Below are 57,671 nucleotides of genomic sequence, written 5' to 3'. Positions count from 1 at the left end.
CGCCGAACTCCACCCGGAACAACAGCCATCGCGCCAGCCACAGCACAAGCACCGGCGGCGCCACCTGATCATTGCCGAGGAAGATCGCGAGGAACCCGGCCTCCAGCAGCAGCGACTCCCATCCGAACGCATACCACGCCTGCCCCACATTGACGATCGACAGATACAGCACCCACAGCACCGCCCACAGCAGCATCGCCGCCCACAGCGGCACGAGATCCGGCGCACCGGCCACGATCGCGGCCGACAGCACGACGCCGGACCAGGCGACGACGGCGAAGAACCGATCCGAGTAGTAGAACTGAAAGATGCTGGGGGCCAGGCGAAACGAGATCCGCCGCACGAACCGCGGCACCGGCAGCATCCCCCGCTCACCGATCAACGCTCGGAATTGCCGCGCGGCCACTAGGAAGGCGATCAGATAGATGACGCCCAGGCCGTGCTGGAAGACCAGCCTGCCCAACCAGTACTCGGATTCGGTGAAGGACATCATTGCCCGCTCCCCCACACCACCCGCGGTGCCACCGAGATCGAATCCGGCAAACCCGACGCGGCGGCACCGCACCGTAGATCACCGACTGGCGTCATACCTGGGCGGTACCCGGGAACCGGGCGGGCAAACTCAGCGCAGGGCGAGACCCACGTCGTGGATCGGCGAGCTCATCGGTACTCGGTACTGCCCACCCGACACCGATCCAGAACAGCCTCGGGAAATAGGTCGATGAGGTTTCTCCCGCCCCTTCTCAAACGGTCGAGGAACAGCCCACCACCGGCGGATTCGACGCGTACCGCCGACACGAATCGGCCCCTTCGAAGGCAGCCCATTCCACGCATGCAAACCGGACAGCCACGCAGTGCTACTCGACATCAGCTGAACCAGCCTCCCCGGTCGACCCCTGCCCATCGCCGGCTGACCGTCCGGCAGGCGGCGCGAGCCCTGCGAAACGAACGTCAGCAGCCCCGCATCGGCCACCATCGGCAATCCTGTACCGTCTGTGGCGGCCAGAACCGGCCTCGCGAAGACAGTCGTGAACGTCATCGGCGTCAGCCCTTCCCATTGCCAGGTGCCCCCCTTCCGGTCTGCGACCGGAGTCCGACCACGTGGAACCATTGCTGCCGCAATTGCGTTCCCGCACAATACTTTCCATGAGTGGGAACAGTCGAGATCGAGGAGCTGGAAGGATCCAGCCGACTCGATTGGCTGTGCACAGGGAGGCGTCGGATTGGCTTCACGCTCGGCACGCAACAGGTCTCACCGAATCCGGGCTGCCCTGACGGCGCTCGCCCTCGGAGCGAGCATGTTCGGTTTCCCCGCGGTGGCATCGGCGGATGACGAAGCGGACCCCTACCTCGATCGTCTCGCCGAAGCAGCGGCCACTCCGACATTGTCATGGTCGGACTGCCAGGACGGATTCCAGTGCGCCTCCGCACAGGTTCCACTGGACTACAACCTGCCGAACGGCGAACAGATCGAGCTGGCGACGATCAAATTGCCCGCCGCTGATCCGAGCCGACGGATCGGAACCCTGTTCGTCAACTTCGGCGGACCGGGCCCGTCCGGCGTCGACCGGCTGCGGGAGCGGGCGCGGTGGCCATGGCTGTTCTCCGATGAGCTGCGGGCTCGGTTCGACATCGTCTCCTGGGACTCGCGATCGGTGGCGCGCAGCGCGGCCGCGAGATGCTTTCGCGATGTCGACGAACAACAGGCGTTCCTCGGGTCCCTTCCGGACATGCCCACCGATGCGAGCGGCGAGGCAGCGTTTTTCGCCAGTTCCACCGAGCTCGCCGATCGCTGCAAGCAGCTGGCAGGCCCGATTCTCGATCACGCCTCGACCGCCAACACCGCACGCGATCTGGACCTGCTGCGCCGCGCGGTCGGCGATCCACAACTGACCTATCACGGCATTTCCTACGGCACCCAGCTCGGCGCGATCTACTCGAACATGTTCCCGAGCCGAGTGCGGGCGTTGGTGCTGGACGGATCGATGGACTTCGAGGGAAACACCAACGGCCATGGCGGCGAGGGCCCGACGGTTCCGCTCGATACCAGGCAGGATGTCGCGGGCGGCATTGCCGCGACCTTCGACGCATTCCTGCGAGATTGTTCGGCCGCCGGGCCGCGCTGTGCCTTCTCCTCCGGCGACCCGAAGCTCAAGTGGGCCGTGCTCGCGGAGCGAGCGCGGCTGGCCCCTATCAAGGTCGACGGTCAGACATGGAACTACGCGGCGGTCATCAACGCCGCCGCCGAGCTATCCAAGCCGTCGGACTACCCCGACCTCGCCGTACTGCTGCAGAAGTTGTTCGATACGGGCACCGCTATCCCGGGCCTGCGGCCGGTTGCACAACAAGCCACCTACCTGGGCAATCGCACCGAAGCCTTCTACACGATCCAGTGCAGCGACTCCGTCGTCCCGACCGATCCCGCCGTCTACAGTCGCGCCGCGGTCTCGGAGGACCAGCGAGTGAAATACTTCGGGCGCATCGGTGTCTTCGACGCGCTCCCCTGCGCGTTCTGGCAGGGCCACGACGCCGACCGGTACACCGGCCCGTGGAACCGCCGCACCGCCGCACCAATTCTCGTGCTCAACAGCAGATCGGACCCCGCGACACCGTTGCGCGGCGCCTACGCGGGCGCCGCGGAACTGGCCACGGCACAGGTGGTTGTGATCGAGGGCGCGGGCCATAGCAGCATGTACGTGCAGAGCACCTGCGCCGAACAGGTCAAACGCGACTACCTGTTCTCGGGCCTGCTGCCGCCGGAGCGCACCGGTTGCGCCATCGATAAGTCCCCGTTCGACTGACGCCGGTCAGCCGCAGATCACCTCGACCGCCCCGACTAGCAGCGCCAATCCGCGTTCGAGTTCGTCGTCGGTGATGGTCAACGGCGGCAGGAGTTTCACAACCTCGTCGGCCGAGCCGGAGGTTTCGACAAGCAGGCCGCGCTCGAAAGCCAGTTGGCATACCTTGCCCGCCTGCGACGCATCTTCGAACACCACGCCGTGCACCAGGCCGCGGCCGCGGGTCGAGAGGCCAGGCAAGGGAGCGACGAGCGCGGCCAGCGCCTGAGCTGTTCGCTCCCCTTTGGCCAGCACAGCTTTCTGCAGAGCACCGTCGGACCAGTAGTGCTCCAGTGCCACCCTGGCCGTGACGAAGGCCGGGTTGTTGCCGCGGAAGGTGCCGTTGTGCTCGCCGGGCGCCCATTGATCGAGTTCCGGTTTGAACAGCACCAGCGCCATCGGCAAACCGTAGCCACCGATCGATTTCGAGAGGGTGACGATGTCGGGGGTAATGCCCGCGACCTCGAAGGAGAAGAACGGGCCGGTGCGGCCGCAGCCCATCTGTACGTCGTCGACGATCAACATGACGCCGCGCGCCACACACAGTTCGGCGAGCTGCCGAAGCCATTCCGCGCGTGCCACATTGACCCCGCCCTCGCCCTGCACCGTCTCCACGATCACCGCGGCGGGTTTGTCCACGCCCGAGGAAGGATCATCGAGGGCGCGGCGCATCCAGCCCAGTTCGTCGGCCGCATCGAGGTAGCCGTCGTAGGGCATCGGTGTCACGTGCACCAACGGCACCCCTGCGCCCGCACGTTTGGCGGCATTGCCGGTGACCGACAACGCGCCGAGCGACATTCCGTGAAAAGCATTGGTGAAGTTGAGAATCGTTTGCCGACCGGTGACCTTGCGGGCCAGCTTCAGTGCCGCCTCCACCGCGTTGGCACCGGTGGGTCCGGGGAACTGCACCTTGTAGTCGAGGCCACGCGGGGCGAAGACGGTGTCGCGCAGGGTTTCCAGCAGACGGCGCTTGGCGACCGTAGACATGTCCAGCCCGTGGGTTATCCCGTCGCCCGCCAGGTAATCGATCAAGGCACGCTTGAGGACCGGATTATTGTGGCCGTAGTTCAGTGCGCCCGCACCCGCGAAGAAGTCCAGGTAGTCCTTGCCGTTCTCGTCGCGCAGCCAGGCCCCGCTCGCGGTGTCGAACACCGTGGGCCAGGACCGGCAGTACCCGCGGACATTCGACTCGAGTTCCTCGAAAACGGTCATCTCGGTGTTGTTTCGATCAACCGGCAAGCAGTCGCCGGCCGTACCGTTCGGACCGACCTGCGCAGCGGTGACAGTCATCGACGATCCTTCCTGTCGTGCACGAGCAGCTGGCGTCGGGTGGCGGCGACGGCAGATCTGAAGTGACTGTGTTTCTAACACTGGCGCACCGAGTTCGCAGCACTTTTCCAAAAATCGCGCGGAGACCTTCCGCGCGTCCGCTCGCCCCCTCTAGAGTTGACTGTTTGTGCACGCCAGAGCGGAGGGGGAGGGTTGGCTCGCCGTAGCAGTGCACCTTCGGCGGGCGATTATGGTGTATGTACGCCTCGCTAGAGCAGGTTTCCGGCGGCAGTCACAGTACAAACTCGCGATGTTCGCCGGGCTCTTCACGAACTGCGTGTTCGGATTCGTCAGGGCCGCGGTGATGATGGCCGCGGTCCGCGCCTCGGACGGCTTCGGGGGTTACGACGAGGGCACGATCGGCGCCTATGTCTGGCTGTCCCAGGGGCTGCTGGGCGCAACCCAATTCATGGGTCCGCCATTGGAACTCGTCGACCGGGTCAAGAATGGCGATATTGCGATCGACTTCTTGCGACCGGTCGATGTCCAATTCAGTTATCTGGCTGCCGATCTCGGCCGGGCGGCGGCCACCATCCTGCCGCGCGGCGTGCCCAGCGTGCTCGTCGGCGTGCTCACCTTCGGACTGACCATGCCGAACACGCCCGCTCCCTACCTGCTCGGGTTGCTCAGCGTGCTGCTTGCCGTGGCGTTGTCTTTCCTGTGCCTGTTCGCCGTCGGGCTGATCGGATTCTGGGTAGTGGAAACACGCGGCCTGCGAGTGCTGTACCAGATTTGCGGCACGTTTCTGGCCGGGTTGTTCGTGCCGGTGCACATGTTCCCGGGCTGGCTGCGCACGATGGCGCAGGCCACCCCGTTTCCGTCGATCCTGCAGTCCCCGATCGACATCCTGTCGGGCCGGGTCACCGGCATCGAGGCGGTGACGGTCGTTGCCACACAGGTGTTCTGGGTGCTCCTGATCGGCGCGATGGGCCGGGTATTGCTCGCGGCAGGGCGCCGCAGGCTGGAGGTGCAAGGTGGCTGAGCCGCCGTTCGTGCCCGCACCCGCCGGCACCTGGTGCACACCGTATGCGGCCGTGCTCGCGTCCCGGATCCGCGCTCAGCAAACATACCGATTGTCCTTTGCCAGTGAGGTATTCAGCGCCTTCCTGATCGGGCTGGTGGAGTTTGCCGAGGTGTGGGTCATCTTCCACAATGTCCGGGTACTCGGCGGCCTCGACCTGGACGGCGCGCTGCTCTTGTTCGGGCTGAGCAATACGAGTTTCGCGCTGGCTCAGGTCTTGTTCGGCCACCTGGATTCGCTTCCGGTCCTCATCCGGATGGGCACGATCGACGCCTACTACCTACGTCCGCAACCGTTGCTGCTGCAGCTCATCACCAGTGATATCTCGCTGCGCCGCCTCGCCCGCGCCTCGGTCGCGATCGTCGTGCTCGGCCTCGGCCTGATTCGTAACGATATCTGCTGGGGCCCCGACACATTGGCGCTCCTGGCGACTACGCTGACCAGTGGTATCGCCGTATTCGGCGGCCTGTTCGTATGCGCCGCTGGCGCGCAGTTCTTCCTGATCGACGGATCCGAACTGACGAACAGTTTCACCTATGGCGGGTCGTTCGCCGCCATGCAACCCGCGTCGGTGTTTCCGACCCCGCTGAAACTGTTGTTCGGATTCGCCATCCCGGTTTCGTTCACGGCTTATCTACCCACCATCGCACTGCTCGACCTGCCTGGACCGCCGCTGCTGCCGGCCTGGCTGGCTTGGCTGTCCCCTCTAGCGGCGATATGGGTATGGCTGCTCGCGCTCGGCTTGTGGCGAATCGGTACTCGGCACTATCAGGGAGGCGGCGGATAAGCATGGCGGACAGTGAATTACCGGAAGCAATCATCGATATCAGGGGCCTGACACGCGAATTCATCCTGTATCGCAAAAGTGGGCACCGCTGGCGAAGACGCCGCGAAATACTCACTGCCGTCGACAGGATGACCTTCCGTATCGACCGCGGCGCCGCGGTCGGCTATATCGGGGCGAACGGGGCGGGCAAATCGACCACCATCAAGATGCTGACCGGCATCCTGGTCCCCACCGCGGGCACCGTACGCACCTGCGGCCTGGAACCCGTCCGGCAGCGGCGCGATCTGGCCGCCCGTATCGGGGTGGTGTTCGGGCAGCGTTCGCAGCTCTGGTGGGATCTGCCACTGCGCGAATCGTTTTCGATCCTGGCCGCCATTCACCGGCTGGAACCCGACGTCGCGCACAAACGCACGCACGAACTGGTCGAACAGCTCGAGATGGCCGAAACGCTCGACACTCCGGTGCGGCAGCTATCGCTCGGGCAGCGGATGCGGGCCGAGATCGCCGCGGCGCTGCTGCACTCACCCGAGCTGGTGATTCTCGACGAGCCGACCATCGGACTCGATGTGCTCTCCAAGCAACGGCTACGTGAGTTCCTCCGCGCCGAGCGGGCCGACCGCGGCACTACGCTGCTGCTCACCACCCACGACATGGGCGATATCGAGCGACTATGCGATCGGGTTCTCGTCGTCGATCGCGGCAGCCTGGTCTACGACGGATCGGTGAACGGACTCGCGGTCCGAGTCGGCGCCCGACGCGTGCTCGCCGTCGACCTGGCCGAGCCGACCGGTGATCTCGACAATCTGCCCGGCGCCGAGCTCCTGACCAGCGAAGGCGACGGGATTCGCCAGCGGCTGGCCTTCGATGCCGAAAGAACCACGGCTGCACAACTTCTCGCGGAGGTGTCGGATCGTGCCGTGGTACGTGACCTCTCCATCGAAGAGCCGGACATCGAGGACGTGGTCCGGCGGATCTACGAATCCGCCACCTGGTAGTCGCTCGATGCCCGGCTCTATTGCCGTGCTGTTCAGTTGTTTTCGGGTTCCCGCGCACCTTGGTCGAGCCGGAAAGGCGGATATTCGTCACGTAGCAGCGAGGTGTACACCTGCACCCGCAGCACCCACCTGTTGACTCCCATCGCGAAATCGAACAGACCCTTCGGATAGACTGCGGTGAACAGCAGCGCCACCACCGCGATCAGCGTGATAATCGGCAGCAGGGGGACCCAGGAGACGCCGTAGTCGTCACCGAAGGCCAGGTATCCGCCACCGACGAATGCCGAAACCACCAGGAAGTGCGGAATGGCAAGCAACCACCATTTCACCAGAACGAGACCGCGATGCAGTCGCTCCGGATAATCCACCTCGATATCGGCCGCATAGTCCGCGCTCGGCTGGAGGCTGAACGGCGGATATTTGTCGGTGCCGAGCGGTGACCAAGCGTAGAACCCCACCCGCCAGCTCCAGCGGAGCACGCCGACACCGAAGTCGAACAGCCCACGGGGATACTTGCCGGTGAACAGGATCGCGAAGAAGGCGATCACGGTGACAACGGCCCATGCGATGTGCAGGAAAAACAGCACGATGTAATGCGGGATGGCCAGGATCCATTTGACCAACCACATCCAGCGCGACAGCGCTGGGTCGAGATCTCCTCTGATACGTACCGGTTCGACGGACTTACCCAGATCGACAGGATTTTCGGGTTCCATGATCGACGCTCCTTCGGGTGCTTCGACACACGCAACGGATCGGGTTGCGGAATGTCCTGATTGTCCCGTACCGGAAGGACTCCGAAGCTACGTTCGGATACCGACACGCCAACGAATCCCCGCCCGGGTGCACGCACCCCACAGTCCCCGCCCGTGGCAACGCCGTGTTGCACCATGACGCCACGGCGCGAAACACTGGGCGGCGTTTGTCCAATCGTATTACCACGGGGGTAATCCAATGCGTAAGTCTCGTCCTTTCGTGCTCGTAATCGGCGCGTTGCTCGTCGCCGTGCTGGTGTTGTCGATGAGCGGCTGTGGCAAGAGCAAGAAGCGCCGCAGCTCGACCTCGTCCCGACCGGCCGCGACGTCGACCGTCACCAGCACCCCACAGCGTCCGTTCAAGGACTGCACCGAAGCGTGGGCCATCGGGAAGCCACCGCTGCGGCGGACCGACAAGGGCTACTCGATCACGCTGGACAAGCTCGACGGCGCGGAGGACGGAATCGCCTGCGCGGTGCGCCCGACCCGCTGAGACCGACACATCAGCCCGTGACATCCGCGGCGCGGCTTGTACTATCGGGAAACGTGACGTTCAGCGCGGTGCGTTTCCCGGGGACCCGGGTGGTGATCGCTTTCGCGTTCACCCTCTGGGCGCTGACGCTGGCGCTGCCGGAATGTCACCTCTTCCCGCAGACGAGCACCGATCACGCGCATATCGAATCGGTCGATCCGTCGGTGGCCTCGCCTGCGCCGGTCCAGTTCCGGATCGATCGTCATCAGCACGCGGCCGCGCCGAACCAGCATCTGTCCAACGACGTCATAGCCGTCACGCTGCCCCGCGGCGCGGCGTCGATGCTCGGCCTGCTGATCCTCGCCGCCACACTGATATTCGCGCTGCCGTTGCCCGCCGCTCTCGGCGGCGGGCTCCGCGCACCGCCATCCCTGCTGCCTGCCTGTCGAGGCAGAGACATTCTCCTTCGAATCGGCATCGCCAGAATCTGATCGGCCAGCGTCAGGCTGGAGCTTGCCGGGGCCCGGCCGGTGTTCGTGCGTTTCCCGCACTCACACCCGCTCGCTGTCCACCAGCGACCGAACAGAATCGACGATTCCCATGCAGCACCTGGCTGTGCGCACGCACGACCTGCTAGAGCCCGCTCTCCCGACCGACCCGGCCGCGCTGCCGAGTCCGGCAAGCCTGTTGACGACGGCGAATCGCTGCCAACGCCCCGCCACGATGGTCGGGAATACCCCCGTCCTCTGGATCACTGAACCACTCTCTCCCGCAACGGATTCGGCACACGCACCGGACGGCCGCGGGTTCTGGGCCAAGTTGGAGGGCGCCAACCCCGGCGGTATGAAGGATCGCACCGCTCTACACATGGTGGCGCGCGCGACCGCCCGCGGCGAGCTGACGCCGGGCGCACCCATCATCGAATCCACCAGCGGCACACTCGGTTTGGGCTTGGCGCTGGCAGGCATGGAGTACCGGCATCCGGTCCGCCTCGTCACCGATCCCGGCCTCGAACCGCTGATGCGGCACATGCTGGCCGCCTACGGCGCCGAAGTGGAGATGGTCACCGAACCGCATCCGACCGGAGGCTGGCAACAGGCACGGCGTGACCGGGTGGCCGCACTGCTCGCCGAGGACCCGCGGGCCTGGAGTCCCGACCAGTACCGCAACCCCGACAACCGGGATGCCTACGCGCCACTTGCCATGGAATTGGTCGCACAGCTGGGCCGGGTCGATGCGCTGGTGTGCTCGGTGGGCACCGGCGGCCATTCCGCGGGCATCGCCCGGGTACTGCGCCGATACTTCCCGCACCTGCGGCTGATCGGCGTCGACACCGTTGCGTCCACCATATTCGGGCAGCCCGCGGGCCAGCGGCTGATGCGCGGGCTCGGCTCCAGTATTCATCCCGACAATGTCGACTATCCGGCGTTCGACGAAATCCATTGGGTCGCACCGGCCGAGGCCGTGTGGGCGTGCCGCACGCTGGCCGCGACGCATCACGCGAGCGGCGGCTGGAGCGTGGGCGCTGTCGCGCTCGTCGCAGGCTGGCTGGCCCGCACCAGCGACCGGGACGTGCGCATCGCCGCGGTCTTCCCGGATGGTCCGTTGCGCTACTTCGACACCGTGTACAACGACGAGTACTGCCGCGCGAACGGGCTGCTCGGCATCGCCGCGCCGAGCGAACCGGCGACCATCGCCCATCCGGCGGCAGCCGTTGTCGACTCGTGGACCCGGTGCACCACTGTCATCGATCCCCGCAATCGCGAAGAACGTGGCAATCCGACGGCACCCCAGCCGAGCAGGCGCGCCGATCCGGCCGCACGGTCGCACAGCGCAGCGGCAGCACCATCGCCGGTCGGCGAGGCAGCACCGGAGGTGACCCGGTGACCAACGTTTACGCCACCTACAGATCCTTCAACCGGCCGAGCCGGATGCTGATGATCAACCAGTTTGCCATCAACACTGGCTTCTACATGCTGATGCCATATCTCGCCGGATATATGGCCGGTCCGCTCGGCCTGGCCGCCTGGGCAATCGGACTGGTGCTCGGCATCAGGAACTTCTCCCAGCAGGGCATGTTCCTGGTGGGCGGCACCTTGGCCGACCGGCTCGGCTACAAGCCGCTCATCGTGGCCGGGTGTCTGCTGCGCACCGGTGGTTTCGCGGTGCTCGCCGTCGCCGATTCCCTGCCCGCGCTGCTGATCGCCTCGGCGGCAACCGGTTTCGCGGGCGCACTGTTCAACCCCGCAGTACGGGCCTACCTCGCGGTGGATTCGGCCGAGCGCAGGGTCGAGGCGTTCGCGGTATTCAACATTTTCTACCAGGCAGGCATTCTGTTCGGCCCGATCGTCGGCCTGGCGTTGATGGCCTTCGATTTCCGGGCGACCGCGACAGGCGCGGCCGTGGTTTTCGGGTTGCTCACCCTTGCCCAGCTGCGCGCGTTGCCGCAGCATCGGGCCGAACCCCAAACCGCGTCGGTGCTCGACGACTGGCGGGTGGTGCTGGCCAATCGTCCGTTCCTGCTCTTCGCGCTGGCGATGATCGGCTGCTATGTGCTGTCGTTCCAGGTCTATCTCGCGCTGCCGATGCAGGCCGCCCACATCGTCGGTGCGGATTCGGCGTCCATGGTGATGACGGCGGCGTTTGTGGTGTCCGGAGTGATCGCTATCGCCGGTCAGCTGCGTATTACCCGCTGGTTCACCCGGCGGTGGGGTCGTCCACACAGCCTGGTCTTCGGCATGGCGACGCTGGCGGCCGCGTTCGTCCCGCTGTTGCTGGTGCCGGGCGACGGACTCGGAACCTGGACTGCCGTCGGCGCGCTGCTGGTCACCGCTGCGGTGCTGGGTGTGGGTGCGGCAGCGGTGTTCCCGTTCGAGATGGACACGGTGGTCGCGCTGTGCGGTGATCGTCTGGTCGCCACCCACTACGGCGGCTACAACACCATCGTCGGTATCGGCATTCTGCTCGGCAATCTCGGCACCGGGACGATCCTGGACGCGGCGCGCGGCGCAGGCATGAGTTCGCTTGCGTGGGCCGGGCTGATCGCGATCGGCGCGGTCGCGGCGAGCGGGCTGTACGCGCTCGCCCAGTCCGGACGGCTGGACGCGCCACTACCCATCGGTCGAGCATCTATGTAGCAAACGAAATCCCGCCCCGGACACACAACATGCCCGGGGCGGGATGGCAACGTTCGCGGAAGACTTTATCCGCCGAAGGAACCCGTAAACAAAGTGTTGAAAATGCCCTCAAAAGCGGCACTACCCGTGTTGAACAGGCCGGACAGGGCGGCACTACCAGTGTCGATGATGACCGGAATCATGAAACAACCTCCTTGTTGGGTTCACATCGCCGGGCGCCCTTCTGGGGTTCCCGGCGACAGCACCGTGCCGAGCTGCTCTGATAGATCACTGATCATTTGCTGAGAGCGACCTTTGAAGGGAAGATGTTTCAGACATCCAGGTCGGCGCGGGTCAGCTCGGCGCTTGACCGGTTGCCGAATACAGGCTCACTTCACCGTCCTCGCTGAGGAAGGCGTTCACCAGCATGGTGCGGTTGGCCGCCATCTCGTCCGGTTCGGGAGCGCTGGTGGTGATCGAAATCTGTGGGATGACAGCCCAGTTCACGACATATCGTTCGGGCGGGCCGTCGTCGTCGGACAGTCGCGCGAGTCGAAACACCGACACAGTCTTGCGGACGATGAGGTTGCGCACGACCTCCGCAATTCGCTCGGGGTCTTCCAGGGCGAACATGAAGCCGAATGTCAACTCGGGCGAGGACACGTAGGCAGGCACGAACATCGAGGCTAGCCGATGGAAGGGCGCTGCGCAGCTCCCGCGCCGGAACAGGTTGCTGCCCATGCGCTCACGGATTTCGCCACGACATCGATGCCACCTTTATGTGACCGATCCGTAACGGACCATAACAATTTCCAGGCAGGTTCTCTCTTTTTACACCATACGGTTGCGCAGATCCGACTATCGAGCTTTCCTGAAAGAGTCCCGATTTCTCGGGCCGTCTTCCTCATCGCAACGTCGCGGATTTCCCGGTTTCTTTGCCGTGCTGGTGGACTGTGGGGGTGGCGCTCCGAGCGCGGGTCTGCGCCGGAGCCGAGGGGTGCCCCTCCCCGAAATCCCCCTCGGCCCTGGCGTATCCAGATATCGCAATCGTTACCGCAGGGGTATGCACATGCCTACCGAATACGTAGCAAGCCGTATCGGAACCGGAGAGCTGCCACCACCGTCAGCGCTGCTGCGCGCATTCCGCGAGCCCGACAACTCGAATCGCCGACAACACCGGGTCCTGGCTGCGGCGCGCGAACTGGTCGAATGCCATGAACGCAGGCATCGCGCCCAGCAGGCGGCACACGCCCCCGGTGCATCCAGCGGACGGGTCGCGGCGTGCACGCAGCTGGTCGAGGACATCGACGGGCACCGCGCGGAGCTGGTCGGCCGCATCGACCATTGGGTGGCCACCAATATCCAGCACCGCACCGGCGCTTCATTACACACCGAGACCCTCGGCGCTGTCATCGATCGAATGGCCGCGAAATGGATTGCGGCGCAACAGGCTTTAGGAATCACGGCACCCGTCGACCCACATCCACTGCAAGTGGACGGGGAAGCCCACCTGCAGTGGTGCCGGTTGGCCGAGCTTGCCGACGGCTACAAGGATCTGATCACCGAAGTAAACGAACACCGGCGCCGACTGCCGGTGTGGTGATCACCGGAGGTCTTCGGCCCCCGGCTCGACCACCTCGGCCTCGACGAACGCGGCGCCCGCGGAGGGCTCCACTTCCGCGTCGTAGGAAACGCCGGGGCCTTCATCGAGCAGATCTTCGGCGAACTCGTCCTTGTGCGGCGACTCGGCATCGCGCCGCGCCGCCGCCGCGGCTTCGTTCATCTCGATGGCATCGGTGATCCACTCACCGATCTCCCGAGTGACTTCCTGCACGGTGCCGGTGATGATCGACGCAATATTACCGACATGCCGTGCACCGGAAGTCGTTAATTCCTGGATCAAATCCTTGTTGCTTTCGAATTTCCCGATCATTCACACGCCCACTTCAGTTGGCTGCCGTTGACGCATCACAATAACACCGGGCGCGCTCTCCTTCCGGATCAAGAACGGCGGCAGTGCGAGCTTGAAAAGTTTTCCCCACACCGATCCGATCTGCTTGCTGAATGAGCCGGTGTTGTACGGAAGGCCGTACTTCTCACACAGCACCCGCACCTCTGGAGCCAGCGCCGGATACCGGTTCGCGGGCAGGTCCGGGAAGAGATGGTGTTCGATCTGATGCGACAGATTGCCGGACATGATGTGGAACAGCCGACCGCCGGTGATGTTGGCCGAGCCGAGCATCTGCCGGACGTACCACTCACCGCGCGTCTCGAACTCCGTCTCCTCCTCGGTGAACGTTTGTACGCCGGTCGGGAAGTGGCCACAGAAGATGATGGAAAAGGACCAGACGTTGCGAACCAGATTCGCGGTGACGTTCCCGGCGAGCGTGCTGAGGAACAGCGGACCCGACAGTGCCGGGAAGACCACGTAGTCCTTGAGCACCTGCCTGCTCGCTTTGCGCCACTGGCCGCTCAACAGCTTTTTGACATCGGCCCACTTCCGCTTGCCGCGCACGATGTTCTCGATCTCGAGGTCGTGGCCCATCACGCCCCACTCGAAAAGGACCATCAGGCCGAAGGCATACAGCGGATTGCCCAGTCGCAAGGGATTCCACTGCTGTCCCTCGTCCACGCGCAGGATGCCGTAGCCGATGTCGCGGTCCTTGTTGTGAATGTTGGTGTAGGTGTGGTGCATGTAGTTGTGCGAGTGCCGCCACTGATCGCCGGGGCAGACGTTGTCCCACTCGAACTCGCGGGAGTTCAGATCCGGCTCACGCATCCAGTCGTACTGGCCGTGCATGACGTTGTGGCCGATCTCCATATTGTCCAGGATCTTCGACACGCTCAGCGCGGCGACCGCGGCCAGCCAGAACGGCGGCAGGAAGCCGAGATACATCAGGCCACGGCCCGCGACCTCGAAACCACGCTGCGCCTTGATGATCGAGTAGATGTACTCGCGGTCGCGATCGCCGAGGTCGGCAACGACCTTGGCGCGCAGCTCGTCGAGCTGCCTGCCGAGCTCCTCGACCTGGTCCGGAGTCAGTACCAGCGGGCCGTCTTTCGTTTCGGTCAAAATAGTCATTGCTCAACTCCCCTTGTAGTGAAAATCAATTGCTCAGATGTCGATCTCGACGTCGCCGACGGGCGCGCTGATGCACAGCTGGATGGGCTGGTCGGGGTCGCTGTTGGTGTCGCCGGTGCGCATGTTGCGCGTGCACCCGGTGCGCCGAACCGCGGTGCAGGAGAAGCAGATACCCATCCGGCAGCCGTATTCCGGTGTCAGACCGGCCGCTTCGGCCTGCTCGAGTAGCACCGCGCCGTTGTTCTGCGCGCTGACCCCGCTCGCTGCGAAGCTCACCGTGCCGAAAGCCTCGCCCACCGCCACGGGGGCGGCCGACAGGGTGAACTCCTCGGCGTGCAGCCGGTCGGCCAGCTGCTCCGCCTCGAAGATCTTGTGCACCGCGTCCATCAGTCCGGGCGGGCCGCACACAAAGGTCTGCGCGTCGGCGAACCACGGCGCGACCCGCTCCAGCTCGTCGTAATCGAAGTAGCCCGAACCGTAACTGGTATAACGCGATTCGATGCGGAAGTTCTGGTGCGCCCGCTCGATCTCCGCCAGTTCCGGGCGATGCGGCTGTACCTCGGGCGATTTCGCGTAGTGCAGGAATGCCACCTCACCGGGATAACCCTCGTCGGCGAGGGTCCGCAGCATCGAGAGCACCGGTGTGATACCGCTGCCGCCGCTGATCAGCAATATCCGCTCCGGGCGTGGCTCGGGCAGCTGGAATACGCCCGCGGCGGGAGTCAGGTCGACCACCATTCCCGGCAGCGCCCGGTTGTAGAGGTACTGCGAAACCAGGCCGTCCGGGTGCGCCTTGACAGTGAGCTGGATGTGCCGGTCACGGCGCGAGGCCACATTCACCGGCGAGTAGCAGCGGGTGTGCCTGACGCCGTCGATCACCACGCCGATCTGCACGTACTGCCCGGGTGCGTGACCGGTCCACTGTCTGGTCGGGCGCAGGGTCAGCGTCACCGACCCCAGCACCGAGCGGCGCACGTGGATGATCTCGGCCCGCATCACCCGCGTTGTCAGCGTCGGGCGAATGAGTTCCAAGTACCGATCGAGGGGGTGCGGCGTGGTCAGGGTCTGCACCAGGTTGATGAGATCCACCATTCGGTTCTCCGTGCCTTGCTTGTCGGGAGCCAGGGCCCTGCTTGTCAGGGCTCGGGACGTGCGGCCAAATTTCAGTGCACGTCTGTACACTCAACTAGTGTGACTGATGACCGGGGTCCAATGTCAACCGGCAAAACGTGTGACCCGAACTACATCTCTCGATAGGGCGAATGGTGAACGGATGTATGCTCACCGTGATGAGCGAGCAGGCAGCAACCCGAGGCGAACGCAAGGAGCGAACGCGCCAGGCACTACTGGACGGCACTCTCGCCCTGGCCGCCGAACGCGGGTTCGCCGCGCTCAGCCTGCGTGAGATCGCCCGCTCGGCGGGGATCGTGCCGACCGCGTTCTACCGCCACTTCTCCGCACTGGAGGATCTCGGCGCCGCACTGGTCGACGAGGGCGTCAAAGCACTGCGCCTCGCACTGCGCGAGGTGCGGCGCACCCCCGACGCCAGCCTGTCGGACACGGTGCGGTTCGTCTTCGAACAGGTCGCGGCCAAACGCGAGATCTTCGGCTTCCTCACTCGTGAGCGCCACGGCGGCTCGGCGGCGCTGCGCCAGGCCATCGCCATGGAGCTGCAACTGATCGTCCGCGAACTGGTCGCCGACCTCTCCCGCATCCGCGCACTGGATTCCTGGCCGCCCGACGACCTCGAAATCGCCGCCGACCTCCTGGTCGCCACGGTCACCGACGGCATCGCCGCCTATGTCGCCGCGACCCCACGCGACCAGCGGTTCATCGTCGACCGCACCGTCCAGCAGGTCCGCCTCATCGCCCTCGGCATGGGCGCGTGGCGGCCGACGAGGGACTGAAGCCGATTGTGGCTGTGCCCGCCTGTTCGCCGAGACGCCGAGACGCCGAGACGCCGAGACGCCGAGACGCCGAGACGCAGCCATCCGGTCCGATCCCGGCTGGTCGAACGGCTAGCTCCTGGCGGCGAACTGAATGTTGAGAGACACACTCTAGGTGTTCGCTCGGGCCGGTCGCGGTCCCGGCACCATCAGCAGCGCGGCCAAGCCGACGGCGAGCACGACCAGCAGACCGGCGATGCCGGCGCGGTCGGCATCGAAGAGCCAGACGAAGAGGCCGAAAAGGCTTGGGGCGAGGAAGGAAACGGCGCGACCCGTAGTGGTGTAGAGGCCGAACATCTGGCCCTCGCGGCCGGGCGGGGCAAGCCGGGTCAGGAAGGAGCGGGCGGAAGCCTGTGCCGGGCCGACGAAGACGGTGAGCAGGAGGCCGAAGATCCAGAACATCAGTGGGCCGGAGACGAAGACCAGCGCCAGTCCGCACAGGAGCATCGCGCCGAGGGAGATGACGATGACGATCTTCGGGCCGACGCGGTCGTCGAATCGACCCGCGACGATGGCACCGAGGGCCGCGACGACATTCGCGGCGATGCCGAACAGGAGCACATCGGAGTCGGCGATGCCGTAGACGCGGACGGCGAGCACCGCGCCGAAGGTGAAGACACCGGCGAGGCCGTCCCGGAAAATCGCACTGGCCACCAGGAAGCCGACGGTGCCGCGGTCGACGGACCACAGCTCGCGCAGGTCACGCCACAGCACCCGGTAGGACCCGAAGAAGCCCGCCTTGGCCGCGCCGGGATCGGCGCCGGTGCGCGGTAGTTCCGGCACGGCGAAGAGCACCGGAAGGGAGAAGGCGGCGAACCACACCGCGGCCAGCATCGCGACCAGCCGGATGTTCAGTCCGTCATCGGTGGGCACGCCGAGCAAACCGCGGCTGTCGCCGTCACCGGAGATGAAACCGAAGTAGCAGATCAGCAGGAGCAGGATGCCGCCGAAATAGCCCATTGCCCAGCCGAATCCGGAGACCCTGCCGACGGTCGCCGGCGTGGACACCTGGCGCAGCATGGCGTTGTACGGAACATTCGCCAGCTCGAAGAAGGCCGAGCCGAACCCGAGCAGCACCAGTCCGATCCACAGATCGTGGTAGTCGTCGTGCACGAAGAACATCAACGCCATCGCCAGGATAGTCAGCGCCGTCAGAACCGCAAGGGAGCGTTTACGTTTCGCGGTCGCATCGAAGCGCTGCCCGCTGATCGGCGCGGTCACCGCCACGATCAGGCCCGCGATGCCCAGCGCCCAGCCCAACCACGCGCTCGCCGAAATCCCGCCGGGCAGATCGTCACCCACCTTGTCGGTGAGATACACCGAGAAGACGAAGGTGAGGATTACCGCGTTGAAGGCCGAAGACCCCCAGTCCCACAATCCCCACGCCACCACTTGCCCGCGCCCGGCCGCCTGCCCGACAGTCGCCCGCGCGTCCACCTCGGTCATGTCGCGCAGCCTAATGCGGATCCGCCGCCGCGTCGGGACAACACTCGAGACGACCGTCCCGGCTCGCGTTCACCCTTGCCGCCGCAGCCGCGCGGACGTGCCGACGACCGGTTGGGCGGGCATCGAGATCAGCACGCCCGATGCACACCCATTCCGCCCGCAGTGCACCGGCTGTTCACCATGGGTTGCCGCCGTAGGCGAGAACTGGTCGGCTATGACGTGCGAGTCACCGCATCTACGCTGACGAAACGCATGTCGGTCTCGTCGACTTTTCTGTGCGGCACCGTGAATATGGCGACTGCGCAGAGTATCGCGACGATGAAGCATGACAGTGTGTACCAGAGATTCCCGACCGGGTCTCCCTCGCTTGTCGAACCGTCGACGGCGTCGAAGAAGTCGGGCAACGCGGTCGCCCAGAGCAGCGCCATCACGCACAGATACACCAGGCTGTAGATCCGGACGAAGCTGTTGGTGTAGCACGAAGTATTGCCCTGGTCTCGCCGTAGCCGGAGCCACTGGCGGGCGAGAATCGGGACAGCGACAATGGTGACGATGACCAGTTCGGCCGCATAGAGGAATCCCCGCAGCGTGGTATTCCCCGTTCCGAAAACGGTTGCAGGGATGGGCAACACGGCTGTACCCAAAGATCCGAGTAGGCCGATGACAACGGTCCGCCAGACCAACTGCAGTCCAGAGAAAGTGCGGCCCTGGTCGACGTGACGACCGACGAACAACTGGACACAGAACGCAAGCGACATCGGCCACAAAGCCGCGAACACAACCACGCTCGGCAGCGGTACCGAATCGAACATCGGTTGATTGAGCGGGTTTTCGGTCGACCACTCCCACCACCGCAGTTGCGGTCCGAGGTGGTCGAAGATTTCATAGAAGGCGTGGTGGACGAAGCCCACACAGACGGCACCGACGAGTACACCGTACTGTCGGAAAACCCCCAGCATTCTGACTATTTCGAAGGCCAGTGTGGCCATCAGTGGGTAGATCGCGACGATATACAGCGGGAGTCGACCCCAGAGGAACTCCACGGTGAAGACGTTGTGCGCGAACATCGTGTCGACGTGTGCGTCGATGCCGAAGGCCGCGGGAAAGTACAGCGGCGGTTCGATAATGAACAGGTACGCGGTCGCACCGAACCAGACCACCAGGTTGGTCGGATCACCATGCCGACGCAAGCGCACGATCGCGTATATCAGCGCGAGCACCGCGCCGAGCACGATAGTGAACTCGAGGACCGGTAGGGTCCAGTTCTCCAACCCCACAGGGTTTCGCACCTCGACAAGTCCACCGGCCTCCGCACAGGTGAAGCCGAGCGCCTTCGCGAGCTGGTCGAAGGTGGGTGCGCAATGATCGGCCATCAGTCCGCCTGGCGCGATGCGACCGTACCCGCGGTGTACCAGTGCGAGACGTCGTATCCGGCGTCGTAGCGCTCGAACCACACATCGGCGAGTGCGGGTAGCTTCTCGTGGTCCGGGTTGTGCTTCGGTAACTGACTGCGAATGACGCCGACCAACGCGACGAGTTGCTCACCGAGTGGCAGCTCGTCGAAGGCGCGCAGCATCGGACCGTCGTCCTCCCCGGGCAGCCGGAGCCACTTGCGCAGCTTGTGCTTGTGCCGGTGCGTCGCGAACATCGACAGTGCGTCGATCTTCCGATCCTCCAGCGGGACATGCTTGTTGAAGCCGGCGCATGCCAACCTGATCACCTTCATCACGTGCCGGAATATCGACGGTGCCATACGCATCCGGTAGGTGTCGCTTCCGACAATGGACTCGAAAATGATGAGCGCGGAACTTCGATGTTCGACTTCCTCGACGAAGTGCCAGATGAACAGCGACGCGACCCGGTCGTCTCCGGGCTGGAAGAGGGACGAATCGTTGTCGAGCATGAGTTTGAACACCGGGGTGAACGTTGCCTCCAGGTCGGCGGTATAGGCAAGCCGGTACTCGAGGGAGGTGTTCACGGTGAGGCGGTCGAATTCCGCGATGACGTCGTTGAGCGTTTCCTGAAGACCCGGAAATCGCCTGATCAGTGCATTCGCATGCTGGCGATGGGCGGTCGAGTGCTGCCCCTCCTGACGCACGAACGCGTCGGCTTCCTCCGCAATCGCGCGATCGGTTATCCGCGGCATAGCCTCGCGAATCATGTTGACGATCATCTTCTCGAAGCCGATGGCCAGGAAGGACACCGCATTGGCCATGGACGAGAAGGCCGGATTCGCTTCGTTCCACACGAAGGGCACGTCGTAGTCCGCGAAGGCGAACCGCATCTTTCGGACTTGCAGATCGGTCACTTGGCTATACCTCGAATTTCGGAAGTGGTCTGACCTGATGGCCCGCTCGGATTCACCGAAGCCATGCCATGGTGAGGTGATCATACACATAATCGCTTCTGTGTATGATCACAATCAGCGGCGCAGGCTCGCGCTGGGAGAACGACGATGGGACGGCCCGTGGTACCGTCGAGCCCCCGATCGGGACCGTCGATGGGGTTCCCACGCGGTCGAATTCACACGCGACGGACACACAGTTCGAACCGAGGAAGCGAGCAGTGGCAGGAAGGCGCGGATGGGGCGGGAGTCCACCGGACAACGATGAAGACGCGTCTCGTCGAATTGTCGCCGCTGCCGTCGATCTGATCGGACGAACGGGTTCGGAGATCAGCATTGCCGACGTCGCGGAGTCACTCGGCGTCATCCGTCAGACGGTGTACCGATACTTCCCCAGTGCCGATGCCCTGATGAGGGCCGCGGCGATCGCGTCGGTCGACGGCTTTCTCGATCGGCTGGCGCAGCAGGTCAGCGGTATCGAAGACCCGGTCGCAGCAATGACCGAGGGTGTGGTTTACACACTGACCGAGGTGCACAGGACACCCCATCTCGGCATCCTGCTCTCGAGCACGTATTCGAATGTCCACCCCGAGAGCCTCACTTCCGAAGAGGCACAAACCTTCGGAATGCTCATGATCAGGCGTTTCGACGTCGATTGGGAACGCTACGGGTACGACGACACGGCGCTACACGAGCTCGTGGAATACGTCCTGCGAACAATGCAGTCGTTCTTCGTTTCACCGGGCAATCCACCTCGCAGTGACGAGGATCTGCGGCGATATCTGACCCGCTGGATGGGGGCCGCGATCATCGCCCAACTCGAGCAACGCTCGACACCTGGACCGCCCGAGCACGATTCGCGATAGCAGCCCACATCGGCGGGTCGCCCCCCAAGAGTCACATCGATAGACCTGCTCTTCACCCGCCCGTCACGCTATGCACCCAGTTGCATAGTACCGCGTGTAACGATTATTCTGACCGCATGGCCCTCGAGCATGCCCTGCTGGTATCGCTGACCGAGCGGGCCGGCTCCGGATACGAGCTGGCGCGCCGGTTCGACAAGTCGATCGGCTTCTTCTGGAGCGCCACCCACCAGCAGATCTACCGGGTGCTCAAGCGCATGGAGGAATCCGGTTGGCTGACCGGCGAATCGGTGGCCCAGGAGGGTAGGCCCGACAAGAAGGTCTACTCGGTCAGCGAGGCCGGTCGCGTCGAATTGGCCAGATGGATCGCCGAGCCGAGCGACACCAGCATGCCGCGCAACGAACTCGGCGTGAAGGTCCGCGCCGCCGCGCACGGTGACATCGGTGCGCTCTGCGACGAGGTCGCCAGGCACCGCGACCAGCACAACCAGCGACTCGAGCTGTTCGGGCTCATCGAGAAACGAGACTTCCCCGCACCGGATCAGCTCTCTGGTACGCCACTGCACCAGTACCTCGTCCTGCGCGCGGGCATCCGCGTCGAGGCGGGGTTCGTCGAATGGTGCGACGAAGTTCTGCAAGCCCTGCAACCGCGTGCGACAGCCCCGCACCCGGAACCCGAAGAAAGATGAGACTCGCAGATGAGTTCCTTCCCCCACCTGTTCGAGCCACTCGACCTCGGCTTCACCACCTTGCGCAACCGCGTGATCATGGGGTCGATGCACACCGGCCTGGAGGATCGCGCCTGGGACACCAACAAGCTGGCCGCCTACTTCGCCGAACGCGCCCGTGGCGGAGTCGGTCTGATCATCACCGGTGGCTACGCCCCCAATCGCACCGGCTGGCTGCTGCCCTTCGGTGCGAAGCTCACCAACAAATCCGAGGCCTATCGGCACCGGACGATCACCAAGGCCGTGCACCGAGAGGGCGGCAAGATCGCCATCCAGATCCTGCACGCGGGCCGCTACTCCTACCTGCCCGGCAGCGTGTCAGCGTCCTCGATCAAGGCCCCGATCAACCCGTTCCGGCCGCGCAAGCTCTCGGCCAAGGGCGTCGAGCAGACCATCGATGACTACGCCCGCTGCGCGAAGCTGGCCCAGTTCGCCGGCTACGACGGCTGCGAAATCATGGGCGGTGAAGGATATTTCATCAATCAGTTCCTCGCGCCGCGCACCAATAAGCGCACCGACAAATGGGGTGGCTCGCCGGAGAACCGCCGCAGGATCGCGGTAGAGATCGTGCGCCGCACCCGCGCTGCGGTCGGCCCGAACTTCATCATCGTGTTCCGGCTGTCCATGGCCGAACTGGTCGAGAAGGGGCAGAGCTTCGACGAAATCGTCGCCCTGGCAAAGGAACTCGAAGCTGCGGGCGCGAATATCCTGAACACCGATATCGGCTGGCACGAGGCGCGCGTGCCGACCATCGTCACCTCCGTGCCCCGCGCGGCCTTCGTCGAGTTCACCGCGAAGATCACCGAGCAGGTGCACATTCCGGTCTGCGCGTCCAACCGGATCAATATGCCCGAGATCGCCGAGGAAATCCTCACTCGCGGTGACGCCCAACTGGTTTCACTCGCCCGGCCCTTCCTCACCGACCCCGAGTGGGTGAACAAGGCCAAGGGCAACCGGGTCGACGAGATCAACACCTGCATCGCCTGCAACCAGGCCTGCCTGGATCACGCCTTCCAGCACAAGACCGTGTCCTGCCTGCTCAACCCGCGGGCGGGCCACGAAACCGAGCTGAAGCTGCTACCGACCCGGCGCACCAAGCGCGTCGCGGTCGTCGGCGCGGGGCCGGCCGGGCTCTCGGCCGCGGTCAGCCTCGCCGAACGCGGCCACCGGGTAGACCTTTTCGAGGCCGACGACAAGATCGGCGGCCAGTTCGACATCGCGCGCCGCATCCCGGGCAAGGAAGAGTTCAACGAGTCGATCCGCTACTACACCAGGATGCTCGAGGTCACCGGTGTGACCGTGCACCTGAACAAGCGGGTCACCGCGGAGGAGCTCATCACCGCCCGCTACGACGAGGTGGTACTGGCCACCGGTGTGCGCCCGCGCATTCCGAACATCCCGGGCGTCGACCATCCGATGGTGCTGTCCTACGCCGAGCTGGTGCGTGAGGAACGCCCCGTCGGCAAGCGTGTCGCGGTCATCGGCGCGGGCGGCATCGGCTACGACGTGAGCGAATTCCTTACCGTCGAAGGCCATCCCACCCTGAAGCTCGACGAGTGGAAGGAAGAGTGGGGTGTCGACTCCGAGGACGAGCAGGCCCGCGGCCAGCTGACCACCCCCAAGCCCGCGCCCGCGGCTCGCGAAGTCGTACTGCTGCAACGCAAGTCGACCCCGTTCGGCAAAGACCTCGGCAAGACCTCCGGCTGGGTGCACCGCGCCGCACTGAAGGCCAAGGGCGTCGAGCACGTCGGCGGCGTGAACTATGAGCGCATCGACGACAACGGCCTGCACATCAGCTTCGGCGAGAAACGCCAACGCCCGCAGCTGATTCCGGTCGACAATGTCATCATTTGCGCGGGCCAGGAATCGGTGCGCGACTTGGAGGACCCGCTGCGCGCAGCAGGCATCAACCTGCACCTGATCGGCGGCGCCGAACTGGCCGCCGAACTGGACGCCAAGCGCGCCATCGACCAGGGCACCCGCCTGGCCGCCCGCCTCTGATCCCACCGATACACGAGCCGGTGCGGCATCGGCGAAACTCGATGCCGGACCGACTCGATCGACCACGTCCGAGGCAGCGGCCGGGGATTCACGACACCGAGCAGGCAGCGGCCTCGGCGGCTGTGAGCATGTTGTTCTCGACCCGGTCTGTGCTGGGATGCCGGTCGACGGTGGCGGTTACCGCCCGGCCTGCATCCCTCCGGCGATCGGGCGGCACGGACGCAAGGCATCGCCCCGCCGACGCGACGTGTGCGGCCGCACGAGAGTCGCCGACCACTCGACACGCATCGGATCGATGATGGTGCTCGTCGATCAGGATGGTCGCATCGCCTAGGCTCCACTCGTGAGCCTGCCCTCCCCCACCTCCGAGAATCGCGCGGTCGTCACCGGCGCCTCCTCCGGCATCGGCACCGCGCTGGCCGCCGACCTCGCCGCGCGCGGCTACTCCCTGATCCTCGTCGCCAGGCGCGGTGACCTGCTCACCGAACTCGCCCAGCGGCTCACACTGGCGCACGGCATCACCGCCGAGGTGCGCGCGGTCGATCTGGCCGACCGGACCCAGCGCGGCGCCCTCGTCGAGGAGCTTGCCGCGCGCAATATCGCGATCCTGTGCAATAACGCGGGCATCGCCACGTTCGGGGCCGTCGCCGAACTGGATATGGCCTACGAACGCGCGCAGATGGAACTGAACGCCGTTGCGGTGCACGACCTCACGCTCGCCGTGCTGCCCGGCATGATCGCGCGCGGCGGCGGCGGCATCCTGATCAGCGGCTCGGCGGCGGGCAATATGCCCATCCCGAACAACGCCACCTACGCGGCGAGCAAGGCCTTCGCCAACACCTTCTCCGAATCGCTGCGCGGCGAGCTGAAGGACTCCGGTGTCCACGTCACCCTGCTCGCGCCCGGCCCGGTGCGCACCGAAACGCCGGACCCGTCCGAGGCATCGATCGTGGACCGCATGGTTCCGGACTTCATGTGGGTGACCTCCGAATACACGGCGAAGGTGTCCATCGATGCCCTGGCCCGCAACAAGATGCGCGTGGTTCCCGGTCTGATCAGCAAGGGCATGAGCGTGGCGGGTCAGTATGGACCCCGCTCGTTCACCGCACCCATCGCCGGTGCTTTCTACCGGAAGCTCGGCGGCTAGATTTCGGCTGCTGTTCGCTCGCAAACCGGCCGGTGGCAACGGATCGCCGCCGACGATCGCGCGCCGGGCTGAGTAGTAAGCAGTTGGCGCGACGTTCGTCGACGACCTCGTGGGCGTGGCCTCGTCGTCGTCGCTCTTGCTCATTGTGCCGATTACCCGGAACATCGCGAACAGCGCGACGACTGCGCCGCCGATGATTCCAAGCGTTCGGTTACTGGGTTTCTTCGGCGTCCGCGGCGGAAGCGGAAAGTTCGGTCGGCCCAGCGTAGATCCAGAGAGCGCCATAAGCGGACGTCCGGTCCGGCGACCCAGATGTGTTGGCCGATAACCGGTCAGCCGCCTCGGTCCTCGGTGGACATCCAATATCACACCGCAGTCCGATTCCATGTCATACCGGAGGATTACGGGTATCGAGAATTCGGCCGATAGCTTCGGGGTATCGAAATCGGCGCTCCGCCTCGCCATCGACCGGCCGGCATCGTCGACGGACGGAGGTGGCGTCTCCGACCCAGCTCTGAGGAAGATCTATGACGACACCTGCCCTGGTCCCCGAGTCATATCCACGGTCACCGCGGCGCGGTGCTGACGGTGATTACGCCCGTCTGTTGCGCCGGATCTCCGACGCCGGGCTGATGAACCGGCGTCCCGTCTACTACGCCATCCGGCTCAGCCTCGTCGGGGTCGCGTTCGCAGCCGGCTGGGCAGCGTTCGTCCTCATCGGCGATTCGTGGTGGACGCTGCTGGTCGCGGGGGTCATGGCCGTGACGTTCGCTCAAATCGCACTCGTCATGCATGATGTCGCGCACCGCCAAGTCTTCCGGCTACGGCAGCCGACGGAGCTGGTGGGACGACTCGTCGGCAACGCTGGCATCGGCCTGGGCTACGGCTGGTGGCAGGATAAGCACACCCGGCATCACGCCAATCCGAACCACGAGGAACTCGACCCCGATGTCGCGCCCGACATTCTGGTCTGGTCACAACGGCAGGCACGGTCCAGCCGCGGTCTGCCTCGTCTCATCGGGAGGGCGCAGGCGTTCCTGTTCTTCCCCCTCCTGTTGTTGGAGGGCCTGAACCTCCATGTGGCCGGCGTACGTGCGCTCAGAGATCGATCGGTCAAACACCGCGGATTGGAGGGCGCGCTGCTGTTCGGCCACTTCACCACCTACTCGGCCGCACTGTTCGCGGCTCTGCCCGCCGACAAAGCCTTCGCGTTCCTTGCTGTCCACCAGGGCCTCTTCGGCCTGTACATGGGCTGCATCTTCGCACCGAACCACAAGGGCATGCCAACCTTGACCGGCGACGACCGCCCCGACTACCTACGTCGACAGGTGCTGACCTCCCGCAACGTGCGGGGTGGTGTGTTGACCGACCTCGCCCTCGGTGGGCTCAACTATCAGATCGAGCACCATTTGTTCCCGAGCATGCCGACGCCGAACCTGCGTCCCGCCCAGGTGATCGTCCGCGACTACTGCACCGAAATCGGCGTGCCCTACCACGAAACTGGGCTGATCTCCTCTTACCGCGAGGCGCTGCGACACCTGCATCACGTCGGCGCCCCCCTACGCACCTCTCCGGGTGCCGAAGTGCCACAACACAATCGTTGAACACAAGCTGGGCATCACGCCCCCCGGACGCACCGGGGCCGTCGGCGGCCGCGGTGTTGGGCGTCTACTCATCGGCTACTCGAGACTTGTGCCACGGCCGACGCCCGGCCAAGCTCGGTCGAGGTGTCCGGCGGGACGCTCTCTTTCGACTGTCCACCACGAATTTTGGTGTGACTCGGCTGCGGCGCGTCGGCCGGTTCGATCAGCGCGGTATGCGGCGTGAGCGGACGTAGTCCGGCGGTGGCCTACCGAAGCGTCGTCCCTCTCGACACGTTATGTGACACCTACGGCTTGGCCGACGAGGTGATCGGCGGGCCGGCCGGGGCCCCGGAGTCCGGCACCCCTGCGTAGTCGGGCAGCTCGACGCCGTTGATCGCACGCTCGACCAGTTCGGTGAACCATTCGCTGTTGAAATCGATGCTCGGCTCGGCGTCCGGCCCTGGGACGTCGCGGCTGCGCGCGTTCAACCGGCCGATCTCCTGGTTGGCCTCGACGAACGAGCGCATCCGCTCCTCGTAGCCGGCGAACCCGGCCTCCGGGTCCCACCCGGCAGCGGCCAGCTCTCCGGCCAGCAGGTAGGCGCCGACCAGGGCCAGCCCGGTGCCCTGCCCAGACATCGGCGATGAGCTGAACGCCGCGTCCCCAAGCAGCCCCACCCGCCCGCTCGACCAGCGGTCCATCACCACCTGGGCGACCTGGTCGAGGTAGAAGTCCGGGGTGTCGTCCAGGTGCGCGAGGATGCGCGGGGTCAACCAGCCCAGACCGGCCATCCGCTCGCGCAGCAGGCGCTTCTGGGCCGCGATGTCGCGGTAGTCGACGTCGAGGTCGGCCGAGGGGAAGGAGAACATGGCCATCGCCCGAGTGGCGTCCTGGATGGGCCGCAGGCCGGCGGAGCGCCCGGACTCCTGGTAGTCGATCAGCCAGCGGTCCAGCCCGAACTCGTTGGGAACGGTGTAGAAGGCCAGCACGTGCCCGAGGTGGCGGACGAACCGCTCCCGCGGCCCGAAGACCATCGCTCGCAGCGCCGAGTGCAGCCCGTCCGCCCCGACCACCAGGTCGAAGCGCCGCCGGTCGCCGCCGGCGAAGGCCACGTCGACCCCGTCCGCGTCCTGGGTGAGCTCGGCGATCCGGTCGCCGAAGATGTACTCGACACCGTCCCGGGTGTCGTCGTAGAGCACCCGGGACAGGTCCCCGCGCAGGATCTCGATCTCCGAGATGTACCCGTCACCACCGTCGTCGTCCGCGCGGTAGGTCTCCAGCACGTTCCCGTCCGCGTCCACGGTGTGCGCGCCAGCGGTCTCGGTGCAGGCCGCGCGCACCGCCGCGTCGAGCCCCATGTGCCGGATGACCTCCTTGGCAACCCCGCGCGCGTCCACCGCCTGCCCACCGGGACGCAGCTCGGGGGCCCGCTCCACCACAGTCACCTCGGCCCCCCGCCGGCGCAGCCAGTGGGCCAGCGCGGGCCCCGCGATGCTCGCCCCCGCCACCAACACCCTGGTACCGCTCACTGCGCCTCCTGCTCACCCGTCCGGATCACGTCCGGATCGTTTGCTCCTGCTCTGACCCACCGCTGTCGGTGTATCCAGAGGTATCGACGACGGATCCACACGAAATTCATCGGTGCAGCCGAGATCGTGTCCACGCTCCTGCGAACACCCTGAACTCGGCATTTCAGTGAGTTGCCGAGACTGCCGTGCCGGCGACGTACTACCGGCGCACCCACCTGGTTGCCGCGGCGGCTGTTTACGGGACGTTGGTCGTCATCCACGCCAACGTCATTCCGACACCGATGCCCCTCCGGCGTGGATAACGACTATGCGGCGCAGCCGATTTCACGTCCTGCCGCCGCCGGTACGCCGTGCCTGTTCACGCAGTCGAGGCCTTCGTCGACATCAATCACGTGCCAGCGCATGTTCCCGTTCCACGCGGAGTACTGGAACAGATACATGACCGGATGCAGGGTGCCCTCCGGTTGGCTCATCGCCGAGGCGTAGGTACCGCTGCACCGTGCGCGCTGGAGATCTGCCAGCGGATACTTGGGCGTCCCAGTCATTCTCAACGAGGTGATCAGAAACTCGCGGGTGACCATGGCGCAGGGTTCGTCCGCTGACGGCGTGTCCGAAGGTTGGGGTGCCGCCGAGGTAACGGTGCTCTTGGTGGCAGGCGCCGTGGTTTCCGCGCTGGGCGCGGTGGTTTCATCGCCAGGCGCGGTGGTTTCATCGCCAGGCGCGGTGGTCTCATCGCCGGGCGCGGTCGTCTCGACGGTGGACACCGTGGTCGGGACGGTTTTGGAAACGGTGCTCGATGCCGAGGATCCGGCATTGGACGCGCCCTCACCGCCACACGCACCGAGGGTCACCGCGGCGGTGGCCGCGACGGCCGCGAGCAGAATACGTCGGGTCATGTCGGCTCCTCGGGTAGGGCCGCCCTCATTGGCGGCCGCTCCCAGATCATCTGGCCAAGTGGGGATTTCGTTTCATCCGCGAACTATGGCAGGTCTCACAACCGGCCCCTGTATCACTACGGCCGACGTGACCGATTGGCCGCGAACGTGATTCAGCGTTCTCCCGGATTGCCGAGGTGGGCGGCGGCATCTCGGTATTCGTCGTCGGTGAACGTGCTCGAGCCAGGCGACGTCGTCGCCCCGATGGCACCAGACACTCAACTCGGCATTGCCGCGCACTTGCCAGTCGGTCAGCCTAGGCCGGAACCGGGCGGGTCCGGTCGGTAGCTAGTAGAACGGCGACGCCGCCGAGCATTGTGCCGGTGACCCAGCGTTGTGCCCGCATCCAGAGCGGGCGGCCCGTCAGGAACGCTGCGATTGTGGCGGCTCCCAGCACGATCAAGCCGTTGACCGTCAGCGCGATACCGATCTGCACTGCGCCCAGCAGCAGGCTCTGCAACCAGACTCGCCCCTGTTCTGGGGTCACGAACTGCGGGATCAACGCCATGTAGATGATCGCGATCTTGGGATTGAGCAGGTTGGTGACCAGCCCCATGGTGAAGAGCCTGCGCGTGGATTCGGCGGGCAGATCGGAGGGCTCGAACACAGAGATGCCGCCGCGCAACGTCTTCCACGCCAAGTACGCCAGATACGCTGCGCCGGCCAGCTTCATGCTCAGATACAACCCCGGCACCACCGCGAAGATCGCGGTAATCCCGACAGTGGCGGCCACGAGATACACCATGAACCCGACGGCCACCCCCGATAGCGATACCAGACCCGCTCGCCGTCCCTGCGATATGGTGCGCGACACCAGATACATCATGTTCGGGCCCGGCGTCAGCACCATTCCCAACTCGGTCGCGGCCACTCCCAACACCGCCGTGGTTTCGATCATGCTCTCATCCTGGGGTACAGCTGGCTATTTGTCGCGAGCCAGTTCCGACGCACTGGAACGCGTAACCGTTGCTGTCGCGAGAACCCGCCGTTGAAACATCGCGGAATCGGCAGATGCGGACGTTCACGACCACGCGCCCAGCGGCAGTTGCGGAGGTTTACCGGACACAGAACCTCCACACAACAACCGCAGGGCCGCCATAGTGGATAGTTATTGTCTGACACCATGACCAAGAACCGGCCATTGTTGTTTGCAGTGATCTACATCGTCGGCTCGATCTTCATTGGACCGGCGATCGCCGTGGCCGGATACGTGATCACCCCGGCCAACGGCGACTACTGCGATGTGAGCCCGCACGGCAGCTCCGGGCAGCGAGACCGGGATTACGCGCTACTCGAGGGCATTCAGACCACGGGCTCGATAATCATGCTCGCGGTCGGATTGTTCCTGCTGATCTATCTGTGGACGAATCACCTCCGCATCAACTCGTTATCACTCGTGCTGACCAACACCGGGATCCTCGTCATGGTGGCCGGGTATCTCCTCGTTCTCATCGCAGGCACGGCCGCAAACACAAGCTGCTGACGACCAGCACGAGGGCCCCAGCCCATGCCCTGACGTCGGATCAGCCCGTATCCGCTCATCGGCATTATGGGACGTTCGTCTCATCTCACCGGATGAGCAGTCAGCGGACCCATGCCGACTCACAGCAACCTGTAATCGGTGACCTCCAGGGCGGCATCGTGATATTCGAGAAGCTGGACACCGGTTCCGGGTGGCTGTGGTTGATCGCTGAGGGCAGGTCGAAACTCTGCGGTCACCTGGATGGCGGAATGCACAAGACGTGCGCTCACACCGCCCGATCGCAGGTGCCGACGACGCCGAGCACAGCGGTTGGGCTTCAGGTAAGCGCCTGGTCGGCGGCCTGTTGCGATCTCGTCAAGATCAGGCGGCGATACGTCAAGGTCGCATATGCCGGTGGTTCGGGCATTGGAAATCGGCGTAGTCCTGACAACGGCCCCGCAGGTGGAGAAAGCGGGGGCGACACAGGAGACATCGTGACGCTGCTCGAAATCTTCCCGTCGCTGCGGTCGGGGGGAATGCCCCCGCGGCTCGACTCCGCGATCTGGCCACGGGACACGCATTACGACGATGCTGGCCGAATAACCGTCGGAGGTGTCGCGCTCGCCGATATTGCCGACCAGTACGGCACGCCCACCTACGTACTCGCCGAGCGTGAGGTCAGGCAACGTTGCCGGGCATATCGAGCTGCCTTTCCCGACGCCGAGATCTACTACGCGGGCAAAGCGCTGATGATCACGGCGGTCGCCGACTGGGTCACCTCGGAGGGACTATCCGTGGATGTCTGCTCGGCGGGCGAACTCGCCGTCGCGCTCGCCGCGGGCGTGGATCCCCAACGAATCATCTTGCACGGCAACGGAAAATCCTTCGACGAACTGGAGGCCGCTGTCCAGGTCGGCGTCGGCCGGATCGTGGTCGATTCGCTCGCCGAGATCACGCTGCTCTCCGCACTGGCCACCGGCTCGCAGCAGGTCATGCTGCGGCTGTCCCCCGGCATCGACGTGCACGGCCATCCTGCCGTTGTCACGGGGGTCACCGATCAGAAGTTCGGTTTCCCGCTCGGTAGTGAATCGGCCGCCGAAGCCGTCGACCGCATTCTGCGCCAGCCGACATTGCGGCTGGTCGGCTTCCATTGCCATCTCGGCTCGCAGATCTGCGATCCGGACTACTACGGCGAGGCCATTCGACGGATGGTCACCGAGATGGCGCGCGTCCGCGACGAGCATGACCACCTGCTCACCCATCTGGACATCGGTGGCGGACACGGTGTCGCCTACCGCTGCGGCGACGCCGAAATGAATCTCGCCGAACTGTCCGCGATCGTCGAGGACGCCCTCGACGCGGCCTGTGCGCGCCGCGGTTTCCCCCGCCCGGTCATCGCCATCGAACCGGGCCGCGCCATCGTCGCCCGCGCAGGCGTCACGCTGTACCGGGTGCGCTCGATCAAGCACATCGACGGCGGACACACCTATGTCACGGTCGACGGTGGGATGAGCGACAACCCACGGGTCGCGCTGTACGGCGCGCAGTACAGCGTGGTCGTCGCCAACCGGCATCCGACCGGCCCACAGATGACCGCCACGGTCGCGGGCCGGTTCTGCGAGGCCGGCGACATCCTCGCCACCGACGTGCAGCTACCTGCAGACCTCCGGCCCGGCGAGTTGCTGGCCATGCCGTGCACCGGCGCCTACCACCACAGCCTCGCGTCCTCCTACAACAGCGTCGGCCGGCCGCCGATCGTCGCGGTGCGCAAGGGTGTCTCCCGGGAATTGGTACGCCGGGAAACTCTGTCCGACCTGCTCAGCAGGGATATCGGCCGCTGAGAAGCGGCGTCGACCACGGCATGTCAGTGATTCGTCAAGATGGCCGATCGGGTGGTCAAGGTTGTGCTAACGACAGGTCGAGCACCCCTCCTGGCGAGGTACACCTGAATATCCCCCGCAGCTATCGCCAGCGGGCGCACACAGGAGAACACCGTGACGCTGCTCGACCTCTTCTCGTCCACCCGGTTGGTGCCGGCCGCACGCCTCGACACCGCGATCTGGCCCCGCGATTCGCATTACGACGAGTCGGGCCGGATCGTGGTCGGCGGTGTCGCGCTCGCCGATATCGCCGAGCGGTATGGCACCGCAACGATGGTCCTCGACGAGCACGAGGTCAGGCGCCGCTGCCGTGCGTATCGTAAGGCTTTCCCGGAGACCGAGATCATCTATGCCGGACAGGCATTGCTGGTTCGCACCGTCGTGAACTGGGTCACCGACGAAGGTCTTTCGGTGGCTGTGCACTCATCCGACGAGTTGGACGTCGCTCTGGCCGCCGGCATCGACCCGAAGCGAATCATCATGCACGGCAACCGGGAATCCTTCGACGCGCTGGTGACTGCGGTCGATCGCCAGGTAGGGCGGATCGTGGCAGGTTCGCTCGCCGAGATCAATCTGCTCGCGGCGGTGGCCACCCATCCGCAGCGAGTGCTGCTGCGCTTATCCACCGATATCGACGTGGATGGTCAGCCGGACATTGCTCGACGGCCCGACTTCCCGGTCGGCGCCGCGGCTACTGCCGCTGTCGAGCAGGTGCTGAGCAAGCCGATGCTCGACCTGATCGGCTTCCACTGCCAGGTCGGCTCCCAGATCTACAATCCCGACTACTACGGCGAGGCGATACGGCGGATGGTCGCGGAGATGGCGCAGGTGCGTCACGACCACGGCCGGATCCTCACCGACCTCGATCTCGGTGGCGGGCACGCGGTCGCCTATCGCAGCGGCGACGCCGAGATGAACCTGACCGAACTCGCCGCGATACTCGAGGACGCACTCGACGCGGCCTGTGCCAGACAACGCTTCCCGCGCCCGAATATCGCCCTCGAACCCGGCCGTGGGATCGTGGCTCGCGCCGGCGTGACGCTTTTGCGGGTGTGCTCGGTCAAACACCACGACGGCGGGCACACCTCCGTCATCGTCGACAGCGGTGCGCGCGCGGGCACGCGGCCCGCCGCGCTGGCGGCCACGGTGCTGGCGAATCGGCAGGCCGCCGGACCGCACCGAACCGCAACCGTCGCGGGCCGAGCCGGAAATGAGATCCTCGCCACCGATATCCGGCTGCCCGCCGACCTGCGCCCCGGTGACCTGCTGGCGGTGCCGTGCAGCGGCGCATATCAGCATGGATACGCCCTGTCCGACACCGCACGACTGCCCGTCATCGCCGTCGACAGCGGCCGCTGCGTCGAACTCGTACGCCGTGAACCTGACATGCTCGACCGCGACGCCGGCTGACCCACTGCGCCGACCAGACGCTGACCAACGTCCTGACCGTCACTCGCGCTCCGGGCGCGGGCCGACGGATTGCACCAGCTTCGGCACGCTGCTCATTCCGATCCGGCTGCTGCTACCGCAGCCCGATACGCAGCGGGTTGTCGGCTACCTGAACACAACCCGCTCAGCGTTTGCGGGTGCCGAAGATGCTGCGACTGATCTCGCGACCCGCCACGGTGGCGGCCGAACGCAGGAAGCTCTTCACGGCCGGGTTCTTCATGATGCGCTCGGCGGCCGAGCCCTCCTCGGCGGCCCTCGTGAAACGCCCGGGCGCCGCGGGCGGTTCCGCATTCTCCTGTGCCGCGGCAACCTTCGCGGCGAGCATCTCGTACGCCGATTCCCGGTCGATGGTCTGGCCGTACTTGCCGAACAGCGAACTCGACAGCGCGCGGGACTTGATCGCCTCGTCGCCGATGGTGTCCATCAGCGAGCGCGGCGGCGCAATCCTGGTCCACGCCACCGGAGTCGGCGCACCCTTCTCCGAGAGCACGGTGACGATGGCCTCGCCGGTGCCCAGTGAGGTAAGCGCCTGCTCCAGATCGTAGGTGCCGGTCTTGGGATAGGTCCGCACCGTCTTGGACAGCGCCTTCTGATCGTCGGGTGTGAAGGCGCGCAGCGCGTGCTGGATACGCGCACCCAGTTGGGAGAGCACGGCATTCGGGATGTCCGTCGGCAGCTGGGTGCAGAAGAACACGCCGACGCCCTTGGAACGGATCAGTTTGACCGTCTGCTCCACCTGCTCCAGGAAAGCCTTCGACGCGTCGGCGAACAACAGGTGCGCCTCGTCGAAAATAAAAACCAGCTTGGGCTTTTCGACATCGCCGACCTCGGGCAGGGTCTGGAACAGATCGGCGAGCACCCACATCAGGAAGGTCGAGAACATCACCGGCCGCGCCGCCTGGGCACCGAGCTCGAACAGGGTGATCACGCCCTGCCCGCCCGCGACACGCAGCAGATCCGCCGGATCCAGTTCCGGCTCACCGAAGAAGGTGTCGCCGCCATCTGCCTCCAGGTTCACCAGCGCACGCAGGATGACCCCGGCGGTCGCCGCCGAGACCCCGCCGATGCCCTTGAGGTCTTCCTTGCCTTCCGGGCTGGTCAGATGGGTGATGACCGCGCGCAGATCCTTCAGGTCCAGCAGACCCAGCCCCTGCTGGTCCGCCCAGTGAAAGATCAGTCCGAGCGTCGATTCCTGAGTCTCGTTGAGCCCGAGCACCTTACTGAGCAACACCGGACCGAAGGCGGTGATGGTCGCGCGGATCGGCACCCCGATGCCACCGGTGCCGAGCGAGACGAACTCCGTCGGAAATCCGGACGGCTGCCATTGCCCCGCACCGGTTTCCAGCCCCCGCGCGCTCAGCTTCTCGTTCGGCTGACCGGGTTGGGAAAGACCGGAAAGGTCGCCCTTGACATCCGCGAGCACCACCGGCACTCCGGCGCGCGAGAGCTGCTCGGCAATGCCCTGCAGCGTCTTCGTCTTACCGGTGCCGGTAGCGCCCGCGACCAGGCCGTGCCGGTTCAATGTGCGCATCGGAATCCGCACCAGCGCAGTCGGATCGACTTCCCCGTCGACAATCACGGAGCCGAGCGCGAGCGCCTCGCCGTCGAACGCATAGCCCGCGGCGATCTGCTGCGCGGGCGACTGCTCCGCCGAAATCGCGGTGTCGGATGCTGCCGCTTTCGTAGCTTGGGCCACCGCGGCGGTCACGGCAGCGGTCTCCGCCGTGGCGGCGGCCATTGCCTTGGACTCGGCGGCCACCACTGCATCGGCGCCATCGGCCGCACCCGAGGCGGCCGCGGCCTCCTGTTCGGCCAACTCGCGCTCTGCGGCTTCCGCGGCGGCGGCGGCCGCCGCGGCGACCCGCGCCGCCTCCTGCGCGGCCTTGCGGGCAGCGGCCGCTTTCTCCTGGGGAGTGGTCATCGCGCGTCCTCCGTCTTGGTCTGACTGTGACTGCTTTCGCAGTGTTAGCTGTCGTGCCACAAACGCCTACGCCGAACTCCCGCAAACTCTATCGCCGCTGGTCGCGTACGGAGGGCTCAACCCAGCCATCACCGGAGGACACCGCTAGTGTTGCTCGGGTGTCCGACAAATTCGTGGTGTGGATGGATTGCGAGATGACCGGCCTTCGTCTCGACAGCGACAAGCTGATCGAGGTGGCCGCACTCGTGACCGACAGCGACCTCAACATTCTGGGTGAGGGCGTGGATATCGTCATCCACGCCGACGACGAGGCGCTGGCCGCCATGCCACCGGTGGTCGCCGAAATGCATGCGCGTTCCGGTCTCACCGAAGAGGTGCGCCGCTCCACGGTCACCCTCGCCGAGGCCGAGCAGCAGGTCCTCGACTACATCCGCGAGTACGCGCCGCTCGCGGGCACGGTCCCGCTCGCGGGCAATTCGATCGCCACCGACCGTGGCTTCATCGCCCGCGACATGCCGCTGCTGGATACCCACCTGCACTACCGAATGATCGACGTGAGCTCCATCAAGGAGCTGTGCCGCCGCTGGTACCCGCGCATCTACTTCGGCCAGCCCGAGAAGGGGCTGACCCACCGCGCCCTCGCCGACATCAAGGAATCAATCCGTGAGCTCGAGTACTACCGCCGCACCGCGTTTGTCGCCGCACCCGGCCCGTCGACCGCCGAGATCTCCGCCATCGCCAACGAACTCGGCAACAACAAGAACGCAGCGGCCGCCCAGCCCGACGCCGAGTAACCCCGCCGCGGGCACCGGATCGGCGGACCCCGCGGACAGCCCGGTGTGGTCGGGCGCACCGCAAACCCCGCGGCGCGCCAAAAGCCCAGTACAAACGGCACGCCCTTAACCGATTAGGGACTCCAGGGGGTTACACGCTAATATCTACCGCGCCGGTGATTCACCGGCGATGGTGGCTGTAGTTCAGTTGGTAGAGCACCAGGTTGTGATCCTGGCTGTCGCGGGTTCGAGTCCCGTCAGCCACCCCAACTGTCGTGGTGCGCGAACCGTCCCCTGGGACGGTTCGCGCACCACGGCCAGCAGATTCTTCACTGTCGACGACATCGTCCACTGGAATTCGAAAGACCGGGACTCGCCGATCCGGGGCACTAATCATCACCCGGGCAACCAACTCCTCGATCAGCGCCTTCGTCTCATTATGGCTTCCGGTGTGAATTACGTCACGTACGCGGTGCGCAACATCGTCCAATTCGGCTGGCGCAGGTGCCTGCGGCCCAGCCGACACGATCCGGAGCAGATCTCGTTGACGGATCTTCAACTGACCGATCCGTCGCGGTAGACCTGCACTCGACGTGTTTCGTGGCCGCCGGGTGGTCCGTCCCCAATGAATGAGACCGATCGGTATTAGAGTCCTGTTGGCCCTGGTGAGGGCTGGAAGGGACGATGCACATCATGGCTGGTCGCAAGCGGCATTCCGCGGAGGGCATCGTGCGCAAGTTGCGTCGTGCCGCCCGGCTCCCCGCGGCGAAGAAAGCTTCATCATCATCCAACTCGGGATAGTGGGCAAACGCGACCCCGCCGCAGTGGAATCGTCTGGTCCGCGCGACTTTCCGAGCCTCCATTTCGGCCCGGTACATGCGGTCTGGGGTCCACCACTCCTGGCCCGTCCATCCGCCGACAATCTCGCCCTGCTCGTTGATCGGCGGGTACTGTCGATTCTGCCGAGCCCCGGGGACTGCCGCTCCGAGTCGGCGCGGCGAACCCTGTTCTGGCCTGCGAACATACGCCGAAGGTGCGGGTCAGCCGACCGTCTGGTGGCTGTGGACGCGCGGACCGGTATGCGCGGGAAGGTGCTTGTAACCGTGCAGGGTGAACAGCTGCCGCCGGGTGGGCGGATCGGTCAATCGCAGGTCCGGAAACACCTCGAAGAGTGCGCGCAGGGCATGCGCCGCCTCCATACGGGCCAGACCGCCGCCCAGGCACACATGGATACCGCTGCTGAAGGACAGATGATTGTTGGCGTTGTCCCGGGTGATGTCGAAAAGGGCCGGGTTGGTGAACACGGCGGGGTCCCGGTTCGCACCGGCCAGCGACAGCACCACGGTCGACCCCTCGCGCAACCGGATACCGCCGATCTCCAGCGCTGTACGGGTGGTGCGAGCGGTGGTCTGCACCGGAGGATCGATCCGGAGGATCTCCTCCACCGCATTGGACCAGAGTTCGGGCTCGGCGCGCAAACGGTCCAGCTGATCGGGGTGGCGGAGCAGCCAGATGATGCCCTTGCCGATCAGGTTGACCGTGGTCTCGAAGCCCGCGGCCATCAGCAGAGTCGCCGACGCGCACAGTTCGTAGGTGGACAGATCGCCCGCAATGACCAGGCTGCTGAGGATATCGTCGCCGGGTTCGGCGCGGAGGCGCTCGACGTGCTCGACGAGATACCGGTGCACCCGCTCCGAGGATTCCATCGCCCGCTGATGCGTCCGCCAGGAGATCCCGAGGTCGAGCAACGGACTGATGTCGTCGCCCCAGCGCAGGAACATCTCTCGGTCGGAGTCCGGGAAGCCGAGCATCTCGGAGATGATGGCGATGGGCACCTGCGCCGCGTACCGCGCCACCAGATCGGTGGGCCCGTCGTCGGGGAGCGCCGCGAGCAGTTCCTCGGTGACTGTCTCGATCCGGTGGCGCAGCCGGGCGACGGCACGCGGGGTGAAGGCGGCGGTGACCGGTTTGCGCATCCGGGTGTGCTCGGGCTGGTCGATCGCCAGCATCGACGGCGGATCCACCGGGTTCGGTGGGAGGGGTCGACGCTTCAGCGCGCGCAGCACAGGGCGTGGCGCGAGCACGGTCGGTACGCCGACACCGAAACGGTTGTCACGCAGTATCTCCCGGACCATACCGTGATCGAAGGTGATCCATACCGGATGGGTCCGGTGCAACCCACCCTCCCCGCGCATCTGCTCGATCAGAGCGTACGGATTCTCGATACCGTCCGCGCTGCCGGTCAACCGCGCGAACAGATCGCCACGACGGAGCAGTACCTTCTTGAACAGGAGGATCACCCCGTGGTTGTTGACCCACCGATACACGTACTGCGGTTTCATTGAGCCCTCCATCGTCGAGCCGTGACTTCCCTTTGGGCGTTACGTCCACAAGCGGCTATCCAGCGAGCTGAATCTCGTGCTGGATACCGCGCAGCCCATGGCAACGCGGCACCAACGAGAACATCAACAACCTGCTACCCCAGTACCTATCGAAGGCCACCAACATCGGCACCTACAGCCAGGCCGGCATCAATGCGATCGCCGACCGCCTCAACAATCGGCCACGCAAGTGGCTCGGCTATCGCACGGCCGCCGAGTGCGTTGCGTTGACAGGTTGAATCCAAGCTGCATTCGTTCATGAACCTTTCGAGAATCGGGCCGATGATGGCCAGTGCATACGGGTGGGTCAACTCGAGGTGACGTGCGTCGATGACCGTGTTGTGAATGTCGCCTGTGATATATGGTCGCCACGTCTGTGCGACAGCGTCGTGGTCGACGCGGTCTTTTCCTGCGGTGAAGAAAACCAGGTCTCCGTCGAAAACTCCCGGCCGGTAAGCGTCGGCGATGCCGCTCGCGGTCTCGAAGCTCGCCATCACCCGATCGGTCTGGTCGGCGGTGAACATTCCGGTTCCGGTCACCTGGTCACGAATGACGGCCCACGCTTGCTCATGGGTGTCCACTTCCACCTCGTCGCCGAGGTCGAACAGCTCCCGCCAGCCGCCGAGCAGGTCGGCCATCAGTTGTCCCGGCGCAGCCTCGTCCACAGTGGTGATCGTCGAGGCGACCAGCGACTCCGATGAGCCACCGGCGCTGTCCATCATGGCCAGCACGCCGACCTGCTCACCATCGCGCTGGAGCAGTATCGCCATGGCATGCGCGATTGCACCCCCCAACGACCACCCGAGCAGGTGATACGGCCCGGTCGGCTGTACTCGGCGAATCTCGGCCACATAGCGTTCGGCCAGTTCGTCCACGGAATCCGCACGTGGTTCGCCCGCCACGACGTGGGGATCCTGCAAGCCATAGATCGGCCGATCCTTGTGCAGATGTTCGACCACGCCGCCATAGAACCACGCCAACCCGCCTGCGGGGTGCACACCGAATACCGCAGGCTTCGGGCCGCTCGCACGCAACGGAAGCAACACTTGTAGCCCGGAGACGCCATCCGTGTCGTCGGCCCTGCCCGCCAGCGCCTTCGGCGTCGCATCGTCGAACATCCACGGCAAAGCGATCATCACACCCTGAGCACGCAGCTTGGTCACCACCATCGTGGCCAACAGCGAATTGCCACCCAAATCGAAGAACCCGTCCGATGCCCCGACGCGCTGGACTCCCAGGACCTGCGCGTAAACATCGCTGATCACCTTTTCCGTACGGGTCCGCGGCGCGACGAACTCGTGTGCTGATACCTCGAAATCGGGAGCAGGCAGTGCTTTTCGATCGAGCTTGCCGTTGACCGTCAACGGCAGATCGGGCAATACCATGATCGCCGACGGCACCATGTAGCTCGTCAACACCTGAGCAGCGGTTTCCCGGATCTCGCCCGGATCGATCTGCTGCCCATCGACGCCCACGACATAACCGATCAGCTGATCCACGCCACGATCGTGGCGATGCACTGCCACCGCGGCCCGTGTCACGCGCGGATGCCGGAGCAGCGCCGACTCGACCTCACCCATCTCGATCCGGAAACCGCGCAACTGCACCTGCGCGTCGGCCCGGCCGACGTACACCAACTCCAGCCCGCGCGCGGACTTCCGCCACCGGCCGACATCTCCTGACCGATACAACCGGGCGCCGGCCGGATCGAACGGGTTCGCCACGAATCGGCCCGCCGTCAACGCCGGAGCTCCCAGGTAGCCACGCGAGAGTTGCCCACCGGCCACATAGATCTCCCCGGCGACGCCGATCGGCGCCGGGTGCAGCCGGTCATCGAGCACATACACCTGCAACCCCGGTAGCGGCGATCCGATCTGGGCCACGCCCGCATGATCGATCTCGGAGAACGTCACATGCACAGTCGTCTCGGTGATCCCGTACATGTTCACCAATCGCGGCGATCCCGGCCCGTGCGCGGTAAACCAGCCGGTCAACCGCGACGCATCCAATGCCTCACCACCGAAAACGACATATCGCAAGGCGAGATCACCGGCAGGACAACCGGATTCCCGATATTCACGCTCCGCATCGACGAACCCGTAGAACGCCGACGGGGTCTGGCTCAACACCGTCACGCGCTCCCGCGCCACGACGTCCACGAACGCCTCCGGCGACCTGGAGGTGTCGTGGTCGACAACGACCAGCCTGCCACCGGACAGCAATGCGCCCCAGATTTCCCACACCGTGAAATCGAAGGCGTACGAATGGAACATCGTCCACACGTCGTCGGAACCGACGTCGAATCGTTCGGCCGCGTTGGTGAACAATGTGACCACTTCCCGATGGCTGACCGTCACCCCCTTGGGGCGGCCCGTCGAGCCCGAGGTGTAGATCACGTAGGCAACATTGTCCGGCCGCACGCCCGAGACCACCGGACCGGAACTGCCCGCGACGGCGTCCACGCAATCCTCGACGAGCACCACCGGCGCCGCATACTCCGGTACCGCCGATACCAGGTCGGCCGACGTCAACACGGCTGCCGGGCCTGCGTCCTCGAGGATGAACCGCAATCGCTCCGGCGGATACGCCACATCCAGGGGCAGATACCCCGCGCCCGCTCGGATAACTCCGAGCAGGCCGACGATCAGTTCGATCGACCGCGACAATGCCACTGCCACCAGCGATTCCGGTCCCACACCGTGCTCGCTCAGCCCAGCGGCCACCAGGGCGGAACGCCGATCCAGCTCCGCGTAGGTCAGCTGCGACTCACCATCGGTCACCGCAACCGCATCAGGCTGTGCGACGGCCCTGGCGGTGAACAGCTCCGCGAGCGTCACGTCCGCGACCGCGACGCCGTCGTCCCCGGCCGCGTCCAGCAATGCGCGCCGCTGCACCGGATCCACGATGTCGATTTCGCCGACAACGGATTCCGGATTCGCGGTCACCTCCTCCAGAATCCGCACGTACGCTTGCGCGAACCGAGTCATCGTCTCCTCGACGAAGAGGTCGGTGGCGAAGGTCAGTCGGCCCACCATGCCGGCCGGATGCCCCTGGTCACTGAACCGCTCGACAAGCTTGACGCTCAGGTCCGCCTGCGCCTGATCGAAGCCGTTCTCGAGCGGCTCGACGGTGAGCCCAGGCAACTGCAACGCGGCTTTGCTCAGATTCTGGACGTCCAGCGTCACCTGGTACACCGGAAGATGCGCGGTGGACCGGGGCGGATTCAGCGCCTCCACGACCTGTTCGAAGGGCACATCCGCATGTGCGAACGCGGCCAGGTCCGTCTCGCGCGTCGCGGCCAGCAATTCGGCGAACGGCTGATGCGACAACACCCGCGACCGCAACACGAGCGTATTGACGAACATGCCGATCAGATCGTCGAGTTCGCGCTCCCCACGGCCGGCCACCGGTGTGCCTATCGCGACGTCGTCGACGCCTGCCAGCCTTGACAGCAGGACGGTCAATGCAGCGTGCAGGACCATGAAGACCGTAGCGTTCGCCTCGCGCGCAACCACCTCGATTCGCGCCCGCAACTGGGCGGAAATCTGGAAATCGACTGCGCGGCCGCGCATGGACGCAACCGGCGGTCGGGGCAGGTCGGTCGGCAACTCGAGCAGCTCGGCCAGCCCGCTGAGTGTGTCCTTCCAGAATCGCAACTGTCCGGATATTGCCGAGTCTGGATCGTGCTCATCGCCGAGCAGCTCACGCCGCCACAACGAGTAGTCCGCGTACTGGACCGGAAGGACCGGCCACATCGGCTCTGTCCCTTGCCTACTCGCCTGGTATGCCGCTGCCACGTCCCGCGCGAGCGGCATCATCGACTGTCCGTCGGCACAGATGTGATGGACAGTGATCACCAAAACGTGATCCTGGGCATCGAGGGCGAACAACTCGGCGCGCAACGGAGGCGCCTGTGTCACATCGAAGCTCGCCGAGACCGCGGCGGCCGCCCGCTCCATCACATGCTCTTCGTCGACCCTGACCGGAGTCAGTACGGGCGCGACCTCCTCGACGGCGACAACGACCTGATGAGGCGTTCCGTCGATCATCGGGAACTTGGTGCGGAGCGACTCGTGCCGGTCGATGACCAGTTCGCACGCGTGTCGCAGCGCGTCGATGTCGAGCTCGCCCTTCAGCCGAATCACCAGCGGGATGTTGTACGCGCCGACCGAGGTATCGAACTGATTGAGGAACCACATCCGCTGCTGCGCCGGCGAAAGCGGCACAAGAGCAGGCCGAGTTCGCGGTGCCAGCCGCACCTGGATGTTCCGGTCGAAGGTAGCCAGACGCGCGGCGAGCTCGGCGACTGTCGATGCTTCGAACAGGTCCCGGACGCCGATGCTCACTCCGAGTGCCGCGCTCAGCTGGGCAGTCACCCGCGTTGCCGACAGCGAATTGCCACCGAGGTCGAAGAAGCTGTCCGTTGCCCCAATTCTTTCGATGCCCAAGACGTTCCCGAACACTTCCGCGATGTGCCGCTCCGCGTCGGTGCGCGGGGCGATCCACCGACCGTCCGAGAACTCCGGCATGGGAAGCGCCCGGCGGTCGAGTTTGCCGGTGGTGGTGAGGGGCAATTCGGCGAGCATCATGAACACGTCGGGCACCATGTGCGCAGGCAGTCGCAACCGTGCGGCAGCCCGGACATCGTTCGGATCTACATCCTCGACGCTGACGAAGTAGCCGACGAGTCGGTCGATGCCACGTTCGTCCTTCCGCAGCGCCACCACCGCATGTTCGATCCCGGGATGCCCGGCCAGGACGGATTCGATCTCACCGAGTTCGATACGTTGACCGCGAATCTTGACCTGGAAATCGCGGCGGCCGAGGTATTCCAGGGTGTGCTCCGGTGTCCAACGGGCCAGGTCGCCGGTGCGGTACATGCGCGAGCCTGCCGCACCGAACGGGTTCGGCACGAACGCCACCGCTGTTGTCACAGGCCGGTTCACGTATCCGCGTGCCAGTTGCACGCCCGCGAGGTACAACTCCCCCGCTACCCCGACCGGCACCGGCCGCAACCACTCATCCAGCACAACGGCCTCGACACCACGGATCGGATGGCCGATCGTCACCACGTCACCGGGGTACAACTCGCTGATGCCGGCCAGGATCGTGGTTTCGGTCGGACCGTATCCGTTCAACAGAAGCCGGCCCGGCGCCCACATCGCGACCGTTTCCGGCGACACCGCCTCACCACCGGCCGCCAGCACCCGCAATGATCCCAGTCCTGCGGGCGACATCGTCGCCAGCACGCTCGGTGTCAGGAACGCGTGCGAAACCCGCTGCGCCCGAATCAGTTCCCCCAGCGCTTCGCCCGCGAACAGATCCGGCGGCGCCACCACCAGCACACCACCGTTGGCGTGTGCCAGCAGCACATCGAGCACTAACACGTCGAAGCCGGGAGCGGCGGCATGCAGCACTCGTGACCCACTGTCCGCACCGAAGCGGTCACGCTGCACTGCTGCGAAATTCGCCAGCCCCTCGTGGGTGACCGCGACCCCCTTCGGTGTCCCCGTCGACCCCGAGGTGTAGATCACGTACGCCGCATCCCGGACGTGCGGGGTACGCACGCATTCCACGTCGGTCACGGCGGCTGCCGATCGCGAGGCGATCGACTCAGCGGTGTCCGGATCATCGAGAACCAGCAGGCGCACTGCACGGGGAAGCAGGTCCCGCGATGCCGAGACCGTCACCGCCACCTGCACAGTGGAGTCGGCCATCATGAGCGCGACCCGCTCGGCCGGATTCCGAGTATCGACCGGCACGAACCCCGCACCCGCTTTGGTCACCGCCCACAGCGCGACTATGAACTCCACCGACCGCGGCATGACCAGCGCGACCTGATCACCTGGGCCAACGCCCCACCCGATCAAGTATCGCGCCACCTGGTTCGACCAGGCGTCCAGCTCGCCGTACGATACCGTGCGCTCGTCCGAAATCAATGCCGCCGCAGCGGGATTCGCGGCTGCACTGGCCGATAGCAACTCGGCCAGCAGGCGTGGCGCCTCCGCGCTGCCACCTGAAGCGGGCACCAGCTCGCGCCGCTCGCACGTGGACAGCAGATCGATTGCGCCAAGAGGCGTGCGCGGATTGCTCGTGACCGTGCGCAGCACTGTTTCGACACGGGCGGCGAGAGCGGCCGCCGTTACCTCGTCGATGCGGGCCTGCTGGTAACGGATTCTGATGTGCAACTCGTCGGTGTGGTGCGCCTGCACGGTGATCGGGTAGTGCGCGGCGTCACTTCCTTCCGCCGATACCACGCGCATCCCATCGATGTCGGCATCACCCAAGCCGCTGCTGTCGACCGGATACGACTCGAAGACGACCAGGGTGTCGAACAGTTGGGTGCTGCCCGCGGCCGCCATGATCTGCGACAGTTCGAGGTAGTGGTGGTCGAGCATGCGGGTGTTGTCGGCCTGCAACCGATTCAGCGCGTCCTCGATGGTCATGTCCCGGCGCACGTCGGCGGCGACGGGGATCGTATTGATGAACAGACCGATCATCGACTCGACGCCCGGCAGGTCGGCGGGACGTCCGGAGACCGTGCTGCCGAAGGCCACGCGTTCGACGCCGAGCAGGTTGCCCAGCACCACCGCCCAGGCGAACTGCACGATCGTCGCCATCGTCACCGCTCGTGCTCGCGCGAACTCCGCCAACTCGGCCGTCGCGGCACGATCGAGAACGATCGCCAGATCGATCGGGATGTCCGCGGTCGGCGCCGTGTGTGGATCGGCGACCAGCGTGGGCTCGCTGATAGCGTGCAGCGCATTCCGCCACATCTCGACACTGACGGAGCGGTCGCGCCGGTCCAGCCATGTCAGGTAGTCGCGGTACGACGCCCCCGAAGGCAGCAACTCCGGCTGCGTGTCCACCGCGTACAAGCCGATCAGCTCACGCCACAGCAGCGGCAGTGACCAGCCGTCCAGCAGGAGGTGGTGCGCCGTCAGCACCAGCCGGAAGTCTTGCGGCGCTACGGCAACGATCAGGAACCGCAGCAGCGGTGGATCGGCGGGATCGAAGGTGACCGCCCGCTCAGCTGTGATCAGCTCATCCAGTTCCATTGTGCTGTCGGTCAGATCGATTCTGCGCCAGCACACGGCGGTGTCGGCGGGAACAACCTGTGCAGGAACGCCGTCGGCCGTTCGGGTGAAGGCGGCCCGCAGGTTGGGATACCGCTCGAGCAAGGCGTTCGCAGAACGCTCGAGCCGGTTCTCGTCGACGACGCCGGCAAGGGCGACTACCGATTGCGCTGTGTAGACGTCGAGTTCGCCCGCGGCGAGTTCGGCGTGGAACAGCAGCCCCGCCTGGAGCGGTGCCAGCGACCATACGTCGGTCAGCGGTCCGTACCGGTCGGCGAACGTGTCCAGGTCGGGCTGCGTGACGTCGACGAGGGGAACGTCTGCTCGGGAGAGTCCCCAGTCATTGTTCGCGCGGGCCGCCGTGGCGATCCCGGTCACGGCGTCGATCCATTCGTCGACGAGTTCGGCCACATCATCGTGGTCGAGCAAGCGCGAGGCGTAGCCGACGTGCGCCGACAGCTGAGGTCCGGCCTCGGCGTCCACGATATTCACATCGATCGTGACGACCGCTGCCGCAGGCATGTCCGGATCGAATGCGGCCCGTCTATCGAACTCCTCCTCGGTCGGAATCCACGCGACGTCCGACAGTGTCGTGAGATCGACGCCGACGCGGCCGAGATTATTGAAACTGATCTGCGGCTCGGGCGACGCTGCGAGCCGGTCCGCCGTGTCGGTGTTCAGATAGCGCAGCAGGCCGTAACCGATTCCCTTGTCCGGGATGTCGCGCAGCTGGTCTTTCACAGACTTCACCGCCGCGCGGGGGTCCGCGTCATCGATCCCATTCAGGTCGAGCGCAACCGGATACGCGTTGGTGAACCAACCCACGGTGCGTGAGACGTCTGCTCCCGCGGCAATCTGCTCCTCACGCCCATGGCCCTCCAGCAGGACTTTCATGCCCTGGTGAGCGAGGCCGCGCCGCCTGCGCCAGCGTGTCACCGCCACAGCCAGACCGGCCAGCAGCGCATCGTCGACGCCGCCGCGAACGGCTTCGGGCACCGCGTCGAGCAACGCCGAGGTGACCTCCGTCGGGATGGACACCGCCAGATGCCGCACAGTCGACTGGATGTCGACGGCGGGATCCAATGCCGCACGGCCGAGCAGCGGATCGGCAGCCGCACTCATCCGGTGCCACAGCTCGAACTCACGAGCGCGACCCGCGGCAGCGGTGGCCAACGCGTGCGCCCACCGACGCATGGACGTGCCCTGCGCGGGCAACTCCACCGGCTGCCCCTGCGTGATCTGTTGCCAGGCAGCCACGAAGTCGGGAACCAGGATCCGCCACGACACCCCGTCGACAGCCAGGTGATGGATCACGATGAGGGCACGGGCGTCGGCATCGACACCCGGTTCGGGAAGCAGGCACACGACCTGCAGCATCCGGCCCTCGGCCGGATCGAGACCGTCGGATGCCTCGGCCAATGCCGCTTCCACCACGGCGGTGAAGCCGTCGCTGCCCGGAGCCTCGTCCGCGCGGAATGTGCGGGTCAGAACCGAACCCGCGGCATCGGCGGCGCTTGTGGGCAGCACGTCCAGCCGTCGTTCGCGCAGCCTCGAGCGCAACATGTCGTGCCGCTCGAGCACCGCCTGCACGGTCGAGGTCACGTCGTCGACTCGCGCGTCACGCGGCAACCGCACCAGCATCGACTGGGCGAACCGATCAGCGACCCCGAGTCGGTCGGCGAACCAGGACACGATCGGCGTCAACGGGATTTCGCCCACACCGCCCCCGGGCAGCTCCTCGAGCGACATCCGTTCGGAAGCCGCGGCCACCAGCGCCAACCCGCGAACGGTCCTGCGCTCGAATATGTCCCGAGCTGTCACGACGACACCCGCGGATTTCAGTCGGGACGCCAACTGGATCGACATGATGGAATCACCGCCGAGCGCGAAGAACGAGGTTGTCGCGCCGACCGACGTTATCCCGAGTACGTCCGCGAAGACCGCGGCGATGGTGCGTTCCAGGTCGGTCGATGCCGCGACGGCATCATCTCCGACGGTTTCGAAGACGGGTTCCGGCAGCGCTTTCCGATCCACCTTGCCGGTCGAGGCAAGCGGCATGTGGTCGAGCACCGTCAGCGTCGACGGCACCATGTGCGCGGGCAATACGGCAGCGACATGATCGAGCACGGTGCTCGGTTCGACGACTGTTCCGAGCTCCGGCACCATGTACGCGGCGAGCGTAGGTTGCCCGCCGGGTCCGCTGCGACTCACGGTCACAGCGGCGGCCACCCTGGGATGCGCGAGCAGCGCGGCGTCGATCTCGCCGAGTTCGATGCGCTGGCCACGAATCTTGACCTGGAAGTCGATGCGGCCGATGTATTCCAGCGCGCCCTGCGCGGTCCAGCGGACGATGTCGCCGGTGCGATACATCCGCGAACCCGGTTCACCGTATGGATTCGCCACGAACGCGCCCGCCGTCGCCGCAGGCCGATTCAGGTACCCGCGCGACAGCTGAGCACCCGAAAGGTACAGCTCCCCCGCTACGCCGACCGGCACCGGCCGCAACCGCGCGTCCAGGACCACGGCCGCCGCACCGCGGATCGGACCGCCGATCGTGATCACGTCGGTGGGCTGCACCGGGTCACTCATCGTGATCACGATCGTCGTCTCCGTCGGACCGTAGATATTGTGCAACCGCCGGCCCGGCGCCCAGGCAGCAATCACATCCGTAGCCAGCATCTCACCGCCGACCGCCAGCATCCGCACCGAATCGAGACCGGCAGGCGACATCGTCGCCAACACACTCGGTGTCAGGAACGCATGGGACACCTGATGCGCCTTGATCAACTCGGCCAGATCCGGGCCGCCGAACACCTCCGGTGGCGACACGACCAACGACGCGCAGGCCGCGTGCGCCATCAATGCCTCGAGCAGGACCGCATCGAAGGCGGGCGCCGCCACTTGCAGCACTCGCGACGTGCTGTCCACCCGATAACGATCACGCTGCTCGGCCGCGAAGCCCGCCAACCCCTCGTGCGTGACGACAACGCCCTTGGGCGTTCCTGTCGACCCGGACGTATAGACCACATACGCCGCATCCTGAATCCGCAATACGCGTGGGCGATCTGCGTCCGTGATCGCGCGGCCAGGTTGTGAGGCGATCTCGGCGGCCGAACGTGGGTCGTCGAGCACCAGCCATCGGACACCACCCGGCAACGACGTGCGTGCGGCCGTGAGCGTGATCCCGACTTCGACACCGGAATCGTTCACCATGTGCGCGATCCGGTCCATGGGATACCGCAAATCCACCGGCACGAATGTGGCGCCGGTCTTCGCGATCGCCCACATGGCGATGTGATAGTCGACCGACCGCGGCACGGCGAGGGCGATGAACACTCCCGGTCCGACACCCTGGACGAGCAGGTGACCGGCGAGCTGGTTGGCCCGACGGTCGAGCTCACCGTAGGTGAGGGTCTCGCTGTCCCCGATCAGGGCAATCGCAGATGGGTCTGCTGCCACGGCCGACGCCAGCAGAACGGGAAGCAGGCACGGGGGTGTGGTGTCGCCGCCACGTGCCGGGAGCAGACGTTCTGCCTCCTCAGCGCTCAGCAGCCCGATGTCGCCTACCGGCCGGGTCGGATCGAAGGTGACTGCTTCGAGGACACGAATAAACCTCTCGGCAAGCGATTCGGCAGTCGATTCGACGAACAGGTCTGTGGCGTAGATGATCTCGCCGTCGATACCGGCGGGCCGATCGCCCTCGAGGCGTTCGGTCAGCAGCACGGTGAGGTCGGTCTTGGCCTGCGCAATGCCCGGGTCGAGGAGTTCGACATCGATACCGGGCAGCTCGAATCGAGCCGCGCGCGTGTTCTGCAACCCGAACATCACCTGATACAGCGGCGAATACGCCGTCGAGCGAGGACGATCGAGGACGTCGACCAGCCGTTCATAGGGCAGATCCGCGTGTGCGAGCGCCTCCAGGTCGACGCCGCGTACCTCCGCCAACAGATCCCGGAACGACCGGTCGTCGCGAACCCGTGTGCGCAACACCACGGTGTTGACGAACATGCCGACCAGATCGTCCAGGGCCCGCCTGCCGCGACCGGCGACGGGAGTGCCGACCGAGACATCCTCGCTGTGCGCGGTGCGAGCCAACAGGATCGCCAACGCCGCGTGCAGCACGACGAACACGGTGACACCCTCACGGTGTGCCAGCCGCACGATATCGTCGTGCAGCCGCGTCGACATGCCGAACCGAACGTTGCCACCGTCCATCGACATCGTGGCGGGCCGAGGCCGATCGGTCGGCAGGCCGAGCAGTTCCGGGGCATCGCCGAGGACCTCGCTCCAGTAGGCGATCTGCCGCGCGATCACCGACGCCGGATCGTCCTCGGAGCCGAGCATCTCCTGCTGCCACATCGCGTAGTCGGCGTACTGGACTTCCAGCGATTCCCACTGCGGCGCTCGACCATCCACACGTGCCCGGTAGGCGGCGAACACATCGCGCGCGAGCGGCGCCATCGACGAACCGTCGGCCGCGATGTGATGGATCACGAGCACCATCACATGATCGTCGGCGCCGAGGTGATAGAGCCGCGCCCGGACGGGCACGGATTCCGCGATATCGAAACCAGTCCCGACGGCCCGCTGAATCCGGTCGGCCAGCTCTGCCTCGTCGACGACCGACTCCGGATCCAACACCATGTCTGCGGCTATCGCCGCGACATCCTGCACGACCTGACACGGTTCACCGTCGACAGTGGGATACACCGTCCGCAACGGCTCATGCCGGGTCGACACGTCGAGGAACGCCGCTCGCAACGCGTCGACATCCAATGGTCCGGTCAACCGGGCCGCGAAACAGATGTTGTATGCCGCTGAGGCCGTGTCGAACTGGTTGAGGAACCAGATGCGTCGTTGAGCCGCAGCCAACGGCACGGCCGCGGGGCGTGGTCGTGGCGCGAGCGGAATCACCGTAGAACGGGTACGCATCGCGATCCGTTCGGCCAATCCGGCAATCGTCGGTTCGTCGAAAATGTCACGGATGCCGACCTCGACACCGAGAGCTGCCTCGGCCCGCGCCGCGATCTGGGCAGCCGAGAGCGAGTTGACACCGATCTCGAAGACGTTCGCCGTCACGCTCACCCGGTCGGCGCTCGTGAGTTCGGCGACAATTCTCGCAAGCGCCACCTCGCGATCGGTTCGAGGCGAGACGAATTCCTCGCCGTCGTCGAACACCGGCTGTGGCAACGCGGCTCGGTCGAGTTTGCCGTTCGCGGTGAGCGGCATCGAATCGAGCACCTGGACACCGGCCGGAACCAGGTACGACGGCAGCGAGCGAGTGAGCTGATCGCGAATCGCGCGGCCATCGATCACCGCACCCGGTACAAGCGTCACATATCCGACGACTCGTTCCGCCGTCACAACGGCCACAGCACGCGCGACTTGCGAAATCGCAAGCAGCGCCGCTTGGATGTCACCCGGTTCCACCCGCTGACCGCGCACCTTCACCTGGAAGTCACTGCGGCCCAAGAACTCCAGCTCCCCGGTTTTCGTCCACCGGACCAGGTCGCCGGTGCGATACAGGCGCTGACCCGCCGCACCGAACGGGTGCGCGACGAAGCCGCCGCAAGTGAGGTCGGCACGCGCGTGATACCCGCGCGCCAGCTGGACGCCCGACACGTACAGTTCGCCGACGACACCGGTCGGCACCGGTCGCAACCGCGAGTCCAGCACGTAGACCTCCATGCCGGACACCGGTGCACCGATCGGGACCGTCGCATGGGTTGTCACACCGGGCAGGCACCGCGCAGCGGTGACGACCTCCGCCTCCGCCGGGCCGTACCAGTTCACCAGATCCGCATTCACGAACACGCGCGCGGCAGCGTCGACAGTGCTCTGCGCCAGCGCCTCACCCGCGACGAATACCCGCCGGATCGACGGCAGCTGCGCAGCGCCCGTGGATTCGAGGAGAACATCCAGCATCGACGGGACGAAGTGGACCGTGGTGACCTGATGACTCGCGATGACGCCTGCCATGTACACCGGGTCGCGGTGCCCGTCGGGTTCAGCGACGACGATGTGCGCACCGGTCTGCAGCGGCCAGAACAACTCCCACACCGCGATGTCGAACGTGATCGGTGTCTTGTACAGCACGGTGTCGGACGCGTCGTGTGGCCACTGCTGCTGTGCCCACGCCAACTGGCTCACGGTCGCGGCATGGGTCAGGGCGACCCCCTTGGGGACGCCGGTGGAGCCGGAGGTGAACAGGACGTAGGCCACGTTGTCCGGCCGGAGCGGCGCGCGCCGCTCCGTGTCCGCGATAGGGGCATCGGACACACCGGCCAGATCCACGCGATCAACGCGCGCAGATTCGAATCCATCCGGCAGTTGGTCGCCGTCCGCGGATGTCGTGAGCACCACCAGCGGCTGCGCCGCATTCAGCACGCTGGCGATCCGCGTGCTGGGATGATCCGGATCGATCGGAAGGAACGCCGCGCCCGCCTTGGCCACCGCGTACAGCGCTGTAACGAGCTCGGCCGACCGGCGGATAGCCACCGCCACAACGGTTTCCGGCCCGGCACCGCGGGCGATCAGCCACCGGGCAAGACGATTGGCGCGGGCGTCGAAATCCCGGTAGGTCCAGACGTCACCCTCTGGAAGGCGGATCGCCGGAGCGTCCGGGGTGCGTGCGACCTGTTCGTCGAAGGCGTCGACAAGGGTCCGGCCCGTCGCGACGGCGCCGCCGGTGTCGTTCCATCGCTCCAGCAGCAGGTGCCGCTCTGTGGCGTCGAGCAGCTCGATCCTGTCGACGGTCGAGTCGGCGTCGGACGCGGCGGCGTCGAGGACGCGCATGAATTGTTCGGCGAAACGCCGTACGGAGTCCTCGTCGAACAGGTCCGTGGCATACGTCAGGCGCAGCGTCATGCCGGTCGGCTCGTTGTGTGTGCCGTGCCCCTCCGTCATCATCAGCAGCATGTCGTAGATCGCGGCACTGTCGCCCGGGTCGATGTTCTCGACGGCGAGACCCGGAAGTTCGACGCGTGCTTGCACCATGTTCTGGTAGGCGAGCATGACCTGGAACAGCGGTGTGTGCGCTGTGGACCGCGCGGGTTTGAGTGTCTCCACCAGCTGCTCGAACGGGACGGTGCTGTGGTCGAATGCCTCGAGGTCGGTGCGCCGCACCTGATCGAGCAGGCTGAAGAATGTCTGATCGGGTGTGATCCGGGTGCGCATCACCAAGGTGTTGACGAACATCCCGACGAGGTTGTCGAGTGTTCGGTGGCCGCGGCCGGCGTGTGGCACGCCGATAATGACGTCGTCGCTGCCGGACAACCTCGACAGCAATACCGCCAAGGCCGTGTGCACAACCATGAACGTCGTCGCCCCGGCTCGCCGCGCCAGCGCCTCCACGCGGCCCTGCAGCTCACCTGGGATCGTCACGTGGATGACCGCGCCGCGTTGTGTCTGCACCAGTGGCCGCGGCCGATCGGTCGGCAGCTCGATCAGGTCGGGTATGCCCGCAAGTTGGGTTCGCCAGTAGACGATGTCGCGGGCCACGTGTGAACCCGGGTCGTCCGCCGAGCCGAGCACTTCGCGCTGCCAGAGGGCGTAATCGGCGAACTGCACTGTCAGCGGCATCCAGTCCGGCGGGTTCGCGCTGGACCGCGCCTGATAGGCCGTGACGATATCGGTGGCCAGCGGCGCCACCGAATAGCCGTCGCAACTGATGTGGTGCACGGCCAACGCCACGGTCCAGATCGTGTCCGACAGCTGGTACAGCGCTATGCGCAGCGGCACACCCTTCGACACATCGAATCCGATGCTCGAGAATTCGGCCAACTGGTGTGACAGCTCGCGCTCACCGATCGGCTGCGGTGTGAGATCGCACCTCGCGACGACATCGGCCGCGTCCAGCACGAGCTGAGTGGGCGTACCGTCGACTGCCGGATACACGGTGCGCAAGCTCTCGTGCCGCTCGATGACATCACCGACGGCGGCTGCCAGCGCATCGATATCGAGGACACCCTCGAGCCGAATCGCCAGCGGCACAACGTATCCGGCCGAATCGGTATCGAACTGGTTGAGGAACCACATCCGGGCCTGTGCCTGCGACAGCGGAAGGCGATCCGGCCGCGGCTTCCGAGTCGGCGCGGGAAGACTCGGCACTGCACGCAACTGCGAGATACGCTCGGCCAGGTCGGCAACCGTGGGCGCCTCGAATATCACTCGTACGGGTATGGACACATCGACGACGTCGCCGATACGGCTCAGTGCTCGAGTCGCGATGAGCGAATTTCCGCCCAAATCGAAGAAGTTGTCGTCCGCGCCGATCTCGGGAAGGCCGAAAAGCTCGCCGAAAACCCCGGCGATGGTCTGCTCGACGAGCCCCCGCGGCGCCCGGTACTCGGACTCGTAGGCGCTCGGATCCGGCACGGGCAAAGCCCTGTAGTCGACCTTGCCGTTCGCCGTGAGCGGGATCGAGTCGATCCGGACCACCGGTGACGGCACCATGTAGGCGGGCAGTCGTTGCAGCAGAAAGCCCCGAATCTCCTTGGCATCGAGCGCTTCTCCGGCCACCACATAGGCGATCAAGCGTTGCTCACCGCGGTCGGTGTGTACCTGCGCGATGGCCGCGCTCACCCGCTCGTTGGCGAGCAAAGCGGCTTCGATGTCGCCGAGTTCGATTCGCAGGCCGCGAACCTTCACCTGGGAGTCGGCGCGGCCGACATATCGGATGCCTCCGCCCTTGTCCCAGCGCACCAGGTCGCCGGTGCGATACAGGCGAGAACCGCCCGCACCATCGAAGGGGTCGGCAATGAACGTCGCCGCCGTCAGGCCGGGACATTCGTGGTACCCGCGGGCCAGCTGGACACCGCCCAGGTACAACTCACCGGTCACTCCGACGGGGACAGGATGCAACCGCGAATCCAATACGTGGACAACCACATTCGCCTCAGGGACGCCGATCGGCACCGCGATGCCGTCGACCGCGTCGATCCGGTGGGCGGTCACGCTGACCGCTGCCTCGGTCGGCCCGTACAGATTGTCGATGCGCGCATCACTGAGATCCCGGAACCTGCGGACAGTTTCAGCCGGGAGCGCCTCGCCGATGCACAGCACACGACGGAGGTCCAGGAGCTCGCGAGGGGCGGCCACCTCGATAAATGCCGAAAGCAAGGACGGCACGAAATCCACGGTGGTCACCCGATGCTCTGCCATCAGCCGGGCCACGGCCTCGGGGTCACTGTGTGCGTCGGGACCCGCGACAACCAATGACGCGCCACAGATCAACGCGGAGAACAGCTCCCAGACCGACAGGTCGAATGTGACCGGCGTCCGCAGCAGCATGACGTCGTCGCCGCCGAGCTGGTAGTTATCCCGCATCCACTGGAGTTGATTCACCACCGCGGCGTGCGGAATCGCCACGCCCTTCGGCACACCCGTCGAGCCGGAGGTATAGATGACATACGCCAGATCTTCCGGATTCAGCGGCCGGCTCCGATCGGCATCCGTCACCGTCGACGGATCTGTGTGCCCGGCGTCGAGCTCCTCGAGCGACCACACCGGCACGCCATCGGGCAGACCCACCTTGTCGACCAGACGGGTGAGGACCGCACTCGGCCGGGCAGCAGTGAGGACGGCACGCACGCGGTCGACCGGATGATCCGGATCCAGGGGCAGGTAGGCCGCACCTGCCGCATGGATCGCATACAGGGTCGTCAGCAGATCGACGGAGCGCCGCATCGCTACCGCCACCACGTTTTCCGGGCCGACCCCACGCCCGATCAGCACTCGGGCCAGCGAATTCACCCGCGCCGCGAACTCACGGTAAGTGAGCCGACCGCCGTTCTGGGCGTCGAGCACCGCTGTGTTCTCGGGCGTCGCCGCTGCCTGCACTGCGAACAAGTCCGCGATCGTCGAACTCGATGCCTGCACCGCCGGCCCCGTCGAACGCACGGTCAGTTCGCGCGCCTCGAGCTCGGTCAGCAGGTCGATGTCACCGACGGCGCGAGTGGGATCGGCAACGGCCGCGCGCAGCAGCAGCAGGTAGCGGTCGAACATCGAGGTGATCGTCGCCTCATCGAAAAGGTCTGTCGCGTAACAGAATTCGACTGCCATGTCGCCCGGTTCGCCACCCGGCTCCAGAGCGTCGACGAGATTCAGATGCAGATCGTATTTGGCCACGCTCGGATCGACCATCTGGGCCGAAACCGTCAGGCCCTCGAACCTCACCGTGGGGATCTCGATGTTCTGGAACGAGAAACCCACCTGCGTCAACGGTGCGTGTGCGGTAGTGCGCGGCGGATTCAGCACCTCGACGAGGCGCTCGAACGGAATGTCGGCGTTCTCGAACGCTGCCAGATCGGTGGCCCGGACTTGGTCCAGAACGCGGATGAAGGAGGTGTCGGGCTCGATCTGCGACCTCAGGACCAGCGTGTTGACGAACATTCCGATCAGGCCGTCGAGCCCGGGCTCGCCGCGACCGGCGATCGGCGTGCCGACCGCGATGTCACCGGTTCCCGACAGCCTTGCGAGCAGCACCGCGAATGCCGCGTGCGTCACCATGAAGACCGTCGTGTTGTGGCGGCGGGCCAGCGCGGCCACGTCGCGATGGAGATCGGCAGGCAGTGTCGCCGACACTGTCGCGCCGCGGAAAGACTGTTTCACCGGCCGCGGCCGGTCGGTGGGCAGGTCGAGCACCTCGGGCAGGTCGGCGAGAGCCGCCAGCCAATACCCGGTCTGGGCGACAGTCGGGCTGTGCGGGTCGTTCTCGGTGCCGAGCAACTTTCGTTGCCACACTGCGTAATCCGCGTATTGCACCGGCAACGGCTCCCATTGTGGCGGCTGCTGCCGAGCGCGGGCCTGGTAGGCGGTCATCAGGTCTGCGGCGAACGGTGCGAGCGACGACCCGTCGATGCTGATGTGATGGACGACGAGAACCAGGGTGTGGTCGTCAGGTGCGCTGCGCAGCAATGTGACCCGGAACGGAACCTCGGATGTGACGTCGAATCCGACCGCCGCCTCGGCGGCGATGCGGGCCTCGACGTCGCTCCCCGCGACGGCGACCGGGGCCAGCCTGGGCAAGGACGCTTCCACCGAGACGATCATTTGGTGCGGTCCGCTATCGCTGTCCGGGTATACGGTCCGGAGCGATTCATGTCGGTCGAGCACATCCGCGATCGCCGCGTGCATGGTGGCCACGTCGAGATCTCCCGACATACGTACGATCAGCGGAACGTTGTACACCGGCGAGCTTGTGTCGAACTGATTGAGGAACCACATGCGGGCCTGTGCTGGCGACAGCGGGATCCGGTCCGGGCGCTCTTGCGGCACAAGCGGTTCTCGTTCTACTGCATTGGCGGTCCGAAGACTCTTCGCCAACGCCGCGATGGTCGGCGCCTCGAATATCGCGCGCAGCGGAACGTCGACGCCGAATGCGCCGCTCAGTCGCGCTGCCGCCCGGGTAGCCGACAGCGAGTTGCCGCCGAGATCGAAGAAGCTGTCGAGGACGCCAACTCGCTCGATGCCCAGAACGCCCGCGTAGACGTCTGCGACGACCTGCTCGGCCGCGTCGCGCGGCGCGACGAACTCGGTGGTGGTGATAGCAAACACCGGTTTCGGCAACGCTGCACGATCGACCTTGCCCACCGACGACAGCGGCAGCGTGTCGAGCACCATCACCGTGTCGGGGACCATGTGCGACGGCAGGCGCTGGGCGGCGTATTCCAACAGCTCCGCGTTGTCGATGGCACCGTTCGTCGGCGTCACGTAGGCAGCCAGTCTCGATCCGCCGTCCGTCGCTACGCCCACTGTCACCGCTGCCGCCACATCGGGGTGTCCGGCAAGGACGGCTTCGATTTCGCCGAGTT

Annotated in this window: 34 protein-coding genes, 1 tRNA gene and 2 pseudogenes (2 of these 37 only partly in view); 21 read left to right on the top strand and 16 right to left on the bottom strand. The window is 65.7% G+C overall.

Annotated features, from left to right (window positions below; genetic code table 11):
* Nucleotides 1-493 carry the start of a lipase maturation factor family protein gene (locus OHA42_RS12615; protein WP_406236967.1) on the bottom strand. The gene continues 938 nt to the left of window position 1, outside the view, so only the first 493 of its 1,431 coding nucleotides appear in the window; it begins with the start codon at nt 491-493; its stop codon lies off the left edge, out of view.
* A gap of 805 nt (nt 494-1,298) precedes the next feature.
* Here OHA42_RS12615 and OHA42_RS12610 point away from each other — a divergent pair.
* Nucleotides 1,299-2,801 carry an alpha/beta fold hydrolase gene (locus tag OHA42_RS12610; RefSeq protein ID WP_406236965.1) on the top strand — a complete coding sequence of 501 codons (1,503 nt, stop codon included), beginning with the start codon at nt 1,299-1,301 and terminating at the stop codon, nt 2,799-2,801.
* A gap of 6 nt (nt 2,802-2,807) precedes the next feature.
* Here OHA42_RS12610 and ectB read toward each other — a convergent pair whose 3' ends face one another.
* Nucleotides 2,808-4,049 carry a diaminobutyrate--2-oxoglutarate transaminase gene (ectB, locus tag OHA42_RS12605; RefSeq protein WP_406239304.1) on the bottom strand — a complete coding sequence of 414 codons (1,242 nt, stop codon included), beginning with the start codon at nt 4,047-4,049 and terminating at the stop codon, nt 2,808-2,810.
* Between the two features lie 367 nt (nt 4,050-4,416).
* Here ectB and OHA42_RS12600 point away from each other — a divergent pair, with 367 nt between their 5' ends.
* Genes OHA42_RS12600 through OHA42_RS12590 form a run of 3 tightly spaced genes read left to right on the top strand, consistent with a single transcriptional unit; the run spans nt 4,417 to nt 6,969 of the window.
* Entirely contained in the window at nt 4,417-5,148 is a 732-nt protein-coding gene (locus OHA42_RS12600; protein WP_406236964.1) for an ABC transporter permease, read from the top strand.
* Complete coding sequence (locus OHA42_RS12595) at nt 5,141-5,974, top strand: ABC transporter permease (RefSeq protein WP_379063194.1); 834 nt, start codon at nt 5,141-5,143, stop codon at nt 5,972-5,974. The genes OHA42_RS12600 and OHA42_RS12595 overlap by 8 nt, the downstream gene beginning before the upstream one ends.
* 2 nt (nt 5,975-5,976) lie before the next feature.
* Complete coding sequence (locus tag OHA42_RS12590) at nt 5,977-6,969, top strand: ATP-binding cassette domain-containing protein (RefSeq protein ID WP_406236962.1); 993 nt, start codon at nt 5,977-5,979, stop codon at nt 6,967-6,969.
* 32 nt (nt 6,970-7,001) lie between these two features.
* Here OHA42_RS12590 and OHA42_RS12585 read toward each other — a convergent pair whose 3' ends face one another.
* Complete coding sequence (locus OHA42_RS12585; protein WP_328410300.1) at nt 7,002-7,685, bottom strand: DUF4389 domain-containing protein; 684 nt, start codon at nt 7,683-7,685, stop codon at nt 7,002-7,004.
* A gap of 238 nt (nt 7,686-7,923) precedes the next feature.
* On the opposite strand from OHA42_RS12585, the gene OHA42_RS12580 reads away from it, so the two are divergent.
* From OHA42_RS12580 to OHA42_RS12565, 4 genes are all read left to right on the top strand, one after another.
* A complete protein-coding gene (locus OHA42_RS12580) occupies nt 7,924-8,217 on the top strand; it encodes an excalibur calcium-binding domain-containing protein (RefSeq protein WP_328410298.1) in 294 nt (97 codons plus the stop codon).
* Nucleotides 8,218-8,270: 53 nt separating this feature from the next.
* Entirely contained in the window at nt 8,271-8,687 is a 417-nt protein-coding gene (locus tag OHA42_RS12575; protein ID WP_406236960.1) for a hypothetical protein, read from the top strand.
* 232 nt (nt 8,688-8,919) lie between these two features.
* Nucleotides 8,920-10,083: a PLP-dependent cysteine synthase family protein gene (locus tag OHA42_RS12570; RefSeq protein WP_406239302.1), complete on the top strand. Its 1,164-nt coding sequence runs from the start codon at nt 8,920-8,922 to the stop codon at nt 10,081-10,083.
* The gene (locus OHA42_RS12565) at nt 10,080-11,333 is read left to right on the top strand and encodes an MFS transporter (protein ID WP_406236958.1); all 1,254 of its coding nucleotides are present in this window, start codon (nt 10,080-10,082) and stop codon (nt 11,331-11,333) included. Before OHA42_RS12570 ends, OHA42_RS12565 begins: the two co-directional genes overlap by 4 nt.
* A gap of 333 nt (nt 11,334-11,666) precedes the next feature.
* Here OHA42_RS12565 and OHA42_RS12560 read toward each other — a convergent pair whose 3' ends face one another.
* The gene (locus tag OHA42_RS12560) at nt 11,667-11,993 is read right to left on the bottom strand and encodes a hypothetical protein (protein ID WP_328410292.1); all 327 of its coding nucleotides are present in this window, start codon (nt 11,991-11,993) and stop codon (nt 11,667-11,669) included.
* 388 nt (nt 11,994-12,381) lie between these two features.
* On the opposite strand from OHA42_RS12560, the gene OHA42_RS12555 reads away from it, so the two are divergent.
* Nucleotides 12,382-12,915, top strand: a complete 534-nt coding sequence (locus OHA42_RS12555; RefSeq protein ID WP_406236956.1) for a DUF4254 domain-containing protein — start codon at nt 12,382-12,384, stop codon at nt 12,913-12,915.
* Here the strand turns inward: OHA42_RS12555 and OHA42_RS12550 are convergent, their stop codons facing one another.
* The 3 genes from OHA42_RS12550 to OHA42_RS12540 are packed head-to-tail and all read right to left on the bottom strand — an operon-like array spanning nt 12,916 to nt 15,486.
* Nucleotides 12,916-13,245, bottom strand: a complete 330-nt coding sequence (locus tag OHA42_RS12550) for a hypothetical protein (protein ID WP_406236954.1) — start codon at nt 13,243-13,245, stop codon at nt 12,916-12,918.
* Nucleotides 13,246-14,394: a fatty acid desaturase family protein gene (locus OHA42_RS12545; RefSeq protein ID WP_406236952.1), complete on the bottom strand. Its 1,149-nt coding sequence runs from the start codon at nt 14,392-14,394 to the stop codon at nt 13,246-13,248.
* 33 nt (nt 14,395-14,427) lie between these two features.
* The gene (locus OHA42_RS12540; protein WP_406236950.1) at nt 14,428-15,486 is read right to left on the bottom strand and encodes a ferredoxin reductase; all 1,059 of its coding nucleotides are present in this window, start codon (nt 15,484-15,486) and stop codon (nt 14,428-14,430) included.
* A 197-nt stretch (nt 15,487-15,683) separates the two neighbouring features.
* On the opposite strand from OHA42_RS12540, the gene OHA42_RS12535 reads away from it, so the two are divergent.
* Nucleotides 15,684-16,301 carry a TetR family transcriptional regulator gene (locus OHA42_RS12535; RefSeq protein ID WP_406236948.1) on the top strand — a complete coding sequence of 206 codons (618 nt, stop codon included), beginning with the start codon at nt 15,684-15,686 and terminating at the stop codon, nt 16,299-16,301.
* A gap of 150 nt (nt 16,302-16,451) precedes the next feature.
* Here the strand turns inward: OHA42_RS12535 and OHA42_RS12530 are convergent, their stop codons facing one another.
* From OHA42_RS12530 to OHA42_RS12520, 3 genes are all read right to left on the bottom strand, one after another.
* Entirely contained in the window at nt 16,452-17,786 is a 1,335-nt protein-coding gene (locus OHA42_RS12530; protein ID WP_406236946.1) for an MFS transporter, read from the bottom strand.
* A gap of 212 nt (nt 17,787-17,998) precedes the next feature.
* Nucleotides 17,999-19,159, bottom strand: a complete 1,161-nt coding sequence (locus OHA42_RS12525) for a hypothetical protein (protein WP_406236944.1) — start codon at nt 19,157-19,159, stop codon at nt 17,999-18,001.
* Complete coding sequence (locus tag OHA42_RS12520; protein WP_406236942.1) at nt 19,159-20,094, bottom strand: metal-dependent hydrolase; 936 nt, start codon at nt 20,092-20,094, stop codon at nt 19,159-19,161. Before OHA42_RS12520 ends, OHA42_RS12525 begins: the two co-directional genes overlap by 1 nt.
* A 257-nt stretch (nt 20,095-20,351) precedes the next feature.
* Here OHA42_RS12520 and OHA42_RS12515 point away from each other — a divergent pair, with 257 nt between their 5' ends.
* The 5 genes from OHA42_RS12515 (at nt 20,352) to OHA42_RS12495 (ending at nt 26,473) form a co-directional block, all read left to right on the top strand.
* Entirely contained in the window at nt 20,352-20,996 is a 645-nt protein-coding gene (locus OHA42_RS12515; RefSeq protein WP_406236940.1) for a TetR/AcrR family transcriptional regulator, read from the top strand.
* Nucleotides 20,997-21,112: 116 nt separating this feature from the next.
* The gene (locus OHA42_RS12510) at nt 21,113-21,682 is read left to right on the top strand and encodes a PadR family transcriptional regulator (protein ID WP_406236938.1); all 570 of its coding nucleotides are present in this window, start codon (nt 21,113-21,115) and stop codon (nt 21,680-21,682) included.
* A 9-nt stretch (nt 21,683-21,691) separates the two neighbouring features.
* Complete coding sequence (locus OHA42_RS12505; RefSeq protein ID WP_406236936.1) at nt 21,692-23,722, top strand: FAD-dependent oxidoreductase; 2,031 nt, start codon at nt 21,692-21,694, stop codon at nt 23,720-23,722.
* A gap of 343 nt (nt 23,723-24,065) precedes the next feature.
* On the top strand, nt 24,066-24,869 hold the full coding sequence (gene cmrA, locus OHA42_RS12500) for a mycolate reductase (RefSeq protein ID WP_328410269.1): 804 nt from the start codon (nt 24,066-24,068) through the stop codon (nt 24,867-24,869).
* A 527-nt stretch (nt 24,870-25,396) separates the two neighbouring features.
* Nucleotides 25,397-26,473, top strand: coding sequence for a fatty acid desaturase family protein (locus OHA42_RS12495; RefSeq protein WP_406236934.1), 1,077 nt, complete (start codon nt 25,397-25,399; stop codon nt 26,471-26,473).
* A gap of 284 nt (nt 26,474-26,757) precedes the next feature.
* Here OHA42_RS12495 and OHA42_RS12490 read toward each other — a convergent pair whose 3' ends face one another.
* The 3 genes from OHA42_RS12490 to OHA42_RS12480 form a co-directional block, all read right to left on the bottom strand.
* Complete coding sequence (locus tag OHA42_RS12490) at nt 26,758-27,981, bottom strand: FAD-dependent monooxygenase (protein WP_406236932.1); 1,224 nt, start codon at nt 27,979-27,981, stop codon at nt 26,758-26,760.
* 305 nt (nt 27,982-28,286) lie between these two features.
* Nucleotides 28,287-28,877: a hypothetical protein gene (locus OHA42_RS12485; protein ID WP_406236930.1), complete on the bottom strand. Its 591-nt coding sequence runs from the start codon at nt 28,875-28,877 to the stop codon at nt 28,287-28,289.
* 295 nt (nt 28,878-29,172) lie between these two features.
* Nucleotides 29,173-29,814 (bottom strand): LysE family translocator, encoded by a 642-nt coding sequence (locus tag OHA42_RS12480; RefSeq protein WP_406236928.1) that lies wholly within the window; start codon nt 29,812-29,814, stop codon nt 29,173-29,175.
* A gap of 225 nt (nt 29,815-30,039) precedes the next feature.
* Here OHA42_RS12480 and OHA42_RS12475 point away from each other — a divergent pair, with 225 nt between their 5' ends.
* From OHA42_RS12475 to OHA42_RS12465, 3 genes are all read left to right on the top strand, one after another.
* Complete coding sequence (locus OHA42_RS12475) at nt 30,040-30,399, top strand: hypothetical protein (protein WP_406236926.1); 360 nt, start codon at nt 30,040-30,042, stop codon at nt 30,397-30,399.
* Between the two features lie 473 nt (nt 30,400-30,872).
* A complete protein-coding gene (lysA, locus tag OHA42_RS12470; protein WP_406236924.1) occupies nt 30,873-32,219 on the top strand; it encodes a diaminopimelate decarboxylase in 1,347 nt (448 codons plus the stop codon).
* 153 nt (nt 32,220-32,372) lie between these two features.
* Nucleotides 32,373-33,668: a diaminopimelate decarboxylase family protein gene (locus tag OHA42_RS12465; protein WP_406236922.1), complete on the top strand. Its 1,296-nt coding sequence runs from the start codon at nt 32,373-32,375 to the stop codon at nt 33,666-33,668.
* A 163-nt stretch (nt 33,669-33,831) separates the two neighbouring features.
* Here the strand turns inward: OHA42_RS12465 and OHA42_RS12460 are convergent, their stop codons facing one another.
* On the bottom strand, nt 33,832-35,628 hold the full coding sequence (locus OHA42_RS12460) for a helicase HerA-like domain-containing protein (RefSeq protein WP_406236920.1): 1,797 nt from the start codon (nt 35,626-35,628) through the stop codon (nt 33,832-33,834).
* 158 nt (nt 35,629-35,786) lie between these two features.
* Between OHA42_RS12460 and orn the strand changes: the two genes are divergently transcribed.
* Together orn and OHA42_RS12450 are read left to right on the top strand one after the other, a co-directional pair.
* A complete protein-coding gene (orn, locus tag OHA42_RS12455) occupies nt 35,787-36,422 on the top strand; it encodes an oligoribonuclease (RefSeq protein WP_328410248.1) in 636 nt (211 codons plus the stop codon).
* A gap of 172 nt (nt 36,423-36,594) precedes the next feature.
* Nucleotides 36,595-36,670 (top strand) — tRNA-His (locus tag OHA42_RS12450).
* Between the two features lie 771 nt (nt 36,671-37,441).
* On the opposite strand, the gene OHA42_RS12445 is transcribed toward OHA42_RS12450, so the two are convergent.
* Nucleotides 37,442-38,743: a cytochrome P450 gene (locus OHA42_RS12445; protein WP_406236917.1), complete on the bottom strand. Its 1,302-nt coding sequence runs from the start codon at nt 38,741-38,743 to the stop codon at nt 37,442-37,444.
* A gap of 86 nt (nt 38,744-38,829) precedes the next feature.
* Between OHA42_RS12445 and OHA42_RS12440 the strand changes: the two are divergent.
* A pseudogene (locus OHA42_RS12440) lies at nt 38,830-39,021 on the top strand (transposase); the annotation flags it as partial.
* A 126-nt stretch (nt 39,022-39,147) separates the two neighbouring features.
* Here the strand turns inward: OHA42_RS12440 and OHA42_RS12435 are convergent.
* A pseudogene (locus OHA42_RS12435) lies at nt 39,148-57,671 on the bottom strand (non-ribosomal peptide synthase/polyketide synthase); its annotated part runs 5,746 nt beyond the window's last position; the annotation flags it as partial.

It is taken from the genome of Nocardia sp. NBC_01009 (assembly GCF_045208035.1).
Classification (GTDB): Bacteria; Actinomycetota; Actinomycetes; order Mycobacteriales; family Mycobacteriaceae; genus Nocardia.
Note: the sequence above shows the minus strand (reverse complement) of the source record. Positions and strands in the feature narration are given on the sequence as shown.

Excerpts from the sequence above, each read along its gene's own strand:
- OHA42_RS12610 (WP_406236965.1), top strand. The coding sequence starts at position 1,299 with ATGTTCGGTTTCCCCGCGGTGGCATCGGCGGATGACGAAGCGGACCCC.
- ectB (WP_406239304.1), bottom strand. The coding sequence starts at position 4,049 with ATGACCGTTTTCGAGGAACTCGAGTCGAATGTCCGCGGGTACTGCCGG.
- OHA42_RS12600 (WP_406236964.1), top strand. The coding sequence starts at position 4,417 with ATGTTCGCCGGGCTCTTCACGAACTGCGTGTTCGGATTCGTCAGGGCC.
- OHA42_RS12590 (WP_406236962.1), top strand. The coding sequence starts at position 5,977 with ATGGCGGACAGTGAATTACCGGAAGCAATCATCGATATCAGGGGCCTG.
- OHA42_RS12585 (WP_328410300.1), bottom strand. The coding sequence starts at position 7,685 with ATGGAACCCGAAAATCCTGTCGATCTGGGTAAGTCCGTCGAACCGGTA.
- OHA42_RS12580 (WP_328410298.1), top strand. The coding sequence starts at position 7,924 with ATGCGTAAGTCTCGTCCTTTCGTGCTCGTAATCGGCGCGTTGCTCGTC.
- OHA42_RS12570 (WP_406239302.1), top strand. The coding sequence starts at position 8,920 with ATGGTCGGGAATACCCCCGTCCTCTGGATCACTGAACCACTCTCTCCC.
- OHA42_RS12560 (WP_328410292.1), bottom strand. The coding sequence starts at position 11,993 with ATGTTCGTGCCTGCCTACGTGTCCTCGCCCGAGTTGACATTCGGCTTC.
- OHA42_RS12555 (WP_406236956.1), top strand. The coding sequence starts at position 12,382 with ATGCCTACCGAATACGTAGCAAGCCGTATCGGAACCGGAGAGCTGCCA.
- OHA42_RS12550 (WP_406236954.1), bottom strand. The coding sequence starts at position 13,245 with ATGATCGGGAAATTCGAAAGCAACAAGGATTTGATCCAGGAATTAACG.
- OHA42_RS12545 (WP_406236952.1), bottom strand. The coding sequence starts at position 14,394 with ATGACTATTTTGACCGAAACGAAAGACGGCCCGCTGGTACTGACTCCG.
- OHA42_RS12540 (WP_406236950.1), bottom strand. The coding sequence starts at position 15,486 with ATGGTGGATCTCATCAACCTGGTGCAGACCCTGACCACGCCGCACCCC.
- OHA42_RS12535 (WP_406236948.1), top strand. The coding sequence starts at position 15,684 with ATGAGCGAGCAGGCAGCAACCCGAGGCGAACGCAAGGAGCGAACGCGC.
- OHA42_RS12530 (WP_406236946.1), bottom strand. The coding sequence starts at position 17,786 with ATGACCGAGGTGGACGCGCGGGCGACTGTCGGGCAGGCGGCCGGGCGC.
- OHA42_RS12525 (WP_406236944.1), bottom strand. The coding sequence starts at position 19,159 with ATGGCCGATCATTGCGCACCCACCTTCGACCAGCTCGCGAAGGCGCTC.
- OHA42_RS12510 (WP_406236938.1), top strand. The coding sequence starts at position 21,113 with ATGGCCCTCGAGCATGCCCTGCTGGTATCGCTGACCGAGCGGGCCGGC.
- OHA42_RS12505 (WP_406236936.1), top strand. The coding sequence starts at position 21,692 with ATGAGTTCCTTCCCCCACCTGTTCGAGCCACTCGACCTCGGCTTCACC.
- OHA42_RS12495 (WP_406236934.1), top strand. The coding sequence starts at position 25,397 with ATGACGACACCTGCCCTGGTCCCCGAGTCATATCCACGGTCACCGCGG.
- OHA42_RS12485 (WP_406236930.1), bottom strand. The coding sequence starts at position 28,877 with ATGACCCGACGTATTCTGCTCGCGGCCGTCGCGGCCACCGCCGCGGTG.
- OHA42_RS12480 (WP_406236928.1), bottom strand. The coding sequence starts at position 29,814 with ATGATCGAAACCACGGCGGTGTTGGGAGTGGCCGCGACCGAGTTGGGA.
- OHA42_RS12475 (WP_406236926.1), top strand. The coding sequence starts at position 30,040 with ATGACCAAGAACCGGCCATTGTTGTTTGCAGTGATCTACATCGTCGGC.
- OHA42_RS12460 (WP_406236920.1), bottom strand. The coding sequence starts at position 35,628 with ATGACCACTCCCCAGGAGAAAGCGGCCGCTGCCCGCAAGGCCGCGCAG.
- OHA42_RS12445 (WP_406236917.1), bottom strand. The coding sequence starts at position 38,743 with ATGAAACCGCAGTACGTGTATCGGTGGGTCAACAACCACGGGGTGATC.